General features: G+C 41.8%; 34 protein-coding genes (1 of these 34 running past the window's edge). 31 read left to right on the forward strand and 3 right to left on the reverse strand.

All coding sequences use genetic code 11. The annotated features are described in order from the left end of the window. Positions 1–33 precede the first annotated feature (33 nt). The 26 genes from VEZ01S_RS07605 to VEZ01S_RS07730 all read left to right on the forward strand — a co-directional run bounded on the left by VEZ01S_RS07605 (position 34) and on the right by VEZ01S_RS07730 (position 47,806). Positions 34–1,554, forward strand: coding sequence for a bifunctional ADP-dependent NAD(P)H-hydrate dehydratase/NAD(P)H-hydrate epimerase (locus tag VEZ01S_RS07605; protein WP_040890456.1), 1,521 nt, complete (start codon positions 34–36; stop codon positions 1,552–1,554). A 407-nt stretch (positions 1,555–1,961) separates the two neighbouring features. Beyond that, positions 1,962–3,005: a GMP reductase gene (locus VEZ01S_RS07610; RefSeq protein ID WP_021713439.1), complete on the forward strand. Its 1,044-nt coding sequence runs from the start codon at positions 1,962–1,964 to the stop codon at positions 3,003–3,005. 902 nt (positions 3,006–3,907) lie between these two features. Continuing rightward, positions 3,908–4,267 carry a hypothetical protein gene (locus VEZ01S_RS07615; protein WP_021713440.1) on the forward strand — a complete coding sequence of 120 codons (360 nt, stop codon included), beginning with the start codon at positions 3,908–3,910 and terminating at the stop codon, positions 4,265–4,267. After that, positions 4,258–6,714 carry a hypothetical protein gene (locus VEZ01S_RS07620; protein WP_021713441.1) on the forward strand — a complete coding sequence of 819 codons (2,457 nt, stop codon included), beginning with the start codon at positions 4,258–4,260 and terminating at the stop codon, positions 6,712–6,714. The genes VEZ01S_RS07615 and VEZ01S_RS07620 overlap by 10 nt, the downstream gene beginning before the upstream one ends. Beyond that, positions 6,714–7,355, forward strand: a complete 642-nt coding sequence (locus VEZ01S_RS07625) for an OmpA family protein (protein ID WP_021713442.1) — start codon at positions 6,714–6,716, stop codon at positions 7,353–7,355. The genes VEZ01S_RS07620 and VEZ01S_RS07625 overlap by 1 nt, the downstream gene beginning before the upstream one ends. Position 7,356: 1 nt before the next feature. Continuing rightward, on the forward strand, positions 7,357–8,778 hold the full coding sequence (locus VEZ01S_RS07630) for an EH signature domain-containing protein (RefSeq protein WP_021713443.1): 1,422 nt from the start codon (positions 7,357–7,359) through the stop codon (positions 8,776–8,778). Next, on the forward strand, positions 8,778–10,670 hold the full coding sequence (locus VEZ01S_RS07635; protein WP_021713444.1) for an anti-phage protein ZorA-like protein: 1,893 nt from the start codon (positions 8,778–8,780) through the stop codon (positions 10,668–10,670). Before VEZ01S_RS07630 ends, VEZ01S_RS07635 begins: the two co-directional genes overlap by 1 nt. Further along, positions 10,667–11,443, forward strand: coding sequence for an OmpA/MotB family protein (locus VEZ01S_RS07640; RefSeq protein ID WP_040890436.1), 777 nt, complete (start codon positions 10,667–10,669; stop codon positions 11,441–11,443). Before VEZ01S_RS07635 ends, VEZ01S_RS07640 begins: the two co-directional genes overlap by 4 nt. After that, positions 11,443–12,408, forward strand: coding sequence for a hypothetical protein (locus VEZ01S_RS07645; RefSeq protein WP_021713446.1), 966 nt, complete (start codon positions 11,443–11,445; stop codon positions 12,406–12,408). Before VEZ01S_RS07640 ends, VEZ01S_RS07645 begins: the two co-directional genes overlap by 1 nt. A 1-nt stretch (position 12,409) precedes the next feature. Next, a complete protein-coding gene (locus VEZ01S_RS07650) occupies positions 12,410–13,378 on the forward strand; it encodes an OmpA family protein (RefSeq protein WP_021713447.1) in 969 nt (322 codons plus the stop codon). Positions 13,379–13,594: 216 nt separating this feature from the next. Then, positions 13,595–13,954: a hypothetical protein gene (locus VEZ01S_RS07655; RefSeq protein ID WP_021713448.1), complete on the forward strand. Its 360-nt coding sequence runs from the start codon at positions 13,595–13,597 to the stop codon at positions 13,952–13,954. A gap of 6 nt (positions 13,955–13,960) precedes the next feature. Next, a complete protein-coding gene (locus VEZ01S_RS07660) occupies positions 13,961–14,308 on the forward strand; it encodes a hypothetical protein (RefSeq protein WP_021713449.1) in 348 nt (115 codons plus the stop codon). A 36-nt stretch (positions 14,309–14,344) separates the two neighbouring features. Further along, positions 14,345–15,289 carry a hypothetical protein gene (locus VEZ01S_RS07665; RefSeq protein ID WP_021713450.1) on the forward strand — a complete coding sequence of 315 codons (945 nt, stop codon included), beginning with the start codon at positions 14,345–14,347 and terminating at the stop codon, positions 15,287–15,289. 149 nt (positions 15,290–15,438) lie between these two features. Then, a complete protein-coding gene (gene hsdR, locus VEZ01S_RS07670) occupies positions 15,439–18,975 on the forward strand; it encodes a type I restriction-modification system endonuclease (protein ID WP_021713451.1) in 3,537 nt (1,178 codons plus the stop codon). Between the two features lie 84 nt (positions 18,976–19,059). Next, positions 19,060–20,661: an N-6 DNA methylase gene (locus VEZ01S_RS07675; RefSeq protein ID WP_021713452.1), complete on the forward strand. Its 1,602-nt coding sequence runs from the start codon at positions 19,060–19,062 to the stop codon at positions 20,659–20,661. Next, entirely contained in the window at positions 20,658–22,070 is a 1,413-nt protein-coding gene (locus tag VEZ01S_RS07680) for a restriction endonuclease subunit S (protein WP_021713453.1), read from the forward strand. The genes VEZ01S_RS07675 and VEZ01S_RS07680 overlap by 4 nt, the downstream gene beginning before the upstream one ends. 50 nt (positions 22,071–22,120) lie before the next feature. Beyond that, a complete protein-coding gene (locus VEZ01S_RS16345) occupies positions 22,121–24,250 on the forward strand; it encodes an McrB family protein (protein ID WP_021713454.1) in 2,130 nt (709 codons plus the stop codon). 2 nt (positions 24,251–24,252) lie between these two features. After that, positions 24,253–25,548 carry an McrC family protein gene (locus VEZ01S_RS07690; RefSeq protein WP_021713455.1) on the forward strand — a complete coding sequence of 432 codons (1,296 nt, stop codon included), beginning with the start codon at positions 24,253–24,255 and terminating at the stop codon, positions 25,546–25,548. A 287-nt stretch (positions 25,549–25,835) separates the two neighbouring features. After that, positions 25,836–29,345, forward strand: a complete 3,510-nt coding sequence (locus VEZ01S_RS07695) for an STY4851/ECs_5259 family protein (protein WP_021713456.1) — start codon at positions 25,836–25,838, stop codon at positions 29,343–29,345. A 10-nt stretch (positions 29,346–29,355) separates the two neighbouring features. Then, positions 29,356–35,781, forward strand: coding sequence for a DEAD/DEAH box helicase (locus tag VEZ01S_RS07700; RefSeq protein WP_021713457.1), 6,426 nt, complete (start codon positions 29,356–29,358; stop codon positions 35,779–35,781). A gap of 207 nt (positions 35,782–35,988) precedes the next feature. After that, positions 35,989–39,099 (forward strand): helicase-related protein, encoded by a 3,111-nt coding sequence (locus tag VEZ01S_RS07705; RefSeq protein ID WP_021713458.1) that lies wholly within the window; start codon positions 35,989–35,991, stop codon positions 39,097–39,099. Continuing rightward, complete coding sequence (gene drmB / locus VEZ01S_RS16350; protein ID WP_021713459.1) at positions 39,096–41,015, forward strand: DUF1998 domain-containing protein; 1,920 nt, start codon at positions 39,096–39,098, stop codon at positions 41,013–41,015. Before VEZ01S_RS07705 ends, drmB begins: the two co-directional genes overlap by 4 nt. After that, the gene (locus VEZ01S_RS07715) at positions 41,008–42,171 is read left to right on the forward strand and encodes an AAA family ATPase (RefSeq protein ID WP_162889462.1); all 1,164 of its coding nucleotides are present in this window, start codon (positions 41,008–41,010) and stop codon (positions 42,169–42,171) included. Before drmB ends, VEZ01S_RS07715 begins: the two co-directional genes overlap by 8 nt. Then, complete coding sequence (locus VEZ01S_RS07720) at positions 42,171–43,694, forward strand: hypothetical protein (protein WP_021713461.1); 1,524 nt, start codon at positions 42,171–42,173, stop codon at positions 43,692–43,694. Before VEZ01S_RS07715 ends, VEZ01S_RS07720 begins: the two co-directional genes overlap by 1 nt. Next, positions 43,691–45,577, forward strand: a complete 1,887-nt coding sequence (locus tag VEZ01S_RS07725) for a nuclease-related domain-containing DEAD/DEAH box helicase (protein ID WP_021713462.1) — start codon at positions 43,691–43,693, stop codon at positions 45,575–45,577. Before VEZ01S_RS07720 ends, VEZ01S_RS07725 begins: the two co-directional genes overlap by 4 nt. Positions 45,578–45,658: 81 nt before the next feature. After that, a complete protein-coding gene (locus tag VEZ01S_RS07730) occupies positions 45,659–47,806 on the forward strand; it encodes a UvrD-helicase domain-containing protein (protein WP_021713463.1) in 2,148 nt (715 codons plus the stop codon). A gap of 158 nt (positions 47,807–47,964) precedes the next feature. Here the strand turns inward: VEZ01S_RS07730 and tnpC are convergent, their stop codons facing one another. The 3 genes from tnpC to tnpA are packed head-to-tail and all read right to left on the reverse strand — an operon-like array spanning position 47,965 to position 50,034. Beyond that, the gene (gene tnpC, locus VEZ01S_RS07735) at positions 47,965–49,437 is read right to left on the reverse strand and encodes an IS66 family transposase (protein ID WP_052032208.1); all 1,473 of its coding nucleotides are present in this window, start codon (positions 49,435–49,437) and stop codon (positions 47,965–47,967) included. Continuing rightward, positions 49,376–49,726, reverse strand: a complete 351-nt coding sequence (tnpB, locus tag VEZ01S_RS16730) for an IS66 family insertion sequence element accessory protein TnpB (RefSeq protein ID WP_021713465.1) — start codon at positions 49,724–49,726, stop codon at positions 49,376–49,378. Before tnpB ends, tnpC begins: the two co-directional genes overlap by 62 nt. Next, entirely contained in the window at positions 49,723–50,034 is a 312-nt protein-coding gene (gene tnpA / locus VEZ01S_RS07745; protein ID WP_021713466.1) for an IS66 family insertion sequence element accessory protein TnpA, read from the reverse strand. Before tnpA ends, tnpB begins: the two co-directional genes overlap by 4 nt. Positions 50,035–50,504: 470 nt before the next feature. On the opposite strand from tnpA, the gene VEZ01S_RS07750 reads away from it, so the two are divergent. From VEZ01S_RS07750 to VEZ01S_RS07770, 5 genes are all read left to right on the forward strand, one after another. Beyond that, positions 50,505–51,401: a hypothetical protein gene (locus VEZ01S_RS07750; protein ID WP_021713467.1), complete on the forward strand. Its 897-nt coding sequence runs from the start codon at positions 50,505–50,507 to the stop codon at positions 51,399–51,401. Beyond that, the gene (locus tag VEZ01S_RS07755) at positions 51,401–52,798 is read left to right on the forward strand and encodes a hypothetical protein (RefSeq protein WP_021713468.1); all 1,398 of its coding nucleotides are present in this window, start codon (positions 51,401–51,403) and stop codon (positions 52,796–52,798) included. The genes VEZ01S_RS07750 and VEZ01S_RS07755 overlap by 1 nt, the downstream gene beginning before the upstream one ends. Further along, complete coding sequence (locus tag VEZ01S_RS16895) at positions 52,743–53,456, forward strand: hypothetical protein (RefSeq protein WP_021713469.1); 714 nt, start codon at positions 52,743–52,745, stop codon at positions 53,454–53,456. The genes VEZ01S_RS07755 and VEZ01S_RS16895 overlap by 56 nt, the downstream gene beginning before the upstream one ends. Positions 53,457–53,466: 10 nt before the next feature. Beyond that, positions 53,467–53,859 (forward strand): hypothetical protein, encoded by a 393-nt coding sequence (locus VEZ01S_RS07765; protein WP_021713470.1) that lies wholly within the window; start codon positions 53,467–53,469, stop codon positions 53,857–53,859. Between the two features lie 244 nt (positions 53,860–54,103). Further along, positions 54,104–57,671 carry the 5' portion of an alpha-2-macroglobulin family protein gene (locus tag VEZ01S_RS07770; protein ID WP_021713471.1) on the forward strand. Its footprint extends 1,079 nt past the window's final position, so only the first 3,568 of its 4,647 coding nucleotides appear in the window; the start codon lies at positions 54,104–54,106; the stop codon falls past the right edge of the window.

Below are 57,671 nucleotides of genomic sequence, written 5' to 3' on the forward strand. Positions count from 1 at the left end.
GGTATTATTACATTGGTAAAAGTGGAACAACTCATGCTGACTAGTAATCTATATGCGGCCACGCAAATCAAACAAAGCGAAGAGACCGCCGCGAATCGAGCGGGCATCACTTTGTATGAATTGATGGAGCGTGCCGGACAAGCCGCTTTTGAACGTGTGCAGTTCATGCTACCTAATTTAGGTCGTATTTTGGTCTGTTGCGGTTCTGGAAATAATGGTGGAGATGGCTTTGTGGTGGCGCGTTTGGCGTTGGAAGCAGGGTATGATGTCGATGTTTTTCAGCCCGAATATTGCATTCGTAAAAACATCTCCCCTTTGTCTGATTGTCAGAAAGCGAGACATAAGTGGTCTACCTACAATAAGTCGGTTCTCAATACTATTGAGGGTGATAAGCAATACGACTTAATTGTGGATGCGTTGCTTGGCACAGGTCTTGCGAACAATGTCAGGGATAACCTTGCCGCGGATATCTCTCAAATCAACGCTTTGAATACCCCTATTTTAAGCTTAGATATTCCATCAGGATTGCACGCGGATTCTGGTGCTATCTTAGGCACGGCCATCAAGGCAAGTTGTACTGTGACATTTGTGGGCAATAAAATGGGTTTAGTGACGGGTCAGGCGCGTAATGTTGTGGGTAGCTTGTATGTGGCTGATCTGGGCATCTTCCCTTATTTTACACATCTAGAACCAACTCAAGTCTCAGTATTTACGCAATCTAATGCAGTTGCTCTTATTCCGCAAAGAGAAGCAACCGCACACAAGGGGAATACGGGCCGTGCATTGTTAGTTGGCGGAAATAAAGGAATGAGCGGTGCGATTATTATGGCTGGACAAGCGTGTGCTCGAGTGGGGGCAGGCTTAATCACTGTTATGACTCACTCTAACTCCATTCCCCCATTACTGATGCGCCAACCAGAGTTGATGTCGATTGCGGTTGAAAGGGGCGACTTGCAACATATCGAAACGTTAATTAACCCAAATACTCTGGCTCGAACAGGTGCGATAGCCATTGGACCGGGACTCGGTATGACGGCTTGGTCAAAGGCTCTATTTAACTGGGTAATGGCCACAAAGACGCCGAAAATTATTGATGCCGATGGCTTAAACTTTTTAGCAGCCAGTCGCAAAGTATTCGATTTACGCAATAGTATTATCACGCCGCACCCCGCAGAGGCCGCGAGATTACTCGGCGTGACGGTGGCGGATATAGAAAACGACCGATACGGCGGACTGCATCAGTTACAAACCAAATATCAATGTGTCGTGCTGCTCAAAGGAGCGGGTACGTTAATTAGTGATGGTCAAGAGATAAAGGTGATTAACGCAGGCAACTCAGGTATGGCTACCGGCGGGATGGGAGATATATTGACGGGCGTGATTACTGGGCTAGTTTGCCAAGGGTTGCCAGCAATGCAGGCGGCGTGTCTCGGTGCTTGGCTCCATTCTACAGCGGCAGATAACAGTGCTAGCGCATATGGAAGCATTGGAATGTTAGCGTCTGATCTATTGCCGGAACTTCGCTTGTTAATGAACCCAAATAACAATAAATGAGCAAAACTGAAAAAAAACGGGAAATAATGAGAAAAATCAGCAATAAATGAGCGGGTTAAACCGCTTGAAAAGCGAAGATATCTTCTGGATTGGTGAGCCAGATCACGCTAATGAATGGGTCATAATGTAAGAGAAATTGTTTCTCAAGAAAAGAAAGATTATAAGATGTTGATTTAAAAGGGTAAATGAAAGGTTTCAGAGCGAGGATTTGCAAGTTTCAAGATAGTAGCACAAATAAAAACAAAAAATCAGTCTTGCGACAATTTAATCCGAGCCTATAATGCTGAAAACCGGAGCGTCTGCCAACGCTCCGGTTTTTTTGTGTCCGAAGAATGGTCAACGCTTCTGCCAAAGCACGACCTGCATTGTAATTGGCACGTCATTTATAAGAATCAAGGAAATGCACAATGCGTATCGAACAAGAACTTAAGTTAGGCTTTAAAGATGTACTGTTTCGCCCTAAGCGCTCAACACTAAAAAGTCGTTCCCAAGTAAATTTAACCCGCGATTTTACATTCAAGCATAGTGGTCGTCAATGGTCTGGTGTACCTGTTATCGCCGCCAACATGGATTCTGTTGCAACATTCGAAATGGCCGCCGCATTAGCCGAGCACGACGTAATGACCGCCGTACACAAACACTACACAGTAGAGCAGTGGGCAGACTTCGTTAAAAATGCAGACAGCAAAACACTGAAAAATGTATTTGTATCAACCGGCACTTCAGAAGCTGAGTTTGAGAAAACCAAACAAATTATGGCACTGTCAGAAGAGCTGATTTTCATCTGTGTTGATATCGCCAATGGTTACTCAGAACACCTTGTCGAATACGTAGAAAAAGTGCGCGCCGAATTCCCAACTAAAGTCATTTCAGCAGGCAACGTTGTCACCGGCGACATGTGCGAAGAGCTAATTCTTGCCGGCGCAGACATCGTAAAAGTTGGCATCGGCCCAGGCAGCGTATGTACAACTCGCGTTAAAACAGGCGTAGGCTACCCACAACTTTCAGCCATCATCGAATGTGGCGACTCAGCCCACGGCCTTGGCGGCATGATCATCGGCGATGGCGGCTGTGCCTGCGCCGGAGACGTATCAAAAGCCTTCGGCGGCGGCGCAGACTTCGTCATGCTAGGCGGTATGCTAGCTGGCCACGAAGAATCAGGCGGCGAAGCCATAGAAAAAGACGGCAAGCAATACATGAAGTTCTACGGTATGTCATCAGAATCAGCCATGGCGAAGCACTCAGGTGGCGTCGCAAAATACCGCGCAGCAGAAGGCAAAACCGTACTATTGCCATTCCGTGGCAGTGTTCACCACACTATCTCAGACATCCTAGGCGGCGTGCGCTCTACATGTACTTACGTGGGCGCGGCGAAGCTTAAAGAATTGACTAAGCGTACTACGTTTATTCGCGTGCAAGAGCAAGAGAATAATGTGTTTGGGAAAGAGTGAGTAGTAGATAGTTCAGGGGAATTTGAATTTGGGAGAGTCGCGTAAGCGGCTCTTTTTTTTGTATTCGAGAGCTGATAGTTTCCTGCGGGTACGAAAGTGTCAACAATGGGTTGTTTGAATGTGGATTTTGAATTATGACCATTCGCTAGATGGTTAGGATTAAAACATGCGAAATTTATAATATTAAAATTAGATTACTGCTTGGCTACCAATATTATCGATACGATGAGGTAATCATTTCTGTAATTATATGCGCGTAAATGAATAATCTGTCAGCTTATATGATATTTTATTTTTTATAGTTACTCGTGTAGTCAGATTAATTTTGGAATACCTTATATTCCATTTGTTGACTAAAAATCGTTATAATTTACGATATTGAATAGCAAATACTTCGTCGTATAGTGAACCGTGTAATGTGCGGAAAGTAACTATCAAGGAATTTAAGTTCTTGCAAATTAGATGACAGGTATTGTTATTTGATGGTTAAATCACGCCTAGAAGTAGGTGTTTACGTTTTGCTTGGGTTAAATGTGTTTAAATTAAGTTAATTTTATTTTGGGGTGATGTGTTGCAGTACCAGGAGTATCTTGTTTTTTTTACATAAAATAAAATACGGAAGTTTTAATATTAGTATCTTCTGAATTTAATAATGAGGTTGTACAATGGTTTTTCTATACGTTTCTTTATTAAATCATCACACTATCAAAATGATAGTTGACTCTTTATTTTATTTATAACAATGAAATGGATGTAAGTAATTGAATTAGTAAGATACATTTATTCTGAATATGGCAGATTGCAATTAATTGATCTGTAATGGCACAATTAATTTGGTCGCATGGTAAGTTAATATTGCTGGTTGTATTCGACAGCTTTCCTCTAACTTTAACGAGATGTAGATGACATTAAACGATTTTGTACAACGAATAACAGCGATAAATCGGGCTTGGAAAACTGCTGGAAACGATAGTGAACCGTATATTAATCAGCACATTGCAAAACAGTTGCAAGAACAAAAATCAGCTTGGCAAGTAGAATTTTATAGAGCCTACCCAAAAGTGGTTTGGTTTAAAGCTGATTTAGAAAACCATCCAGATGGCAATACTTATAGCGTCAGGTTTGGGGATCGCACAGTCCTTTCCTCTGACGGTGACGTTAAATGGAATGCCGAACATATACCTAAATATTTATTGCAAAAGCTTTTGACGGAATCTGAATTTCGAAGTGCAACACAACCAAAGAATGAACTATGCCTCTAATTAATATTGCTTTTATCACATTTACCGCTTTAGTATTGGTTTGGTGCCTATTTAGGCTCGGAAGTGCTAGAGCAAAATACGCGTATACTATCGGTCAAACTTTAGCTGCGTTTGAAGAAATAAGCTCCAGTAAAGACTCTCCAATCAACAGGCTAAGCGAAGAAGCTCAAGCGTTGGCAAGTCAATCATGTGCGACACATACCAGTAAAAATACGAAGAAAGTGTCGTTTGAGGGCTCTACGGTATTATTATTACGTCCAGCAGATGTAATGGTACCGTCTTTTAGTAGCACAGCATTCAAATCAGTACCCGCAATTCTAACTACCATAGGTATTTTAGGTACCTTTTTTGGTATCACCATTGGCTTAGGCTCTTTAGATGGCATTGGTGCTAATTCTGAACAGTTAGTATCAAAGGCTATGGGATTAATTGAGGGCTTAGGTACAGCTTTTCAAACCTCGATAGCAGGTATGGGAGCGAGCTTTATATTTATGGCAATATTGTCCATATTGATTGCGTCTCAAGCTAAGAAGCGTGAGAAGGTGCTTCGTCAAATTCAAAATAGCTCTAAGCTGCTTTCTGGAAGTGACTTGTTGAACCAACTAGTTGAACATCAGAAAGAAAGCAAAAATGAATTAGCAGACTTTTCAAGTCTGGTTGACTCACTACAATCGCTCGTTGCGAAACCTTCAGCGCTTACTAGTGAGGAATATGAACAATTTTCCGGTCAAAATGCTAAAGCATTAGAACAGAGCATCTCAATACTGCATAAAGACCTCATTTCTATAGTTTCATCTCTAAAGCATAATGAAGACTTATTAGGACAATCACTTGCTCAGCATATTGGCACAGCAATCGAAACAGGTGTTACCCAACCATTGCGTGAAGATTTATCCATTATTACTAATAGACTGTCGGGACTTGACACATTAGTCGAGAACCAAGTTACTCCAGATATTCTAGAAAACAACTTGGAAACGAAAGTAACAAATCCAACAGTTTCAGCTATAGGTCAAGTGGCTCAAGAGTCTTCGCAGATAAACACAGCAATGTTTGCCATCTCGGAAGTGCTAGGATCACTAACTCAACAGAATAATGAGCCGCTGACTCAAGCTCAGCTAATCGATGCATTACAGCAAGAATTGCAAAAACCTATTCTTCAGAACCTATCAGCTCTTAATTCTTCTTCGACCAATATTGCTCAGAGTGTCGCAAATACTAATGAATTGCTGATAGCTCAATCGTCTGATACTCAGTTACGCCAAGCTCTCGCAGAAGTCATTTCAACGCCAATTTTTGCCAAGCTAGAAGAGATCAATATGCACTCGGCATCTACTGTCGCTGGCATAGAAGATCTTTCTAAATCAAGAATGAATGAATTCGAGCATCTTGTAGAGAAAATGGGTGAAGAGGTAGTTAAACCGGTTACTGATGAGCTGAGCGATACTAACAAAGTGGTTTCACGCTTTGCTGATGTAACCGATGAGCTAAATCAAAATGTGGTCAATTCAGTCCAAGAAATGTCAAAGGCAACAGAGACAGTTGTTAACTTTGAAAAACAAACTCTTATTAAGCTAGGTGCATTTGCAAGCTCAATGGATCGCTCATTAAATGAGTTTGCCGACAATAGTACAAAGGCCCTTTCAGATATTTCTGAAGAAGTTAAGGGAATTGTCGAGCTTGGCAATAAGTCGATTAAGCAACAAACAGAATCATTCTCAACGATTATCGCTGATTCAAAGTCTATGTTCGATGAGCAAGCAAATACGCTGAAAAGTGTAGGTGTGGAATCTGCGTCACTTATGATGAATGCAAGGCAAGAGTTGGAGACGGGTTTAGGTGATATTGATACTAAAGTTCTAAATATGTCTTCAACTATTCAGGGTGAACTAGAGCGCTTTAGAGAAGATTATCAAAAAAATCTTACTCATTATTTTACCGAACAAAATAGATTGTTAGACGAGTCTCTGAATGAGCAGAAGAGTGGCCTAAATGAGGTTGTAGAAAACTTCAAAGATGCATTTGAAGATGAGTACCAGAAACGTAAGGCTTTGTTCTTAGAGCTTGATAAGCAGCATGGACAATTGGCTGATGCGGCAGAGCGAGTTCAATCAATGGCAAAAGCTATAGGGCTAGAAAAGGCCAGTTGGACAAGTGAGATTCAATTGGTTCAGCAGTCAATTGGTCGTCAAGTTGCAGATTTAGGTAAGTCATTTAGTGAAGCATCGAAACAGTTTTCATTGGTCGCATCCCAAATGCGCCCAGAAATGGATGATTACTTTATGCGTGCTAACAAGTCAACTGAAGAGTACTTTGCGTCATTTGATGCTGCATCTACGAGTATCTACAACAAATTGGGTTATGTGGCTGAACTTATGAGTACTGTTATAGTAGAAGCGCAGCAAGAAAAAGCATCGCTTAGAGAAGAAAAAGCGTTGGTTGTCTAATGAATACATTTATAGAACAACATGAAGAAGAACAAATAGACGAAACAGGTACTTGGTTATCCATAGGTGATCTAATGGCAGGCTTGTTGATGGTATTTGCTTTGTTCTTGATTGTCACCTTGGCACAACTTTATAAGTATCAAGAGCAATCTAAAAGTAATCGTATTGTCATTATTGAAGAGATTCAAAAAGGACTAGATAAGGCTGGAATACAGTCAAAAGTTGATTTGCAAACAGGCTCACTATCGTTAACTGAGGGCTTGAATTTCGGGGACAATAGTTCATCGATAAATGCGCCATCGAAGTTATTTCTTAAGAAGTTAATACCAATTTATAGCCAAGCTATATTTCTCAATGAGAGCACATCTAAAGAAGTATTACACCTTGTTATCGAAGGAAATGCGGATATAGGTGAAGGAGAGGGAAGAGCATTGTCTCTCAGTCTTAATCGAGCAGAGGCAGTAACGAGTTATATTGAACAGATGATCTTTCCTTATAAAGGACAGTTTATGGACAAGATTCTTCCTGCTGCTCGAGGAAACCTAGATGCTGAACCAAAACGACCTGCATACAAAAATAGGGAAGTAGTGTTCAGGTTCGAGTTTAAGAGTCGTGATCTTACGGAGTTGATGGGCAAGTAATATGAAGTCAACATCATGGTTTATTGAGCCTGTGCTACCAAAGTTTACCAAACTGGCTGAGTTAATAGATGACACCACGAACTCAATGGCGAAGCGAGATACAGATACCTTATTTTTAGCCGATAAGAAAATCACGGCGTTAGCAACGAAGCTGAAGGAGTCAGGAAAGCTCTCAGAACTAGAGTGGCTTATTTTACTGCGATCTGAATCGCAGTATGAGTCTTTAGATGAAAGGGTTAGGCAAGGTGTTGTTGCGATAGTTTGGGAGGCAATTCAACAAGATGAATCTCGATTTTCTAAACTTAGCCTTAATCTAATCTCCGGCATCGCACGTGACTATGTCTCAATGGCTAAAGTCTTGTTGTGTGATTTCCCTAGAGTACTACCAAGACATTTTTCTAGAACGACGAAACAGCAGGTAGAAATTACACGCTACTTGATTAATCGCCAGTTTGAATTAGGTGCTAAAGCCATACTTGCCAATGGCAAGAGTATTGTTACCTTCTTTAAATCATTAAAAATGGAATCAAAAGGATCGCACGTAACCCATATTGCTGATGCAGCTGAGTGTGCATTGCCACAAAATCCTAGTACAGCTCAACTGACTTGGTGGCGAAGCTGTCAAGACTTAGTAGAACAAGATCAAACTATTGAACAGTTAGAGAGGCTGTTGACTAAGGTTTCTCTGATAACAGCAGAGTCACCATTTGAAAAATGGATAAAAAGCCATTGCTTGCCGGATTCAAAAAATACGCTTTGGTATCGGCTTTCTAAAGAGTCTCAGTTAAAGCTTAAGAGTTTATTCAATGTTACTGAGTATAAGTCTGTTTCAAATCTCTTTAAATTATTGATAGAAACAAGTAACGATGATTCGTTGAATGAGCGACAAGTTCGGAACTTACAAAGTAGGATAATGTTTTGGTCAAACTATACCGATGAATTCAAAAGGGTTCGCTTCTTTTTGACTAATCGTTCATGGTCACTACTTAAGGACAAAGTAGATTTAGATGAACTAAGAGTCCAAACAATGACAAGCTCCCCATTGAATGATCAGAGTGAGATTTGCATCTTTGATGTAGGAAATTATTTTATCGTCGAACGTTTTATAGGCTCCCATTTTGATCTAGGCATATTCCAGCGAAGTGACGAAATAGAAAGAGTCTTATTCGAAAGTGAATATATAGATGCAGAAAATATTAGCACCTTAGAACCTGATTGGGTTTTAGACCACCTTAGCTATTACCAACATCGTATTGCTCGATTCCTAGATGGTAAGGGTGTGAAACTAGGTAAAAAAGCCCCTTCATATTGGTTTCAACCATTGAAGGCTGACCAGCAATTAAAAGTAAATAATGATTTAGATAGGCGTTATCACAACGTTTATGACAAAGCGACCTACTTCAAAACAGGAAAAAGATTTTAATGACCACAATTCTTCAAGATCCTTTAACGGTTATCTTTAGTGCATTGATCATCATTGGTGCGCTAGTAGCAGCATTTACGCTACATGGTGCGACTGGAAAACTGATTAAACAACTTAATCAGGCAATTAGCGAACTTGGTAAGCTAAAGCATCAGGTTGATGACGATGACGAAGGTAATGAAGTGGAACAGGATTGGATACCTAATTCAGCATCTATTGCATATCAAAATTACGACAAGATTCATTCGCTGATTCAAAAAGTAAAGTATTTAGCACCATCGTGGAGATCTTATTGCAGAAGTATGCAGCTTCCGGATACTCACTACACTCGTAAGCCGGGTCAAGCGCCAGTGCTGAGAAATACAGTACAGGTAAACTCAGTGTTCAATATGGAAACGGTTGTTGAGCCTCATGTGAATGTTCGCCAATACACCGCGATCCCAAACATGCTGACGGGCGCAGGTTTATTGTTTACCTTCGTTGGTTTGATGATAGGTATTAGTGAGGCTTCTGTAGGCTTAAGTTCATCAGATATTGAATCGGCTAAAGCTTCGTTAAATCCACTTCTATCTGGTGCTAGTATTGCATTTACCACCTCTGTAGTGGGTATTATCTGCTCTATGATTTTCTCTTGGTATGAGAAATCGCGTTTCCATAAATTAGAAGTCACAGTTAAAGACTTTAGTGACTACCTAGCTTCACATGTTGAAGTGATTGATTCTGATAAGTTGGCTGCAATGCAACTTGAAGCGACTGAAGCTCAGACAAAAGCACTGACTGATTTCCAAGTAGACCAACAACGAATCACCGACGAAACCATTAGCCGTGTATCTCGTGAATTCCGAGAATCCTTACTGGAGACTGCTGGCACAGAGATCAAGCAGATGGGCATTGTCCTACAGGAGATGAATACTGGGCTACTGTCTAATATAGAGCGTTTCTCGGAAGCACAAGATAAGACTTGGGAAACCACTTCAAAATTGACCTCGAATCTAGAGGCCTCAGTTCAAAGCTTAACTCAACAGCTATCGACTTCAGTTGAAGAGATGTCGTCTCGTGAACAAGAAGTGATTACTCACGTAGAAAACGTAGTTTCAGCGATGACAGACACTGTTCAAGCTAAAGTTATTGAGGTTTCTGAAAACTACACAACCACGATGCGCCAAACGTCAGTTGAGTTTGCGAATATCCCGCACCAGTTGGCTCAGCTAACGTCTGAACACATGAATAGTTCATTGCAGCAATATCAGACATTGACCAGTGAAATGTTGCCACTGATGTTACAGCAGGTAGCCGAAAGCCTGAGTGAGCAAGTTTCTAATTTAGCTCAGCAGATGCGCACTGCAGAATCTGCTGTAGCAGATTCGATAGCTCAACTTCCGTATGTAGTTGATAGCTTCAAGAAGATGAATGCAGAACTTGTTGGCAATGTTCAAGTGGTCAACCAGCTGAATTCAAGCTCGATGAACTGCTTGGAAGGATTCAACCAAGTGATGACTAATCTAGATTCTGCATCACATCAGTTCGTTGAGGCTAATCAACAAACAAGTAACACCCTTAAGCAGTTCCAAGGCTTGGTAGAGCACGCTCAAGTGAGTGTAATGACTACAGCTCAATCAAACCAAGCTATCTCTAAGGCTGCCGAGCAATTGAATTCACTTGTTGCTTCGCAAGCTGGCTTTGCCACTCAGTTTGAAGCTTCTCTGAACCAGTCTTTTGAGCAACTCAACCAAGGCTTAGAGCAATATGCTACTCACGCGAACAAGCAGCTACTGAACATGGATAGTAAGTCTGCAGATGTTGCAAATAACCTAATGGAAGCCGCGAATGAGATTGGTGCATTAGTAAATGACCTTTCGAGTACCGAGTATAAGAAGGTAGCTCAAGCGTGAGACTGAAAAGGCAAAGTGAGGACTCAAGTTACATGATGTCTGTTTCAGACATCATGTCCGGTTTAATGTTTATCTTCATTATTACCCTTGCAATTTTTGTTATCGACTTCTTGATTGCATCGAGAGAACACGAAGAGAAAATGCAAGAGTTAACTCAGATTTTGAGTAGATTTGAAGAAAACAATCGTATGCGTGGTGCTATGCTGACTGATATTCAAGATGCTCTAGCTAAACGCAGCATCGAGGTAGATATCGATGCGGAGCATGGTGTACTTCGTTTAAATGAGAATGCTGTACGATTTACAACGGGGTCGGCTGATTTACGTGGGGAGCAGTTAGAGCGCTTGGAGGTTGTGGCGAAAGTACTAGCAGAGATTCTACCTTGTTATGGTAGCAATCAACCTGATAATGGAAAGTGCCTAGCTGATACCCAAGGAAAGATCGACTCAGTTTTTATTGAAGGGCACACGGATAATGTCCCAATTGGAGGGCGACTTGCTAAAAAGTATAAGGATAACTGGGAGCTATCCGCGGATAGAGCCATGTTTACTTATCGTGAAGTCACTAACAGTCAACCACTGCTAGCTTCAATGTTAAACACCAATGCTCAACCTGTAATTAGTGTGAGTGGCTATGGTGAAGGCAGGCCTGTTCCAGGACATGCACATCCGTACCCTAAAAATGATCCTATAAACCGACGCATTGACTTCAGGTTTATTATGACTCCACCAACTGTAACTGAAGCTCAGAATGCAATTGAGGGAAACCTCTAATGAATAAGTTCAGCGTAGCATCGTCATTAGCAAATGCTTCGAGGCATATACATACACAATTAATTAATCAATCTTGGGCACCAACGGATGACGAGTTGCGCATAGGTTTTAAGCACACAGAGCACTTAACTCAGCAAAATAAATTAAATACTAAGAATGTTTCTCTTTACGGTCAAAGGGTTATGGCGCATTTATGTGTTTTAGAACCCTCGAAGCGAGCTGCTATGGGTAATGTACTGGAAGTTGAAGATTTCTGGCCACAAGCTTATACGGTTTTTAAGTCGCGCAATGATGTCATTAGTTGTGATGTGCTTTTAACTAATATTAACAATCTTACCCAGTCTAGGTTATCGACGAAACTACCAGAACTAGCCTCTGACATCTTCAATCTCTCATTAGATGTCAAACTTGGTTCTAGTAGAGCTAGGTGTTTTGCATCCAATCATCAAGGAATCTTAGATAAAGATATTAGTAGCTTTGTTGGAGCTCTAGAAGCTCAGCACCTAGCGTGGATAGATGAAAAATTTGAACTCTTCAGTAACTTAACAGGTGAGTTTGTTGATTCACCTAATTTCCATTGGGTGAACCATTTCTTCCGCGTCTACGTTAAACAAGGGCTTGTTTCAAATATTGATATTTATTGCTCATCAGAGACATGGTCAGAGCTTGGTCGTTACATCCCTCAAAGTATAGTATTAAGCGAGATCAGCAATAATGATATCTATTTGATAATGCAAGTTGGGAATGCTGTTGTTGCTTACTCAACTCAAGCTGAAGCATGTTTTATCGCTGAGTTAGGTACTAAAGTAACCAGCTTTAATGAGGTTGTTTCCTTGTTGCCAGAACTCAAGTTCAACCTAGGTATTCATTTGAGTAAAACCGGTCTGTGGCAGTATCGAGCTTCATACATGCTAAAGAATGCGACAAAGTTTGCACCTAAACGTGCTGACTACATGGTGAAGTAACGTGGCAAGTAAAAAGTACTCAGACGATGGAAGCTATATTCTTTCTGTCTCAGACATCATGTCAGGTTTGATTTTTGTATTCATTATATTGCTCGCTGTTTTTATGATTTCTTTGATGTCAGCAAACGAAGACAGTTTGCGTAAAGAGAATGAATATCAAGCCAACATTGCAAAACTCAAAAGTAGAGAAGCAAAGCTCGTTGAAAAAGAACAACAAGCTAACAAGATGCGAGTCAGTCTAGAACAAAAGAACGCAGAGTTACTAAAGAAAGAAGCTGCGTCTCAGGTACTTCAAGCACAGTTAGAAGAGCAGAACGATAAGCTCATTTCCGAAAGAAACGCTGCTAGGGGCTATCTTTCTGGGATAGTAGAAAACTCGCAAACACGTGTTGCTTTACTCAATACCATCGAAAGTACTCTTCAGAAGCATGGGTTGGTGGTAGACATGGATATGGAGCATGGCGTGATGCGCCTTGGTGAAGACGCGATTCTCTTTCCAACGGGTAAGGCTACGCTAAATAACACTTATCTTGAGCGCTTACAGACTGTCTCCAACGTTCTAGCTCAAATCCTCCCTTGTTACGCCGACGAACAGCCGAGCAACTTGCACTGTCTTCCAGAGACAAAAGGCAAACTGAACTCAGTCTTCATTGAAGGACATACGGATAATGTACCGATCAGGGGAGCATTGCTAAACCAGTTCGCAGACAACCGAGATCTATCTACTGCACGGGCCAACTATACATTCAATAAGTTGGTGAACGATACTGAACTTTTAAAGCTGATGCAGAACAAGCAACACCAGCCAATATTTAGTGTCAGCGGTTACGGTGATGATAGGCCTGTGACAGGTCATGCTCATCTTGAGCCAACTAGTGACCCTAAGAATAGACGTATAGATTTTAGGTTCATTATGTCGCCGCCTTCTACCACAGATGTTCAGAAAGCTCTCGATGGAAATCTAGGATAGTTATTTGATAGTTTATTAAAAGCCATGCCTAATTTTATGGGGTCACTTCATTTCGAACATGGTTTTTTCTTAAATGACTTGGCGCAAAGTGATCAGCGTACTTCCACAGTCTTAGATAATATGTTCAAGAAATATGGGTAAGTTCATAAGCTTATAAAGCGTGCATGTGAACAATCACATATAGAATGTCGCCATCTTAGGAATTGAGGAGCTCGAATGCTTACACCCATTATCGAAGTCTGTGATGATATGCAGAATATTCATTCACCATTCACTGGTCGAATGATTTACGGCCAGAATCTTGATGATGAAGTTTATCAAGAACTATCGGAGCTTCAGGCCGACCCTTCAAAAGATCAATCAATTCTTTTTGTTTATGACGCAGAGAATCAGGAATACCTATATCTGTCTAAAACACTACTAGATGGTATCGACTTTGACCCCGAAGAGGTTGAAGTCGATGCTAAGCAGTTGCTTGGGATTCTTGGTAGAAGTGACTTAATCGCGTTTCGACAGTGTGGAAATTTCCTACTAGGAGATTGTTGGACTGTATTTTGCCCAGTAGTAAGTGAGTAATTGAAAATGGCTATCCCAGTAATAAAAATTCAAGACGACCGAGAAGCACTGTTCTCTCCATATTCGGGCCTTGTTTTGTACGGCGAACATGCAGAAAACATGATCGATCTGTTTGATAAAGCGGAAGCGGGTGACGGTGAAATTGAAGAAGATCCTACAATTCTGTTCTGCTATGTATCTGATGTATGCATGTATTCGTACGTCCACCCGAAGCTTCGCGAGCTTTTCGACTTTGAGAGCGATGATATTGATCCCGCTGAACTGTGCAACAAGCTAAATGTAGATTCAAGTTTGGCGTTTCAGCATGATGCAGGCTGGTCTGGCGAAACCTGGTGGGGTTTCGGGAAAATTTAACTAAGGATTCATTTCCTACTTAAAAGTGAAAAGAGAATGAAGAGAAGTATTCAGCAACAACTCATTAAAGACTTTGGTGGGGAACCTGTTTCAGCTTTGTCTATTGATGGTGTAAGAGATTTTTCTTTTACAGTAAGAGATACGGGTTTAAAAAAAGCTGTTGGTGTTATCGAAGATTTTCTGACGCTGCTTAAACTGGCATTTGGCAATGAAGTAAGCGAAAGGAAGATAGCTGTTGCTTTTATTCTGTTACCGATCATTTTGATTAGGCACCCCAAAAGAACGCTGGTCGCGATCTCAGGTTTTTATCGTGCTGTTAAGCTAAATCTTCATAAAAGTTACGATATTAACTTCAAAAGTGGAAGTGAGATTAAAGGTAGCGCTTGCGTGCTTTCAAGACATGCAGTTGTATTAGCTGATAGATATAGTGGCGAGTCTAGTGAAAGAACACTCTCTCACGAAGCAATGCATTTGCTCCAGTACCGCTTCATTGATAAAGATGAACATAATGAACTAATGTCACCTAGTTTGGAATGTGCTTTTCCCTTTGGCCACGCTGAATTAGATGGCTTTGATGAGAGCTCTAGTTACCTCTTGAATCGCTATGAATTGGAAGTAATTATTCATGAGTTAGTTAGGCATCACTACGCAGTTTACAAAAAAATACCCCAAGATATTGGGGAGTTTAAGGAATTCGCAATTGAAGCTTTTAAGCTTGGTGTCGATGTAGATGACCAACTCGGAAGCGATTTCACAGAAATCGTACGCTTGAGCCGATATGAGTCTGTTACTCAACAAAATAAAGGGAAATCAGACGATAATTCATATAAGCGAATTATTCACAGAATCATAGATGAATGGCTAGCCCCCTGCTATGCAAACCTCTTGCAATACTATGGCGATGAAAACGCATCATTAGCTTTCAAGTCTCAAATTAAGGGTCCAAACCTATACAATCGCGTCTATCGTTGCCCACATTAGGTGCGGATTATCAACTTATTGATAAAATTCAATATATTTAGGTTTGTGGTAGTTATAATTGAGCTTGCATCAAAAAAGGCAGTTCGTTTCCTTCGATTTATTGTGTTCAAACATATGAGGAAGCAATTACAGGTTTTATGGAGAGCTTGATGTCGAAGTCCAATTTTGAGTTTTTAAGGGGTGTGAACGATTTTTTGTTTACCGTTGCGCGTGCGGCAGAGAACAATTATCCAGATGATCCCAACACTACGTTAGTAAAATTACGTCAGTTTGGTGAGGCTACAGCAAAGCACCTCGCTAAGTTGCTCGATATAGACACACCAGAAAACCAGCATGATTTGTTACGTGAACTGGGTAAAATTCCCTTTGTTGATGATGGGATCTTAAATGTATTCCATAAACTACGTAAAATTGGCAACCAAGCGGTTCACGAATATCACGATGATTTGCAAGATGCTGAAATGTGTTTGCGCCTCGCATTCCGCCTTGCAGTTTGGTACTACCGATTAGTCACTAAAAACTTCGACTTCTCAGCTCCTGAGTTTATCCTTCCTAGCTCCGAAAATGGCACGCAATTTGAAGAAGAGCTTCTTAGCCTCAAGCAAGAATTAGCATTAGCTCGCCAAAGTGAAACACAGACTAAAGCGGAAGTAGAGGCTCAACAAGCCAAGCTAACGGCGTTAAATGGTTATATTTCCGTATTGGAAAGTAAGCAAGAAGAGACACAAGAGCAGTCCCAAGCTCGCATCAGTGCTCTGGAGTCCAAACTCAAAGAGCAAGAAACAGATCTGTCGAAGAAGACTGAATCTGAGCGCAAGGCATACAAGCAGCAGATCACCAAAGAAGCGTCTTCGCGTGCTCTTAATCTAAGCGAAAGTGAGACTCGTTACCTCATCGATAATCAGCTTCGTAAAGCAGGTTGGGATGCGGATACTAAGAACCTTAACTTTGCCAACGGCACTCGCCCTCAAGTAGGTCGAAATATGGCTATTGCCGAATGGCCTACAGGCAAAGATGAGACAGGCCATACAGGTTTTGCAGATTATGTATTGTTCGTTGGGTTAAAGCCCATAGCGATTGTGGAAGCGAAAAAGGCTAATAAAGATGTGTCGGCTAAGCTGAATGAAGCATACCGCTACAGTAAGTATTTCGACTTTGACTTCCTGACAGGCGAGTTAAGGCAAGCGGCTTGTGGTAATGAACAACAAGAGCAGGTTGAAGAGGCGTTAGGCAATTATCTTCCTTCTTGGGCTGACTCTAGCGGTTCGCAACCGTTTAAAATTCCTTTTTGCTTCTCTGCCAATGGTCGCGGCTACAAAGCGGCCATAAAAACCAAAAGCGGTATCTGGTATCGAGATGTTCGCCACCCAACCAACATGCCGAAGGCGCTACCAGAGTGGCACAAGCCAGAAGAATTAGTCGCCAAACTAGCGAGTGATGATCAACTTAATAATAACTGGTTTGCGCGCAATCAAGATATGAGCGACCTTGGACTTCGTTATTACCAAGAAGAGGCGGTACTGGCGACAGAGCAAGCCATAGTCAATGGTCAGCAAGACATCTTATTAGCGATGGCCACAGGTACGGGTAAAACACGCACCGCCATTGCTTTAATGTATCGTTTGATTCAATCTCAGCGATTCAAGAGAGTGCTGTTTTTGGTGGATCGCACCTCCCTTGGTAAGCAAGCGCTGGATTCGTTTGAAGATACCAGCATAAAAGGCGATACCTTCAACGCCATTTTTAACGTTAAAGGGCTGACAGACCGTTTCCCTGAAAACAGTACCAAAATTCATGTGGCTACCGTGCAGTCACTGGTTAAACGCACATTACAAAGTGACGAAGTGATGCCAGTAGGGCGTTACGATTGCATCATAGTCGATGAAGCCCACCGAGGGTATATCCTTGATAAAGAGCAGACGGAAGGAGAGGAAAAGTTCCGTAATGAGCAAGATTTCATTTCTTCTTATCGTCGCATTATAGATCACTTTGATGCTGTAAAGATCGCACTTACAGCCACCCCTGCACTGCATACCATAGACATCTTTGGTGGTGAGAAAAAGTCACCCGTTTATCGTTACAGTTACCGCAAGGCCGTGATTGATGGCTATTTAACAGACCAAGAACCACCCATTCGCATCATCACCAAGCTCAGTGAGCAAGGGGTTTATTTATCGGGTGGTACCGAAGTGCAGCGTTTATCCAATCAGGGTGAACTAATTAACGATACCTTAGAAGATGAGCAAGGTTTTGAGGTGGCTGACTTTAACCGAGCCCTGATCGCATCAAACTTCAATAGAGTTGTGTGTGAAGAGCTAGTCAATCATATCGATCCTACTAGCCCACAAAAGACTCTGGTTTTTTGTGTTAATAACGCTCACGCCGACACTGTTGTTGATGAACTGCGAACAGCCTTTAAAGCTAAATACTCAGAGCTTGAGCACGACGCCATTATTAAAATAACCGGTGACTCCGACAAAGATTCAACTAAGGTTCAGTCAATGATCACGCGCTTCAAATTAGAGCGTTTGCCAAACATTGTAGTCACTGTTGACTTGCTCACTACGGGTATTGATGTCCCAAGCATCTGTAATCTGGTATTCATGCGTAAAGTACGCAGTCGTATTTTGTATGAACAGATGAAAGGACGAGCAACACGCTTGTGCCCTGATGTGGGTAAAACGTCATTTAAGATATTTGATGCGGTAGATCTTTATTCTACCTTGCAAAGCGTCGACACCATGCGCCCAGTCGTGGTGCGCCCTAAAGTCGAGTTGCAAACCTTAGTCAATGAAATTACTGACTCAGAAACCTATAAAACCCTTGAAGCGGATGGCAGAAGTTTTGCTGAACATAGCCATGAACAGCTGGTGGCAAAGCTGCACCGCATCGCGACCCATGCCAATTTCAATCGCACTAAGTCTAAAGAGATAGATAGCCACATCAAGCGCTTTGATGAAATATGCCAAGATTCTGCGGGCTGTGATTTTGCAAACCTAGCCTCAACCCTAAAGCAAAAAGGTCCAAGATGGTCGGCAGAGGTGTTCAATAAGGTTCCTAACCTAGTAGGCCGCTTAGAGCAGTTAAAGCAAGAGATAAACGATTTACGTGACATGCCTATCTTTACCGATGTCGATGATACCCTGCTGCGTGTGGAAACGGTTTATGGCGAGCATGGTACAGCGCAAGATTTCCTAGAAGCCTTTGACGTGCTGGTAGATTCATCTTCTAACCAGCAAGAAGCATTAGATATCATTATCAATCGACCAAGAGATTTAACCCGTAAGGGCTTGCTAGAGCTGCAAGAGTGGTTTGATGCACAACACTTTAATGAGCCCACTTTAAAAAAAGCGTGGAAAGAAACCAAAAATCAAGATGTGGCTGCTCGCCTTATCGGGCATATCAGACGCGCCGCTATGGGTGATGCGTTAATGCCGTTTGAACAGCGAGTGGAGATGGCACTAGATAAAATCAAGTTGCAAAAACAGTGGACCCAAGAGCAGCTCAATTGGTTGGATCGCATTGCATCCAGCATCAAAGACAAAGTGGTGCTAGATGATGACACCTTCAAAACTGGCAATTACAAGCGCAAAGGCGGAAAACGTAAGCTTATGAATGTCTTTAATGACGATTTAGACGGCATACTCACTCAATTCCAAGAATACATGTGGGACGAGCCAGCTTAAACCCATACAATCTGGTTAATACAAATAGTTTGATTGTTGATCGCTTCAATGATCAGCAAACATTATACAAACAAGAGAACAAACATGAATAATAATGATCTAGTCGCCAAACTGTGGAAACTGTGTGACAACCTGCGTGATGGCGGTGTTTCTTATCAAAATTACGTGAATGAACTGGCATCATTGCTGTTCTTAAAAATGTGTGAAGAAACAGGCCAAGAAGACGAGCTTTTGCCACAAGGCTACCGCTGGAAAGATCTGCAAGCGAAACTAGGCCAAGAACAACACCAGTTTTATCGCAATATGTTGGTGCAACTTGGCGCTGATGAACACCCTATTGTTCGAGCTATTTTTCAAAATGTGAACACAACTATTACTCAGCCAGCACAGTTGACTGAACTAGTAGATAACATGGACAAACTAGAGTGGTTTGAAGGTGATAAAGGCAAATCTCGAGATGACTTTGGTGACATGTACGAAGGTTTGCTACAAAAGAATGCCAACGAAACTAAGTCTGGCGCGGGTCAATACTTTACACCCCGTTCATTAATCAGCACCATCATCAAAGTCATGCAGCCTCAACCTCGTGAGGTGATTCAAGATCCAGCCGCCGGCACCGCAGGTTTTTTGATTGAAGCCGACAGATACATCAAATCACAAACCAACGATTTAGATGATCTAGACGATGATGATCAAGACTTCCAAATGACCAAAGCCTTTGTTGGTTTGGAGCTAGTACCAGAAACACGTCGATTAGCCTTAATGAATTGCTTATTGCATGACATTGAAGGAGATAAGAACGAAGGTGCGATTCGTTTAGGAAACACATTAGGTAGTGCAGGGGAGAATTTGCCTAAGGCGAATGTGATCTTAACTAATCCACCGTTTGGTAGTGCTTCTAGTAGTAATATTACCCGTACTTTTGTTCACCCAACAGGCAACAAACAACTTTGTTTCATGCAGCATATCTATGACGCGCTTGAGCCGGGCGGTCGCGCTGCTGTTGTGATTCCAGATAATGTGCTTTTTGAGGGCGGCAAAGGTACAGACATCCGTCGTGACCTGATGGACAAGTGCAACCTGCACACTATTCTCAGGTTGCCAACGGGTATCTTCTACGCACAAGGCGTAAAAACCAATGTGCTGTTCTTCCAAAAAGGTACATTAGATAACCCGACCCAAGATAAAAACTGCACTAAGGAAACTTGGGTGTTCGATATGCGAACCAATATGAATACCTTTGGTAAGCGTCGCCCACTGACAGAGAAGCACTTTGATGCCTTTATTAATGCTTATGGCTCAGATAAAAATGGTCAGTCTGAGCGTGTTGAAGGTGTTTATGAAACTCTAGGTGCTATTTATGCCGAGAAAGGTGCCGAGGGTAAAACCTCAGTTGAGCACATTAGCGAGAAAGCGCACAAGGTAGATAGCGCTCGTTTCCGTAAGTTCAGCCGTGAGTACATTCGTGACCAAAAAGGCGACAGCCTAGATATCTCTTGGCTTAAAGACCTAGAAGCGACCAGTGCTGAAAATCTACCCGAGCCAGAAGTGCTAGCTGGTGAGGCAATGGTAGAGCTGACTGAGGCTATGTCAGAGATCTATAAGTTGATGCAAGCGCTTGGGGCGAATGATGAAGCTGATGCTCTGAAGCAGTTGCTTGAAGAAAAAACGGAGGTTAGGAAATGAGTGAAAACACTCATAAACATGTTGTGGTTGAAGGTTCATATACCCACAAATTAGAGATTCCTAACACGTGGGAATTTGCGAAATTAAGCGAGGTCATTGAGATAGTTGGGGGTAGCCAGCCCCCAAAAAGTGACTTTATGGTGGAGCCTGAAGGTGATTGTGTTCGATTAATTCAAATTCGAGATTATAAGTCGGACAACAATATTGTTTATATTCCCAGAAACAAGGCTAAAAGATTTGTTACTAAGAATGAGGTTATGATCGGTAGATATGGACCCCCGATCTTTCAAATTCTAAGAGGGCTTGAGGGTGCGTACAACGTCGCCTTAATGAAGGCTAAGCCTCGAGACAGGATTTTCTCGAATGAGTACCTGTATTATTACTTATCAAATACAAACTTATATAACTATGTTGAGTCTGCATCGGATAGAACAGCTGGACAGTCAGGTGTAAATAAAAAGCATCTTGAGCAGTACCCTGTGGCGATTCCACCAATAGCCGAACAAAAACGCATCGTTGAAAAACTCGATGAGGTATTGGCACAGGTCGACACCATTAAAGCCCGTCTAGATGGCATCCCAGACCTACTAAAACGCTTCCGCCAATCCGTCCTCGCTTCCGCTGTGTCAGGGAAGTTAACGGAAGAGTGGACAGAAAATAGGAGTAATAGAGCTGAAGTTAGCTTGAAGTCGATGACGACCAAGATTGGATCTGGCTCGACTCCCAAAGGAGGCCAAGCTGCATATAAAGCTGAAGGTATTCCTCTGGTTAGATCGATGAACATTCATAGTACTTTTATTAAATATGACGACTTAGCCTTCATAGATGAAGTTCAGGCAGAGAAACTAAAAAACGTTAAAATAGAGCTTGATGATGTATTGCTGAATATTACTGGAGCTTCAATTGGTAGAGTGAATCTAGCTCCGGAAAGTTTTGTCGGTGGTAGAGTTAATCAGCATGTTTCCATAATTCGCTGTAACCAAAGGATTTTACTTCCACATTACTTACATATCTATTTAGCATCACCCAAAATGCAGAAATGGATAGAGGGAGAAAACTATGGGGCTACTCGCCAAGCATTAACTAAAAGCATGATTGAGTCGTTAGAGTTGAATATTCCAGCTATTGAAGAACAAAAAGAAATTGTTCACCTAGTCAACCAATATTTCGCACTCGCCGACACCATCGAAGTACAAGTCAAAAAAGCGCAAGCTAGAGTAGACAATCTAACTCAAAGCATCCTAGCAAAAGCCTTCCGAGGTGAGTTGGTTCCGCAAGATCCAAACGATGAGCCAGCCGATAAGCTACTAGAGCGTATTGCGAAAGCTCGCAAGGAAGCCGAAGCATTGGCAAAAGTGGCCAAGAAAGCTGAATCTGCCAGAAAGCGCGCTGCTAAGAAAGCGTTGTAGATTTTTAAACATCAAGGTAGCTGCGGCTGCCTTTTTTTTGGGCTTATAAAATGACTAAAAACAGTATTGAAAAGGCCATAGAGATTGTTAAATCTCAGGCTTATGAAGATTCCCAATTCTATCAGTTTGTAGAAATCGAAGGCGAGAGGCTACCTGTGAAGCGCTTTTATAGTGCGTTGTTTGGGGTTCCTTACCAAGACATAAATACACATACTGCGGAAAGAGCCTTGAAAAAGGAAGGTTACACGATCACTTCAACCCGACCTGATATCAACTTACCAAACATATGGAAGGTGTCTCATGGAAAGAAAGATATTTCGTGGGATCAATCAAAATGGCTCGATGACAACTGCCTTCTATGTGTCCATCAGAACACCAAAAAATCTCAAGGTAAAAAGTTTATATCTGAGATTGCCGTTGGGGACATCGTAAGTCTTTCAAGGAGCGGTGATGTACAAGCGATTGTTAGGGTTACGAGTCGCTTGGAGACTATGGAAGCTGCTCCATTTGATGAAGGGTGGGTATTTAGGCGCTACGAAACAATAAAAAAGTTGGCATCGTTGAAGCACTATGAGTCACTGCAGCTTGGTTGGACTCCTAACTACAACGGTACTGTGTATCAGGTGCCGACGGCTCAGTATGCTGATTTTGAGCGGGAAATCTTAATGCCATTTTTCGATATGACCTTAGCTCAAATTACAGGTATTCAGCTTGAAGAGAATGATATGGACTCACTTGAGTCGAATGAGAATATCGCCATGAAAGTTGTGAACACACCATTGAATCAAATCCTTTATGGGCCTCCGGGTACAGGTAAAACTTACCATACCATTCAAGCCTCTGTAGAAGTGGCAGAACCGAATTTTGTCTGGGAAACGCGAGCTGAACTGAAAGCTAAATACGTTGAACTTGTTGAATCCAAGCGTATTCAATTCGTCACCTTCCATCAAAGCTATGGATACGAAGAGTTTGTGGAGGGGTTATCAGCAAAAGTGACAGCGAACGAGCAAATAAACTATGTGGTTAAAGATGGCATCTTTAAATCAATCTCTCGTTCTGCCAAAGAGAACTTAGAAGATAGCCAGAAAGATCAGCACAAGCTAGACCAAGAACAGAAATTTGAGTTAGCGCTAGATGAGTTTAAACAGGCCATAATGGAAACCGAGACAGAGGGTTTCCCCTTAACCGATGCCTGCTCAATAACCTATATAGAAGATAACGGGTTTAGGTATGGAGGTAACTGGAGCTCTTCTTCAATAATGAAGTTCGATGATTTGAAAACTCTCTACCTGGATGGTGTGACGACGCGCCAAGAAATCAAAAAGAATCCATCTGTTTCGGGCCTAGCCAAGCAGGGTGCAAGCTATTTTATAAGAGCGCTCAAACAGATCCAAAAACGCACGCCAACAGCTTTACCTGAAAGTACACAGCGACAGAAGCAAAACTATGTACTGGTGATTGATGAAATCAATAGGGGCAATATTTCCAAAATCTTTGGTGAACTGATTACCTTGATCGAGCCTTCAAAGCGGTGGGGCGCTGAAGAAGCATTGGAGGTGGTATTGCCTCATTCGGGTGCTAAGTTCGCTGTTCCCAACAACCTCCATATCATCGGCACCATGAATACTGCCGACCGTTCTCTTGCCATGATGGACACCGCTCTTCGTCGCCGTTTTGATTTTAAAGAGATGATGCCAAATTCTAGCTTGTTGGCAGGCAAGGTGGTTGACGATATTGATCTACAAAAGTTGCTTGAAGCCCTAAACCAACGCATCGAAATCCTCTATGACAGAGAGCATACCTTAGGTCATGCTTTCTTCATGGGAGTTCAAAATTTTGATGATTTAGTTTACGTCTTTCAAAACAAGATTATTCCGCTGTTGGCAGAGTATTTCTTCGAAGACTGGGAAAAGATCCGTTTGGTGTTGGCTGATAACCAAAAAGAAAAAAACTTGCAGTTTGTGACTAGGGAAGAACAAACAAGTGATGAACTAACTACGTTGTTTGGGCGCAATCATCAGCTCGATGGTTATGGTGAAGCTATTATTAAACATACCTTAGCGGGAAAAATAGCTCCGGTTTGGAGCGAACCAAATGCTTATGAAGGTATTTATCATAGCATATCCTCAAAGGCTGATATCGATGAACAAACCTCTGCAAATGCTGAGGATGATTCATAGGCATGCATACTATTGTATTTGAGTATGGCTATTTAACCCATTCCAAAGATGCTGAATCCTTGGGTGCATCTCGAATCTCTACTCGCGCTTTTAACTACCTCAAAGAGGTGAGTTTGAGTGCGGAAGAGAGCGATTTATATAAGTGCCTTAGTTTAACCAAGCGCTATGGGGTGGAGCTTATTCAGGTGAAAAACTATGTGGGTGTGCTATTCACACCCACTGGTGAGCATATTGAGGTTCTGCCAAAAGTCGGGCGCAAAGCTGAGAGTGAAGAACGCGCAATCGAAAATTCTCGCCAGATGCTTCTTATGATGCTCGCACATCTTGGCTCATTTAGATATATCAGTGCCCATCAGGCCAGCATCGCGAATAAGAAAATGCCTTTGCTTGAGGTGTTTATTCATCAGTTTTTGCAATCGGTGAATAAGCTTATTAAGCGCGGCCTGAAAAGTGACTATGTCACCCAACAAGACAACCTCAGCTACCAGAAAGGCAAACTGCTAATTGGCCACCAGCTCAAACACAATCTGGTCAATAGACATAAATTCTATGTCCAATATGACGAGTACTTGGTAAATCGACCTGCAAATAGACTTATCGCAACCGCGCTACAAAAAGTCGCTCAATATACCCGAATGTCGTCCAATCAAAAGCTACTGCGAGAGCTTCAGTTCGCGTTTATTGATGTACCTTCATCAAAGTCAGTCGCGCAAGACATTAATGCAGTGAGATTAGATAGAGGCATGAGTGACTACCATGCCCCACTTGACTGGGCAAAGCTCATTCTGGCCGGTTTTTCTCCTTTAAGTATGAAAGGTGATTCCAACGCACTCTCTTTACTGTTCCCAATGGAAGCGGTATTTGAAAGCTATGTTGCCTCAATATTGAGTAAACAGATTGGCAATCAAGCCCAGCTTTTAACCCAAGCCAGGTCAAAGTACTTGGTCACTCACCAAAATAAAAACAAGTTTTTGCTTAAGCCTGATCTTCTAATCAAGAAGTCCAGTAAGCCTTTTATAGTCCTAGACACAAAATGGAAGCTCATAGACGTCACCGAGCACAACTACGGCATCTCCCAATCCGACATGTATCAGATGTTCGCCTACGGGCACAAGTATCTTGAGGGCAAGGGTGAGCTATATCTGATTTACCCAGGTCATGATGGGTTTAGAGACCCGATAGAGCACAGTTTTGATTTTGCTGGTGGTCTAAAGCTCTGGGTTGTTCCGTTTGATATCTCTCTGGAGGGTAAGTCTAGGGTGAAATGGCCAAAGGCAGCTGAGATTAGAAGCTTATAAAACTCAATAACATATTTGAGTATGTGATAGTTCCCATGAAGACGATGCTTCAGCACTAATCTAAATACTATGAATGGCGGAATGTGATAAATATGGTGAGCCGCCGTGTGATATTTTGTATTTAAAGAATTTAGATCAAAGTTTTAGAACGAAGTTCTGTGAGCTAATTGCTTATGTATTGAGGCTTTATAGGTATCAAGTACTATAAGTGGGCGGTTGTTATCATGTGCTTTTATTATCAGTACATAATAGCCAACAAAAAAATTAACTAGCATTAAGTGATTGATATGATTTTAGATGGTGTTCAAAGTCCTGTGGTAACGATGCAACAATGGTTCAATGAGTTTGAGTCTAAAAGACCGAAACCTAAAAAAGGGATGCCATTGTGGGCACTGAAGGTGACGGACGAAGAACTTCAACAAATGAACAAGTTGTTGAGGGCGCTTTTCAGAGCTAAAGAGCCGTCTGTTGTATTTAATCAACACTCTTGCGCGGGTTATGGCAAAAAATTCGATCAAATTTTCACGCTGTATTTGGCTACCTGGATTCAGAGAAACTTTACGGGTGGGAAAGAACGCTGGCCAGTTGTCCTGAGAAGTATCGACATATCACATAGCAATCGACTTAACACTTATATCTATGATTCTGTCAGAGCAGGTCTAAAATACTGGGGTATCGATCTTTATTCAACCTCTTCTGCAAATCAATATTTTGCGACTTTATATTGTCAAGGTGGGTTCCCTAGATCAGGTCTTGTTGGCTTGAGCAGTGGGCCAGTGCCTGAGTATTTGGATAAGGTGATTTCCCAATATGCTCTATTTCACCACACCTCTGAAATTAGCGATATTTCTCATCAGCAGTTGCAATTGTTACCTGAAACGCTAAAGCAACCTCCTTTTGCCAAGCTTGCGACAGTTTTAATTACTAAGCTGATGGAGTATCGAGATACCTATTATCTACACGGCGAACCTGACCCAGTTATAGCTCTAGATGTGCGCCATCCACAGTGGAGAGATGAACTACCATTTCTACTTTGTGATGAAGAGGCCCATGAATTAATCGGGCGATTAGTTCGCAGGACTTCAACAATCATTCGCCGTGAGCAAAACCCGGTCAGAATAAAACGTTACTTAAGAGAAGATATGGGACATTGGGACTTAGTGGCTGAAACCTATGTTAACCATACTATCCACCCACAAGATTTGTCTCGTGTACTCTCTTTGGAGAGCTTGCCTAAGTTCTTTGATTTGTACACACAGACAAATACAGGTGAGCGAGTCAGAACTGCGTCTTTCAACCTTAAGGGGTATGCCAATAAAAGATGGCAGGTTATAACCAAGTTCACTCATTTTTATAACGCTGATGCTGCGAGTAATATTGGCTATGAGCTTTGGAGCGATGGACACAAGTTCAATAGTGACACCTATTATCGAGGTGAAGAGCTTAATAAAGCACTACCTTGGATTTTTTCTTCTGAAGGCGAGAAGTCTCAGTATCTTGGTCAAGGTAATGTTCAAGTAAAACAATCAGCGGCATTAATTGTTCACTCTGGCACAGTAGAAGCAGCAAATTCTAGATCTAAGGTAGAGAAAGCAGGAACCATTGCGAGTTTAGGTCGGGATATTTACCGTGTTGTTGGTAAAGCAAAAGTTGAATTAGATTATGGGTTCATTGAGGTAACTACAGGTGCAGAGGAAGCTCAAGATGTCACATGTTGGCTTGAAGGCCAACGTAATCATGAGGCAATATCACATCAGCACGTATTTGTGGGGAAACCTGTTGGAATGATGAGGTTTGGTGTGAACAAATCTCAACCTATTCCTAGTGAGGAATTATTCTGGAAGAGTGTTGATTCTGATTCGCTTTTACCGCTAAATTCTGAAGCCTTGTCTTATGGTTTGGGTTCAATTATTTGGTTTAATGCTGGACAAGTAATGTGGCAAATGAAGTGTGCGATTTTGCCAGCCTCGTCTGACTTCAATGTGATTCACCATGGCAGGGGCGAGATTGAGCTAAAAGCTGTCGGTTTCAATAATACCGACCTTGGCTTTGTAGAAAATGAGAAGAACTGGTTAAGAGATGTGGACGTTATTGAGGATATATTCTTTGCTGAAGTTCAGATTCCAGCAAGCATGCCTGATACTTTCCACCCAGTTTTAGGTTGGAACAATTCTCTTATAAATACCTTAACGTTTGAATTTGACTCGCAGCAATCGGGTGTATGTCTGCTAGGTAGAAATGGCAATACGCTGAATGCTCGGGGCAATAAGATCACCTTGGACGATCTCTATGCGAGTAGTCTCAAAGTCAAGCTTAATCAAGAAGACAGTTCAATCAGCGTGTCCGCTGCACTCATGCAGCATAAAAGAATTAAAGCGGGTGTCACGGGTGTAATTCAAATCCCAGAGTCAAAAACTACGATAGGGAGCGGTGAGCTGGCTCGTATGGCTCAAGCTCTGTTTACACAATCTGACGATACTCGTGATCGTGTTTCGTTTAAGTTCTACTCGGGAAAAGAGCTTTTGGAGTCGCGAGTTCCTCCAATTGAACAGTTTAAATATCCAGTAGCGTCTTTGAGAGAGAATAACGCAATGCTCCGCATCCATGGTGCTCACAAGCATAGTAATTCAGAGTCCATAGAACTCTACACGGCTCCAATATGGGATCTATCTCGCGAACATATACCATTGCTTAAGTCTGAGGGAGACAGAGGCGAGCTGTTTTTCGAGTTGCCAGAAATTAATGAGCCTGGTCCTTGGTTTGTGTACTCTAAAGATGACCGAAAGATTCAACCGAGAGCTGTGTTAGTACCCCAACAAGAATTAGAAAAGACAAGCTACGATTACTCTCGTTTACAGTTGTCTATTAAAGATTTGCCTTTTGATCCTGAGACTAGAAGCTTTGATTATTCAGAGATGGATGCCTCATTGAGAGAGTTGATGTTTGACCTCCAGCATGGCGATTGGCAGACAGTGCAGTCGTTTGTGGAGCAGCTTGCTATTGCCAACCCAACAACCTTCCATATATTTAAGCGTCTTTCAGCAAACCCGGACGTGTTTGCTGCACTGTTGCTGAAACAGGAGAGCCCAGAGGAGTTTGAATCGGTTTGGTCGATATCACATGATATGCCATTTGAGTGGTTGAACGTATCTCTGAGACAGTGGGTCGAAGCCATCTCGTTAACGACCAAGAGCACTATGGATTCGTTGCTGATGATGAAAGATAAATTGCCCGCCGACCAGTTTAAGCAGATTCAAAATACGATGTTGAAGAGTCGATTACAAAACCTGTCTGACAAGGGAGAGTATTATGCTGCCATTGTAGAAGCATCGATCTTCATTCTATATGGCATCAAGCCGAGTTGGTTAGACATGCCAATTTATTCTTCAGAACAGGGACCATCGCATATAGCTGATTTCCACAAACAGAAATCTGAATACTTTAGTCGTCACGAAGGCAGATTCCTAACTCACATTCAAAATAAGCACAATGACATTCGCTTAAAAGAAATTTTGGATTCTAGATTATCGAGAGATCTTCTAGATGCTGAACTGAAAGGCTTTACTCAGCATTACTCTGTGGAGAAGTCGAAAGCAATGCGCTTGGCGATACCTTTGGAGTTGCCAGTTAAGGTAGCGCTCAATAATGCAGGCGTGTATCCAGCAGCAGATATCGATGAAGAAGAGTCGAAACTGATTAACTTTGCTCTGAACCGTCTGTCTCAGTTTGACCGAGTATGGATGCAAGAATCGATGGCAATCGCATTAAAGTCTGCTGTTAAGTCACGCGCGCAATAGGTTGAGAATAATGTCTACAAAAGCAATCAATTTTAAGTCTCTGTATAAAGACCTTTCTTCCGTTACTTCACAGGCTGTGATTAACCGGCTTCAGCTGAAATCAGCACCTTTGAGAAGGTTTTTGCAGGGTGAGTTCCAAGTTAAGTACGGCAAAGGGAATGACTTTTTTGCGCAACCAGTTTTTGAAGCAACTTTTGGTTGGGCTTCAGAAAATCGGGACAATGATCTACAAGGCTTGGCGAACCAAGGTAAGTTAGAGCGAGCGTTTGTTGAAAACTTATCGCACCCACCGATGCCTTTTCCTGACTCTTTTGAAGAAAAAGAAGAATATCGTTCAAAAGGCATTGTTGAACAGCGTTGGGCTGAGGATATACAAGAGGATTATACTTGGCCACTGGACAGACCGCCCTATAAACATCAGTTAGAAGCTTGGGATTACTTGTCTTCAGACGAAGTTAAATCAGTAGTGGTCACTTCTGGTACAGGTTCTGGTAAAACAGAGTGTTTCCTTGTTCCATTGTTGAATGACTTAGCGAAGCAGTCGAAGCAGAGCACCGCTACACTTGAAGGAACGCAGGCTATCTTCCTGTATCCGCTCAATGCGTTGATCAATTCACAGAAAGAGCGTTTAAGCGCGTGGACTCGTGGATTTGAAGGCAAAGTTAGGTTTGCTCTTTATAATGGTGAAACACCGACTCAAGCTCCGTCTAAAAACCTTTCTAACGCAAGCTTTAGTCGAAACAGCGCTCCTGAACAGGTTACAAATAGGAAAGATATTTGGTCTTCTCCACCACCGATCCTGGTTACGAATGCCACTATGTTGGAGTACATGCTCATTCGTCAACAAGACGAAGAAATCCTGGCTAAGTCTCAAGGGAAGCTAAAGTGGATAGTTTTGGATGAAGCTCATACCTACGTTGGCTCTCAGGCCGCTGAAATTGCATTGTTATTGCGTAGGGTTATGCATGCCTATGGTGTAGAGCCTCAAGATGTTCGCTTCGTGGCAACATCAGCAACTATTGGTGATAAGAACAAGCAAGAAGAAACAAACAGAGATCTTCAAAGGTTTCTGGCTAAGGTTGCGGGTGTTTTACCTGAGCAGGTTGCAGTGGTTAATGGTCATCGTTCAATCCCAGAAATTAATGCAACAGGCCGCGAGTCATCATTTAGTATCGAGAATGCGAAGGGTATGAGTTCTGGTGAGCTTTTCGATTACATGAGTGGCTTTCCAATGCTTCGTGAAATGCGAGAGCTGCTGACAAGAGAGCCCCACACACTTGAAGAAATAGCTCTTATCCTCGAGCCAAGCAAGTCAGAAAGCATTTCTCAATCGGAGTTGGCAAAAGCGCTAGAAATTATTGATCTAGCAGTTACTGCTTATCCTAATGGTGATAGCAGCCAACAGGCGTTTTTACCTGTGCGTGCTCATATTTTCCACCGTTCACAAAGAGGTTTGTGGGCTTGCTCTGATTCAAACTGTTGCAACAAAGCCAATACCGAGCTGCAAGATGGGTGGAAGTTCGGTATGGTTTATACAAGTGAGCGAACTCACTGTGAAGGTGAGTGTGGAGCGCCAGTTTTCGAGCTTACTCATTGCAAAGACTGTGGGACACCAAGCCTTGCCGCTGCTAAAACAACGGCACAGGGTGGCATTAAGTTACTTGAGCCAAGAGAAACTGATCTGCTAGATGATTATGTTGACGAGATAGATGAATACGAACAGACGTCGGATGAAAAAATTGACACTGAGTTCGAAGCCAATGTTCAGATATTTGCTAAGGAAGATGCTTTAGGAAATGCGCATGATCAACTGGGTTGCACCCACGTTAGTATTGATCCGAAAACTAACCGAATTTCAGAAGCCTTTGAATCAGAGCATCTAGATATCTTCTACAACCAAAATGACCGTGATGATGGACTCCGCTGTGCCCATTGTCATGGGGTTGAGAATGTTCCGAATACACAATTCAAACGAGCTTTGCTAGGTTCTCCGTTCCTAATGGGGTCACTAGTACCGGCTATGTTGCGACACATCCCAGGTAACAATAGTGATGACCTAAAAGGTAAGCGATTAATTACCTTTACCGATAGTCGTCAGGGTACCGCTCGTTTTTCCGCAAAAATGCAGTTGGATTCCGAGCGTAACTGGACGAGAAGCCAGGTTTATAAGACTGCGGTTCTTGAGGCAGGCGGACTGGATTTACCAGAAGAGCTAAAGAAAATAAAAGACTCTATTGAAGTTATGAGGGAAAACAAATTCCCTGAGGATATGATTGCCCCTCTCGAAAAGAACTACCTCGAACAGCTGAAAAAAATACCTTCAAAGAAAGTAAGCTGGTCTGAGCTAAAAGAGCGCCTCAGCACATTGCCTGAGATACAGCTACTTTCTGGTGCAGAGCTAGACCTGTTGGAGGGGAAGGCTCTTGAGAAATATGATGAGCGTATTCCTGGAGAGTATCGACTAAGATCGGAGCTTTTGAGTGATGCAGATAATCTGGCTGATCTTTTCTTAAAGCGAGAATTTTCTAGGCGTGGTAAGAATGCCAACAACCTTGAATCTATGGGCTTGATTAGTCTTCACTACCCAGCAATCGCCAAGCTAACTGAAGAAGATGTGACTTCATCAGAGTGGAGAAGTTTAGGTTTTAACCTTGAAGATCTTAAACATTATCTGAAGATCTGTATGGATTTTTATATCCGAGAAAACACGCTTGTCGATATTGATAGAAGTGTCATCAATTGGATGGGGGCAAAACTTAACCCTAGATTGCTGAAAGAGTCGAGCTACGAGTATAAGGATGACTTTGAGAAAAAAGCACTCTTTAGATTCCCTGTAGTCAACAACGGTCTACAGCACCGTTTAGTGCGTTTACTTGAACTGGGTTCAGGTAGAGTAGCTAAGGATGAGAGAGAGCTCTTTAACTCAGTGTTATCGTTTATCTGGGGCTTGCTGACGAAACGTACTCAATTGCTCACTCTTGCAGAGCGACAAGAAATGAGTACCGGTAATGAGCTGTCAGGCTACAACCTAAAGTTTGACGAGAAAATTGAGTTTGCACCTATTGGAAAAGCTTGGTTATGCCCCGTCACTAATCGTTGGCTCGATACAACTTTTAGAGGGTTGTCTCCTTATACTACAGGTTCATCAACATTGGATGATGTTCGATGTGATGAGCCATTCGAAATAACTCACCCAGAGACTGAAATAGTCAATAGCTCTCCAGCTGATATAAGAAACTGGTTGGCTGACGAAGATGTATTGAACACTCATCGTGATCATGGACGTTGGTCTGATATCAATGACAGAGTAATCGCGGGAGTCCCTCTAGTTCGTGCCGCTGAGCACTCTGCCCAACAAAGCTCTGATAAACTCAAGCGCCTTGAAAAAGCGTTTAAAAAAGATTACTTAAACGTTCTTAGTTGCTCAACTACGATGGAGATGGGTGTAGATATTGGCTCTCTTAGTATGGTGGCAATGAACAATGTTCCACCGAGTACTTCGAACTATCTTCAGCGTGCTGGTCGAGCAGGCCGACGCAGGGAGTCAACTGCACTTGCGTTGACTTTCTGTAAAGCAACACCTCATGGTGAGCGTGTGTTTAGCGAGCCAAAATGGCCCTTCGCAACTCCTATCCGAGTGCCTAAGGTTTCGCTAGACAGTGGAACCATTGTGCAGCGTCATATCAATGCGTTCTTGCTAGCGAGCTTTTTGAAGATCGAGAAAAGTCGCTCAAACAATCTTTTGAAGATGCAAGTTGGCGCATTCTTCCTGGGTGACAGTGGCCTTAATCCATTTAATGCCTTTATAAATTGGTTAGCGGGTCCTGCAGGTAATGATGAAAGTGTACTTGCTGGTATAGATAGCCTTAAGTTTGATTCGGTATTTGCTGGTCATCTCAATAGTATTCTTATGGAGAGTGCATTAAATGCTATTGAATCCTCACATATCAAGTGGATGCGCAGGTACGAATCTCTCAACACACAAATTGTAGCGACAAGTGACAGTAATTCTCCTGCGTCTAAAAAACTAGCAAGACAATTAAAGCGCTTGGAGCGAGATTATTTATTAGCTGAGTTAGCTAATACTGGTTATTTGCCAGGCTATGGTTTTCCTACTGGCGTGGTTCAATTAATTACTGATAACCGCAGTGAAAATAACTCAAGAGATGATGGAAAATCTCAACATCGAACTTCGTATCCAAGTCGAGGCCTTGAGGTAGCGCTTAGAGAATACGCGCCAGGGTCAGAAATCGTTCGTGACGGGGCTGTTTATCAGTCGCAAGGTCTTCAACTCAATTGGAAGATGCCGTTTTCTGGGAATGATATTAAACAAGAACAGCTTATTGAGTATCAATGGGAGTGTGAGCACTGCGGGAACATAGGCTTTGAGTCCGTGAGTTCTGAACGAGCAAACATTCGTTGTACTGATTGTGATAGCGACAGACTAACCTGGAGTGAGTTTATTGTTCCATCGGGCTTCGTTGTTGATTTTAATAAGCCACTACACAACAACTATGTGTCGCCAAGCTATTCAGGATACAGAGAACCTAAAGTTGCTTTGAACGATGCTCAGTGGCAGCCGCTCTCTAGCTCTGGCGTTGGACGTTACCGCGTGTCTGAATACGGCTCTATATTTCATTACAACGATGGAGAAGGTGGTGGATACGCGTTGTGCTGGTGCTGCGGTAGAGCCGAGCCTTTGAGTGTAGAAAAGACACCTATGGGCCACGTTAGACTGTCCAAAGAGCCTCATATATTAAAGACGCATAAACGACTTCAGGGTTTTAAGGTCAAGGGCGAGGTCATGTGCGATGGTGTTAGAGAAGGCTGGGGAGTCAAAACCAGCGAGATAAGTAAATCTGAAAAAGAAATCTCTATGCCTTTCATCATGGGGTATCCGCAAAGCACGGCTATGTTTGAGCTGCAGTTGAAGAACCCTACCTCGGGTAGCTGGATATCTGATGAAACCTTGCTCTATACGCTCGGTGTGGCACTCCGACAAATGTACTCAGATGAGAAAGGCATCACTACTCAAGAACTCGGTGTTGTCACGAAACACAAAAGAACAGAGTCGTTTGAAGAGGTGGTGAGTTTATACATCTTTGACTCTGCGACTCAGGGAGCTGGCTTCGCGAGTTCCATACCAGAGGTATTGTCGCGTCTTTTAGATGGGCTTATGGACTACTTAAGGCAGTGCCCTAATGGTTGCGAAACAGCATGTCATGCTTGCTTGTTAGACTACGATACTCAGCACAATGTAAAAGTACTCAACCGTAATTATCTAATTAAACAGTTAGAAGAGAATAAGGTACTTGAAGGCCTAGCTCTAGCGGCAGATAGACGTTTCTTTGGTGACTCTTCGGTAGTTGAACTCAGCAGTGCTTCTCAGGTTCTGTCTAGACTTGGGCATTCTTGCAATCGGGTAAGTGTGTTCTTGGGCTCGCCAGAGTGGCATTTTGGTGAGTGGAGTATCCGAGAAAAAATCACAACCCTTGCTACTAAGGGTATCCCATGTACGGTTTATCTGTCTAAAGAGCTAGCTGAATCTATCGACTCTGATTTGGCGTGGGAAATAGCTCGAACTATGCCTATTGGCTCTGTCGACTTCCAACAATTAACTGAGCCAGTGGATTTAGCTTCGGGTGCATTCCCAGTTATGGCCCTAAAAGTTGGCACTAAGGTGCATTGGTACGCGACAGATGAGGTAAGTCAACTAGGGGCGAATGAGTACTGGGGGAGCGGTGAAGAGAAATGCCTGGTAACAGCTACGAAAGATCTTGTGCTCAATTCAACTAAATTTAACCTAGAAGCACTAGCGCAGTCCTCAACATTGAGTGAAAGCTCTTATATTTTAAGTGATGTGTCGTCATTAAGAGGCAATATCAACTCTTTCGGAGAGAGCTTCGTTGAGCTTTTGGCTAGCAATATTCAATCTTTGGATGAAACATTAAACAATAATATTAGCTCTATTCACTACAGTGACCAATATGTTGTCAGCCCAATCAGTGCAGTATTGATTAACCAAATACTTGCTGCACTTGGTAAGCGGTACGGGCGTTTCTCATCGGAAATAAATACGGTTGCTCCACGAACAGGCCAAAGAGCATCAACGTCAATCGGTGATAACTTCTTAGAAGCTAACGATGTTTTGGATTTTATTTATGATTCATCTCAGACCCTAGGTATCGAAGTCTATGGAGATATCGTTGATAAATCAGAACTATCACATAGCCGCATTATGCGCATCGAACTAAAAGATGGTTGCGAAGTCAAACTACTGTTTGATCACGGTATGGGCTATTGGAGCCGAAGTAGAGACTACTCACAGAAGTTCGATTTCAAAGATGTTACTTATGAAGCATCTTCTGTTGATGAATGGGACTTTACCCTGAAAGATTCAGGTAAAGAGACGTTTATAGCGGTTAAGTTAAATTAGTTTCACCACTTTGTGCTTCGCTATTGCCGAGCATTAGAAATCCGGAGTCATCATATATTTGCGAGGGCTCTGGATTCTATATAAGTGCGTTTTTATAGACTGATAGTCTAAATACTGGAATGTCATTTTTACTAGCAATTAGAGTTTGAGTATTCAGGTCTGAGCTTTTTTGTTTACGTTACGGTTTATTTTTATGGAGAGGGGTTTGTGAGGTTCGCAGAAGAGAGACGTGGCTTGGTTAATTTTGTCGAAGACCGTTTGATTCGTACTAGCGAGAAGGGGGTGAAACAAAACCCTCTAGAGCTATTCCATGTTGGATTGCTTAGACCACTCCCTAAAGATAAATGTCTGACATCAAGCAAGGCAAGAAACAGTGTTGGTAGTATCACCGCTCCCTCGTCAGCAGGTTTTTCATTTTATGTTACCGGAGACTCTATTCAGCTGTCGCTCGAATATGGCGTCACCTGCTTTACAGAGTCCGGTGAAGACCCCAAGTACAATTGGCAAAAAGTAACAGAGAAGGACAGCTATGATGCCTTTAAACCAGATGGTGGTGTGTATTCCCAACAGGTAGTTGAAATCTTACCAAGAGATTCCTCTCGGCAACACCGGGGAAAGCTATATATAACTTGGCGTGCATACAACGATGGCTACATAGTTACTGTTACCCTGGCCAACCAACAGTCTGTTGCAAACTTAGACAAGGCCGATGCTCTGATGGCCAAGACAACACTCTTTGATGTTAGTATCCGCTGCTCAATTCTAAAAGGTGGGGTCCAAAGCTATCCTCAAAAAGACTTTTCTTTGTTGACGGAGGAAGAGAAAGAGCTTGAGCTTAGATACAAGAATGTAAAAACCTATGCTATCGGACACGCAACTGGGGTTGATTGGAGTATTAAAGATGGCTATCGCGTTATCGAGTCCAACTTTATGCCCAAAGTGGAAGTGCCAAGTGTCACTGCCAATACGGCCGGCTCAGAAACCAAGCATCTTAACTTTAAGTACCTATCAAGTTGTCACAATAATCCTGAAGTATTAGAGGATCTATCTAATTTCGCGGACTCTTACCGGGCGTGGATTGATGGCCAGACTCTATTGATGAATTCCATGGAGACCCATGAGCGAGCGGTCGCTAAGAACATTGTAAATAGAGCTGAGAGCGCTCACTTGCGTATCACTGAGGGTATTGAGTTTTTAAGTGCAAATAAACAAGCTCAACTGGCTTTTTCGTACATGAATGCGGCAATGCTGAAACAAATGACTGTAAATAAGAAATCACCAGATATTAGCACGTTTAATTGGAGGCCGTTTCAGCTAGCATTTGTGTTAATGGCGATGAAATCTTCTATTGATGAAGGTGATATCAATAGAGATTTAGTTGACTTGATATGGTTTCCCACTGGTGGTGGTAAGACAGAAGCCTATCTGGGTATCATGGCAATGGTATTCATTTACCGCCGCTTGGTTTATCCACACAGCCAAGATAGCACAGTAGCCATTATGCGCTATACATTGACGCTTCTAACCGGACAGCAGTTTGCGCGTGCAGCAAAAGTTGTTTGTGCTCTTGAGTTGCTTAGAAGAAAGTCAGAAAAGCGTTTGGGCGATACACCATTTACGCTGGGTTTATGGGTCGGAAGTAAGAGCACACCTAATACATTTCATCAGGCACAGCAGGAAGTTACCAACCAAAATTTCGAAAAGCTAGGAATGACAAGTTGCCCCTGGTGCAAGTCGAAATTTACAGCGCAAAACTATGTTGTTCAGGAAAGGCGTTTCGATTTCAAGTGTACAAATGATGCTTGTGAGTTTGGCTCTAGCTCTAATCCAATTCTTCCTTGTAAGACCATTGATGAATCCTTGTACGATAGCCCTCCAACCTTGTTATTAGCGACTGTTGATAAGTTCGCTATGTTAGCCTGGGATGAAAGAGCCGATATTTTCTTTGGTGGGAAAGGTAAACGCCCACCAGAGCTAATAATACAAGATGAACTCCATCTTATCTCTGGCGCTTTGGGGTCAATGGTCGGGCTTTATGAGGTGGGTATTGAAGCGGCCTTGATCAAACGAGGTATTTATCCAAAATACATTGCGTCAACAGCAACAATTCGAAATGCTGATGAACAAGTAAAGAGCTTGTACGGAAAGTCCTCCGCTGTTTTTCCACCGGCAGGCCTAGAACATGATGATTCGTACTTTGCCAAGACAGTGCCAATATCAGAGAAACCAGGCCGCTTGTATGTTGGCTATATGGCGTTTAGCAAGTCAAAAAGAGAGTCTCTTGAGCCCTTGTCGAGCCTGATAGCGGTTGCGCCAGAAATACACTTTTCAGGAAAGCCGGAGTACAAAGACGCATGGTGGACTCAGTTGGTTTACCACGGCAGCTTGAAAGGTGTCTCAGCAAGCGACGCATCATATAAAGGGCCAATTGCTCGCTCAATACAGCAGAAACTCTTTAACTATTCTCAAGAGCTGGAAGAAGAAGAACATAAGTCACGAAATAAAGAGTTAAGCCGTTTGCTTAATGTTAAGTCACTGACCTCTCTCCAAGGTGCTGAGAAAAACAACCAAACATTCACCGACCTAGAGAAGTCTCATGATAGCCAAAGTGTTATAGATGTTGCTTTAGCCACCAATATGATCTCAGTGGGTCTCGATGTGGAGCGATTAGCTGTAATGATAATTAACGGTCAGCCTCTCACCACATCAGAGTATATTCAAGCTAGCAGTCGTGTTGGGCGTGGCGGTATTCCCGGAGTTGTATTCGTAAACTATTACAAATCGCAGACGAGCAGTTTATCTCACTATGAGAATTTTCGCTCTTATCACGAATCTTTCTATCGCTATGTTGAACCTACAAGTCTCACGCCTTTTACCTATCAAGCGTTAAAAAAAGCGCTACATGCGTCTCTGATCATTGCCTTTCGAATGTCCGGTATTGGCTTAGTTACCAATGGTAGCGCTGATTCGTTTGATTCTTCGAGGCAGGATGTGTCGCAAATGGTTCAGATCTTTAAAGGTCGGGTACGAAATGCAATTGAAGGGCCTTTTGACTCAGAACTACAAAAACAGGATCAAGCACATAAACTCAATGCAACACTAGATATGCTCGACGAACTTATTGATGAATGGTCTAACTACGCTCAAGAGAGTAGGTTAAAAAGGCGACAGCTACACTTCAATAGTAAAGATCGAGCAGCAGATTCATTGATAAAAACTCATGATGCGAATAAGCAAGCTCTTTGGGATACCCAGACCTCAATGCGAAATGTAGAAGATAGCGCCCTTATTAACACTATTAGAGGGCTTAAAAAATGAATAGGAATTTAACTAGCATAAGGCTATCTCATATTGCCTCTCAACAAAGTGTTGGCAGCATAGCCTATTTAGAAAATGACTACACCGGAGTTATTGTTGATACTCGTCATTGGTTTGACGGTGGTGTGCCAGATCCAAAGAATGAACTCAAAAATATCAGTCGCATACAGCGTTGCCTTGAAATACCACAGCGTTTGTATTTGCCACCTACGGGGAATGAGGATAATGAAGGAGATATCGCCAAAGCGATTCCAGCAGTACTGTTCCCAAGCTATTTGCAATGCAAAGGGTGTGGTCGCTTAGACTTAAATCCTTGGGCCAATAACCCTCATAGATCCTCACAAAAGCCACGTTGCGCTATATGTAATGGGGTTATGGTTCAGGGTACATATTGTGTTGTAGACAACTTTGGTAATCTCGATGACGTTGATTGGAATTATCTTTGTCACTATTCCTACGATCTAAAGACAAAGACTTTGCTGAGACCGGAAGGACAGGCTGCCGAGTGTTATAAGTCGCACCACAAAGACAAGTTGCAGATTGAGTTTGAACGAGGTTATCAAAAAATATTTTGTTCCTGTTGTGGGAGCTCGGTTCAGTTTAATCCAGAAAAAAACGGCTTAAAACCCATGAAACCCCAGCCTTGGATCTTTGAAAAAATCGCACAAGAACCAGATGGGTTATCACGTAAAGGGGAAGTTGTTGAAATAAACCATCCAAGCGTTTACTCACCGGTTAAATGTGATGGGCTTGTTATTCCTCCTGAATCTAACAATGGCGAGACTAATACAAGTGCAAGCGATGTGTTGAAGTATTCCGACGACTTGGATGATATTTTAAATGCGCCGAGTGACTTTTTACGAAACCGTAGAACTAGTCAGCTAGCAAAAAAACTCAACATCACATTGGACGAAGTTCAAAAGGCATTGAGTGTCTATGAGCTTGGGGCAAATGAGCATGAAGTTGAAGAGCTTATTGGTACACCAGGCCAAATGAAAGAAGAGGAGTATGACGCATTAATAACAGAGCAATCTTTTTCTCCTTCAGCTGATTTCAAAACGCGTCACCTTACTCCTTTTTATGAAGACCTACAGTCTGGTTTGTCAGGTGAACTGCTCCCGGTAAGCCTCATCATTTCCAATTTGGTTAAAGTTGAGCGCCTCAGAAAGGTGCAGGTATTTAGTGGTTTTCTGCGGTCTCAAAGAGACCTGGATCCTGAAATGGGTCCTTCTACATCGAAAACGCAGGAAGACAAAGAGAAATTTGAACCTCAGCTAGTACAACCGAATATCGTTGGTGATGCGGATTGGCTACCTGCGATCAATCTATATGGTGAGGGTATTTTCGTTACATTGAATCCATCTTGGTTAAAAAAATGGGTTTACCACGAGAAAATATCAATCAGGATCAATGAGCTTGCCAATCATTATGAACAGTCAGAAAGCCAGATTTTGGTTGATGAACTAACTCCCGAATTCGTACTGCTTCACACTCTATCACACCTTGTTATCAGAGAGCTGGAAGACAAGTGTGGTTACCCCGCATCGTCATTGTCGGAACGAATATACTCTTCCCGCGAAGCAGGTGCGAATGGCTTTTTAATCTACACAGCTGTAGCAGATAAAAGTGGTTCGCTGGGAGGGTTAATGGAGTTGGCGGAACCAAAATTATTTTTAAATATCTTAGATAGTGCAATTAAGAGAGCACACTGGTGCACCCTAGATCCAGTGTGTTCAGACCATGGCGGTCAAGGAAGAGATGGCCTCAACAGAGCAGCCTGTCATGGCTGTACTCTTGTACCGGATACCAGTTGTGATTATGGCAACGTTTTCTTAGATCGATTATTGATTAAAGGAGACAAAGAGCAGGGTATTCCATCTTTAGTCGATTTTATAAGAGAGAATGTCAGTGAGTAAGAGAATTAACGAGTTACCTCAGCTGCACAACCTTACTAAGCAACAACAGAGGGTGTTGAGGCTTCCGTTAGAGGGTCAACATTTGGTAGTTGGAGCTCCAGGTACTGGTAAGTCAGTAGTAGCATTACATCGAATGAAAAAATATGAGGGCAAAGGGCGAATTCCTAAGGTACTGACATTCAATCATGTATTGGCTTCACATACTTCCCAACTATCTGATTGTGATCTAACCACTGCGATGAGTTGGCTGTACAAAACTCAGTATGACCTAACAGCACAATATATGCCTCAAAGGCCTCCTTCTCCGTCAGAAAAAAAGAAGCGAGAAGTTAACCCGGATTACGATCAGCTCAAGAATATTTTTTCAGCATATTATGGAAAGGTACCGATTCAAGACTTAATCGTAGACGAGGGGCAAGATTTACCATCAGGATATTACGAGTCTTTGATGGAACTCGGCTTTGAAAACTTCTTTATTGTTGGAGACCAAAACCAACAAATAACAGAAGACAATTCGAGCCGCAGAGATCTGGAAGAGGTGTTGGGGTTATCTTCTGATAGCGTGATTGAGCTAGAGGAGAACTTCAGAAACACAGGACCAATTGCTAGGTTATGTCAGCATTTTTACACCGATAGGGCTAGTCCATTACCGAAACTACCCGAGCGCCCTTCACTGTTAAAACCAACTCTTTTAAACTATTCGACGGTTAATGCTTGTGCGGAAACTATCTTGAGAGCTGCTGATAGAGACAGTGGAAAACTGATAGGTGTCATCGTCGCTAGCGAGACTAAAAGGGAAGACTATTTTAAAAAGTTTTCTCAAATCGATATCCCTAGGGACAATGAAAAACCGATAATATCGACGTACTCTAGTAATCAAAAGCAGGGAAACGTGAATATAGATTTTTCGTCTGGTGGGATTGTTGTCTTATGCGATAAATCCGTTAAAGGCATTGAATTTGATGCTGTTTATGTCATCTTAGATGGACTTCAGATCATTGGAGGAGACGAAGACGCGATGAGAAAGCGTTTGTACGTTATGACCTCTAGAGCCAAAGATGAGCTGTTCTTGATGCAAAGCGCTTTGTATCCCAACAAATCTGTTGAAGCATTGCTTCCCACTGATTCCAACATATTAGAAAGAGACTCAATTTAATGGCTAAGAAAGATTTTTATATACCAATTTGTGTTGATAATCTCGCTCAGTTTTTTGCTTTTGGTTTTATTACCCCTGCGAGTGTATTTCCTTTCAAAAATTATTGGTTTGATGAATTATCTCTTCATTCAAACGTCATACCTTTGTATGACAAGCCCACAGCTAAGCTTAAAATTCCCTTCACGGGTGTGCAAATGTCCAAAACGGAAGATAAGTATGCGAAGAGTGCGGTTGTAGTTATTTCAGTTGATGATACGGACTTACAGCGGAGTAGTTGTTCTACGTTCAGATATCTCCATGGCCTATTACCGACTTATTTAATCAATAACATTGTTTTTGAAGATAAGGAGGCTTTGGAACACTTTAAGGGCTTGACGTATAAAACGGGAAGAGTTTCGGAAGATTTACTCAATAGAGTTAAGCTTAAGGCAACGGGCTTTAAGGCGCTTTTTGAAAAGCCCAATCAAGATCCCTTGAACTTTGAAAAGGATGAATCAAATCTGGATGAAAGCAGTGAGTTTTCTCCATTAGATGACAAAGTACTTAGAAAAATGAGTGGTTACGGTGCAGTGGTTGCACTTTCGTATGTAATGGCAAAAAATAGTAGCCATGCAAACGAGGCGCATAAAGAACTTCTCAGCATTGAAAATAAAAATGATGACTCGCTATTGTCGATTAAACTCCTTAGATCATATTTACTTAAGGACACAGAGGAAGAGGCCTCAAAGAAAAAAATTCAGGATGATTTCTTCGATGCATTGATAGGATGCAATGACCAAGAAATGATCTTAGATAGACTGATTCCTTTTTTCGATATGAATGCAGAGGACAGTGGGGCAGTCGAATTTTTGCAGGATTTGAAGGGCCGTGTACATGATATTCGAAAAGGAAAAAACACCAGTACGAAGTCAGAGCAAATGTCGAAATTTTCTTCAGTCGAGCGTGTCAGTCATTTTATAGACCAAACCGTTACTATGTTTTCTTTGCTTGATGAGACTGAAAAGCTTTTTACCCAACCAATTGTGACGGTTAACGACGAGGGTTATTTGAATATAGCTGTAGCATATGGATTGCGGGATAAGTTTTATGATCTACCAAGAAGTGTTAGACAAATAACGGGGCTTGAGACGTTAGTTATTGCATCCATGTATTCTTTTTACCAGAGTACAACAGGGAATAAAACGCAGGACAATAGTGTAAAACTTGACGCAATACCTACGTTCATAGATATATTATCTGATTCAGATACACCTCAATTGCGTGTTGCTTTGTCTAATAAATTTTCCTTGGTTCTTCAAGATGACAGAATATCTGTGAATATTGATAAGCACAGTTATGTACCGGAATACCCAGAAGCATTTATTAAGGTTTTTTCTTCAGAAACTACCGAGTTCTCAGAAAGGATGATTAGTCAAAAAGCATTTGAAGATATTGACTTTAATAACATATTGTCGCTTTATGAAGAAGAAAAATCGCTAGTTAAGCAACGCAAGAAATTTGCTAGTCAGTTGAAAAAACTATGAGATTAAGCCCCCCGCAACCATATAATAACGACAGCTATGCAGAGCTGCAGATATTTGATGCGTTTCGCAGTGTTGAAATGTCGGATGCCATTTGCTTTAACTCTCTTCATTTGGTTTCACACCGTGAAAAGAAGATGAGTGAAATTGACTTTGTATTGGTTTGCCACAAAGGTATCTTTGTATTTGAGGTTAAAGGTGGGCGAGTTTTTCAAAAAAGTGGGAAGTGGTACTCAAGATCAAAGCAAAAGAGTCATTCAATTGAAAATCCATTTAACCAAGCTAGAAGTGCCCTGTTTTCATTAGTTGATTCATTGAAATTGGAAAAAATTCTCTCACCGCGTGTTCCCATAGGGTACGGAGTTCTCTTACCTAATACAGTATCATCGGGTACTTCAGTGGAATATGACGCTTTGATGTCGGGTAGTAAGACTGCGCTAAAAGGATTTAGTTCTTGGTTAGAAAACTTTATTCAATTCTGGGTTAACAAAGTAAAAGCACCAACGACATTAAGCTCTGAAGATATTACAAAGATTGCCAACTACTTGAGACCAAATTCTTTAGTAAGTGATAAGCCTCTTTCTAGTTTTGAAAAACTCAATGGTTTACAACAGCAAGTGATCACTGCTTTTGAATACGATAAGCGAGTTATTTGTGATGGAGCAGCTGGCACGGGCAAGACCTTGTTAGTTGAAGTGATTGCGAAGGAGTGTATAAGCGACGATAAGAAACTGCTTGTGTTGTGTGAGTCTAAGTGGCTAAAGGGACGGCTAAAAACAAGACTACATAGCACTAATATCGTAGTGGCAACTATTGATAGCCTGCAAGTTGATTCTCGCAGAGCATTTATATCTCAATACGATGTGGTGATAGTAGACGAAGCTCAGGATTTATATCGGCTAGACAAGATTAACCTGTTGGATAAGTACATCAATGGTGGCTTAGATAAAGGTAAATGGATATTTTTCCAAGATTTAGCTAATCAAAGTGTTTTTTTTTCAACTCCAGAAACGGAAGCAATTGAAAAAATAAAAAATGCAAGCGATGTAAGCTTGTCACTAGATACCGCATACAGATATTCGAGAACAACGTTAAATTACATATCTGACTTGTTAGGAAAAGATAAATTACCGACGAAGAAAGTTAATGGGCCTGAAGTAGAACTGTTTGCTTCTGACGACGAAGATTCAGAAAGAAAAAATATAGAGACAATTATCTATAAAGTTCTTAGCTTGGGATATAGGCACTCTGATATAACTTTATTGTCTGATAATCTTTTTATTGAGAGTGTCGTTTCACAGCTTCCAAAAAGTTTACTAACAAGTGTTATCCAAGTGGATGACTTTAATGTTCGGACATTTCCTTTAGGTGGAATTAGTTTTTCGGAACTTGAACATTTTAAGGGTTTAGAGAATAAGGTGGTCATTCTCGTAGACTTCAGCAAAAAGTGCTTGGACAATACTCCAAAGGCTTACGTGGCTATGACAAGAGCATCAGAGCGTCTGTTTATCGCATGGACTTCAGATGAGCAAACAACTTATATCAATGTAACTCAGCCTACCGAAGTCAGCGTACTTGATGAAACCTCTGAAACTACACTAGCGCCTGGATGGAAAGAAGTACTTGAAACTACTCTTTTGGAGGAGGAATGTGAGACTTTTATTGCGAAAAAACTGTTACCACCAATCTGTGGTTATGAACTCATAGTGGATGAGATGGTCGTATCTGATGCTGAACTCGCATGGCCGAAAGTGCATCTTTGTATATTTAGTGACGAAACAGAGCACAAAGATATCGAAAAATTTAAATCAGAGGGGTGGCGTTGTTACCAGACTCCTCTTACTGATGATGAACTGGATGAAGTTTCAAAGATTATATCGATCTAGAGAGCGTAAAGGTGTGGGTTTGCGATCTAATTTCATGTACGGTCAAAGTGCTTTCAATGATTTATAAGAAGGATTTGCTCAATGGAACGAGCTCAGATAGCTATTTCTGAAACATTTTTTAGCTCTTTTGCTAAGTTGCCAAAACAACAGCAGAAGAAAGTTATGGAGTTTGTAACTAAGTTCAAACTCAATCCCTTCTCTCCTGGTATAAACCTAGAAAAAATCCAAGATAGTCGCAGTGAAGGAATTAGGTCTGCTCGAATAGATCAAACTTATCGAGGAATACTTTTCAAGCCTCAGTCTGGCAATATGTTCATGTTACTTTGGGTGGATCATCACGATGATGCGTATGACTGGGCGAAGCGACATAACTGTGAGATACATCCATCAACAGGTGCAATTCAAATTATAGATACTCAATACATTGAGCAATATAGTGAGCCAACACCTGTCACCACGTCATTTGATAAGGCTGAATCAAGCAACGATAAATACGTACCACTTTTTGCAGACTATTCAAGAAAACAGATTCTTGATTTGGGTGTTCCTAGTTCTTTTCTTGACCAAGTACTTTGCTTAACTGGCGTTGAAGAACTTGAGCAACTTGAATATGTGCTACCTGCGGATGCTTGGGAGCCTCTCTATTTGTTGGCCGCTGGCTCAGAATATGACGAGTTGTTGTCTGAACTGCAAGGAGAAAAATTGCAAGAAGGCGAAGTTGATATTAGCGACTTTGGTACTGCACTGAAGCGAAATACGAGTAAGCGCAAGTTTGTTCTGATTGATGATGATGCTGAGTTGGAACAAATGCTAAGTGCCCCTCTAGATAAATGGCGTGTATTTCTACATCCAAGCCAAAGATACTTAGTTGAGAAACACTGGAGTGGTCCGGTTCGGGTTACCGGGGGAGCAGGTACAGGCAAGACGGTGGTAGCTATTCATCGCGCTAAATGGTTAGCAGAGCAACTTCCTTCAAATTCAAATAGAAAAATACTTTTTACAACGTTCACTAAAAACCTCGTGGCTGATATTGAAGTCAATTTGAGGAAAATATGTAGCACTGATTCTTTGAAGAAGATCGAAGTAGTAAACATAGATAAGTGGATACACCAATTTCTGAAACGTCATAACTATAGCTACCAAATTGTTTATGAGGGGGACAGGAAGCGAAAGCATTGTTGGAAGAATGCTCTTAATCAGAAAGATGAGACCTTGGGTTTGTCAGATCAATTTTATGAGGAAGAGTGGCGCTCTATTGTGCAGGAACAAGGGATAAACAGTGCAAAAGAATACGCAAGAGCTAGACGAATAGGCCGCGGAACCGCGCTTACAAGACCAGAAAGAATGAAAGTCTGGGTAGTTTTTGAGGAATTCAGAAACCAGCTTAATTACTTTAATTTGAAGGAGATATCCGACGCAATGTTGGATGCGGCTAGCATTATAGAGAATAAAGAAATTTCAATGCCTTATGCGTCCGTAATTGTCGATGAGTCTCAAGACATGGGAAATCAAGTTTTTTCGTTGCTTAGAAAAATAGTAACTGAAGGTATAGACGATATGTTTATCGTTGGTGATGGGAATCAGCGTATTTATAATCGAAAAGTAGTTTTAAGTCACTGTGGAATTAAAGTGGTTGGTCGGAGCCGCAAGCTAAAGCTCAACTACCGAACTACTGAGGAAACTCGTCGATTTGCAAGTGCAGTTATGCAGGGAACTAATGCCGATGATTTAGATGATGGTTTAGATAGTAAAGGGGATTACATTTCACTACTGCATGGCGAAAAGCCCGTTATTCAACATTTTGAAAATTTAGATGAAGAACGTGGAGCGCTAATAAATAACATCAAAGCTTTAGTTGATGAGGGTGTTTCTCCCAGAGATATCTGCATTGTTGCGAGGACAGAAACTGTAAAGTCAAGTTACTTGAGCGCCATGGAAAGTGAAGGACTACAAGTTTACCCTGTTAGTCGTAATGGAGCTGAAGACATCTCTAAGCCAGGTATTCGGGTAGCGACAATGCACCGTATCAAGGGCTTAGAATTTCAATATGTGATGATTGTAGGCGTTAATGAGGGGCAGGTGCCTTTGGTTTATGCTTCGTCAAATGACCCAATAGAACAAAGAGCGTTAGATTTTAGCGAAAGAGCTTTGTTTCATGTTGCTTCTACTCGAGCAATTAAGCAACTTTTCGTCTCATCCCATGGGGCCAAAAGCTCTTACCTGCTTTAATTTCAACTGCAACATTCGGATTACTTTTGTATTTTGGATAAGTAGATGCTCTTTTATAAGCTTGTAAAAGAATGATTTCTGATTTTACTTGTTATAGTAATAGTGTATGAAATATGAGAGTGAACGTATGCGCCCCATGAACCCACGGGGCGATATTACTAGTGCTTGAAGTTCCAAGGTAGGAGCGCATCGATATCTGGCTCTGCTTTCGCCAACTCTTTCATGCATTTGACCATATAGTTATAGAGGATAAGCCCATTAGCTTTTGCCGTCTCGACGATACTGTAAAGCATTGCGCTAGCGTCAGCACCATTTACCGTGCTCGAGAACAGCCAATTTTTTCGGCCAATGACCAGCGGTTTAATTGCGCGTTCAGCACGGTTATTGTCTATCGATAAGTGACCGTCATCGATGTAGCGGATCAGCTTCGGCCATTGCCCGAGCGTGTATTTTATCGCTTTGCCTAATGGGCTAGAGCTTATCACTTGTTGGGTCGTCATCCATTCGTACAGCTCATCCAGTATCGGCTTGGCATGCCGTTGACGTTCTGCTCTTCGTGTTTCGGCAGACACCCCCTTTAAGCGTGATTCTATTCCATAGAGCTTTTGGATTTTGGCCAACGCTTTATCGGCTTTGCCTGACTTACCTTTGCCTTGAAGCTTCTTCGCATCCATGAACTTACGCCTTGCATGCGCCAAGCAGCCAACATTGGTCACTTGGTGAAGACCGTCATAGGCCGCATAGCCATCGGTTTGCAGATAGCCATTAAAGTTACCCAAGAAGGCAACAGGGCACGCCCTCGCGCGACTGTTTTGGTAGTCGTACAAGGCGATATTCTTCACGTTGGGGAGTGTGGCACCTGGGGAGTCTGCGCCCGAGCAGTGGAGCCACATGTAACACTGCTTATCTTCCTTGAGAACATTGAGCGGCGTTTCATCCGCCTGAACCACCACTTGCTCTAGTAGGTGTGCTTTCAAAGCCGCGTAAAGCGGGGCGAACTTCTCACTGACTTGGATAACCCACCTTGCCATAGTAGTGCGTGATAGTTCGATCCCCGATTGGGTAAACAACGACTCTTGGCGATATAATGGCATTGCGTATTGATATTTGCCAAGGATGATGTTGGCGAGCAAGCTTTCTGTCGCGAAGCTCTTAGGGATAATGCTTTGTGGCGCTGGCTTTTGAACGATGTGGCTTTTGTCTTCAGTTTGCTCACACTGACGGCAAGCATACTTAGGACGAACATATTCCAACACTTTAAGTACCGTTGGCGTAAACTCTAGTTTCTCACTGCGGTCTTCACCGATTTTATGAAGGTCATGATTACAGCAAGCGCATTGCTTTTCATGGTCGTCTAAATCAAGTTCGATAACCTCACGGGGCAAGGTCTTTGGAAGTGGTTTGCGTTTACCGCGCGTCTTCGTTGTGGTGGTCGTCGTGACCTCAACCTCTTCTTCCTTAGCGGCTTCACATTCCACTTCGTTGAAGAGGTCACCTTGAGATTCATCGTAAGGCTTTAACGCCTCCGAGCGTTTAGCGAACTGGCGGTCGAAGGCAAGCTTGAGTTGTTCAAGTAGCGATTGACGCTCTTGTTTCAATTGGGTTTCTGACGCCATCAGCGTTTTCACCATCGCTTGTAGCTCGGCAACATCTTGACTTTCTGGGTTGATTTTTCTCTTGTGTAGGCCACTTGTACTTGGCTTTTTCGAGGCGCTTGTACCAAAGATCAAAGCCTGTTTTATCCCAGTACAATACTTTGATTTTATCGCGCTGTTTGTTGGTGAACAGGAACAGTGCACCACTCCCCAAAGATAAGTCGGTGTCACTTTCAATAATCGCAGCGAGGCCGTTAATGGACTTTCTAAAATTGACACTCTCACGATACAGGTAAACCTCTGGTGCGCTGAGCATACGTTTCATGATAACGCACCGATAAGTTCTGCGAGATAGGCCACTGGCGTGCCTTGTGGAATGCTTAACTCAACATCATTAACGAGCAGTGTCATGTTACCCGTTGCAATTTGAGCTTGATACTTCGTCGTCATTTCGACGACTTCAGCTCTCACGAAGCCTTGATAAACCTCAGTTTTGTTGAGTTGTTTACGTTTGGCATAAAACGTTGAAGGATTGACTTCCTTGAGCTTACAAAATGCAAGTTTAGACAATGAGCTCGATTCAGATTGCTCGATAAGCGTTTGCCATTCTTGGGCGGTGCGTCGTATACCCATTTCAAATCTCCTCATGGTTGGAGACTTGATCTTATTATTTGTTCTAGGCGATTAGAATGCGGGGTTTATGACTCGCTTACTATGAATGAGTGTTTTTTGTAAATATAAAACAAAACGCACATTACATTTGATTCATATAAATATATATAAATATTGACTAATTATGAGGCAAAGGGTGTTGTAGCCTTATATTTTCTAAATCATAGTGGTACAATTTAATACTTGAATATTTTGCATTTATTCAATTGTAAGCTTTTTATTACGCTATTCGAGTTTCTAATCGCTATGTCTTTGATTAAACCTAAGTATAGGTAGTTAAGACAGCACTAATAAAAGTCCTTATTTAGAAATGTTAGTGTGTCGAGTGGATTTGTAGTAATACATTGTGCCGGCACACATTTATAATACAGGTAATAAGTAGTTTAATTATCAACCTATTTACGTTTAGTAACTTATAAGAGCGAATAGCTATGAAAATATGCAGTTGGTTTGTTATTGCCTTAACGGTTTCTATATTGTTTACAGGATGTTCAAGTGAAATTCATAGTCAGTCAGAAGTCCCAAAAGAACTAACAGTAGCTCCTATAGTAAAATCGAATCCTGCAACGAATTCAGAGAATTCTAAAAAGAGCTCTATTGCATCAGCTAAGAAAACACTTACCAAGCAAAGTGCTCATAAAGTCGCAAAGACGGTCCCTCACGAGCCAAATAAAAAATCGCATAAGCGTCCTAAGGCTGCTGATAAGGCGATAGCTAAAAATACTCCGGTGCAAAAACATATAGCGCCACCGTTGCCTGAGAAAATGCCGCCAATTATGGCGCCAAAAAAAATTGGTCATCCTTTAGCTAATAGTACCAAGATAATTTTTATGCTAGGGCAAGATAACAAAGGTTATTACCTATACGGTGAAGGAAAGATTACAGAGGGTACTTACGACAAGTTCTTACGTTATGTCGCTTATTACAAAGGGAAGGGTATAGCTTTAAATCGCCTGATGATACATAGCCCAGGTGGTTTAATGAATGAGGCGATTAAAATTGGCACTTATATGCAAGAGAACAAATGGGGCTCTGCTAGTGATCAATATATGAAGTGTTATTCAGCATGCGGAATTATTTATGCTTCTGGGGTGTTTAAACAAATTGAACCAGGGGCAGAAATTGGGTTTCACCGACCATATAACCCGAGCAAACCTGATACAGAAAGTTTTAAAAAGCATGTGTATAAGGTTTACAAACCTTACTGGGAATATATTGGTGGTAGCTCAAAACTATATGATGAATTTATGCACAATTATGATCGTAATCAGATGTTGATTTTGACCGAAAGTAATATTAATAAATATATGAAAGTTGAAAGAATGTAATGAAAAATATTGGTTTTGATGACATCGAATTTAAATTGGTAACACTATTCATTTTTGGCATGGGCCTCCTCATTGTTTGGTTTAATGTTATGGGTTATGAAATCCTATTTCCGAACAGGGATTACCCAATTAATCCATTTACTGTATTACTGTTTATTACCGAATCAGCTGTACTTATTTGGACTTCGTCGGTAATCAAGAATTGGTACTCAACAAGTCGAATTTTAAAGGTCGCCTTATTCGTACTTGTGCCTGCATTTTGGTTACTATGTTATACCGGAATCAATAGTTATCTTAACAGTCTGGCTACAAATGATGTCAAAATTGTTTTAACTGCTGAACATGATAATGAGACTAGACAGAATCAAATTGAAGATATATCTCGAGATATTAAAGATTTTAATACCGAGTTGATTGCCCTTCGCGCTAGAAACGTAAATATTGACCATAAAATAGAAAGTGACACAAAAGAGCTATCAGCGATCAGTATTCAAGATAGTGAAAGGCGAAAAACAGCTAGAGATTGTAGCCAAAGCCCTGATTGTGCTGCTGCAATTGCTAATTTCAAAAAACAAATAGACTCGCTAAATCGAAATATAGAAACCTCGCAAAAAGATAAAGAAGCGAATAGTGACAATATACGTAAGTTGGAATCAGATATTTTTAACTCGCGATCGACAATGAATAGCTTGCGAAGTGAGATTGCGAAAGTTAACAACACCCATTCCGGAACCAAAACAGATTATGATCAAAAGAAACAGATGTATGTATCGATCGTAAACAAAGTCAGTTCTTGGTTTGGGGTGAAATTTGACGACCCATTTGGTGCATTTATTAGTTTTATATCAGCCTTAATATACCCTGTTTATTTCATCCTAAATTTACTGAAATCACTGAGTACTCCAGAGCATAAAGAAAGAAGAAAACACAGTTTGCTACTGAAGCGAGAGCGCCGTGATATTCGAGATATTGCGTTGGCAAAATTACTCAAATATATGCGTGTTTGGGCTAGTAGGCGCACCAAAATTATTGAAGTAGATAAAATAGTAGAAGTACCTGTTGAGGTTGAAAAAGAAGTCGAACGTACAATTGAAGTGGAAAAAATTGTAGAAGTAGAGATCGAGAAAGAAGTAGAACGGATTGTTGAGGTTGAAAAGATTGTTGAAGTAGAAATTGAGAAATTTGTCGAAGTTCCAGTCAAGGTTGAAGTTCCGGTTTATGTTGACCGAATTCAGAAGGTCAGTGAGCCGATGATAGTGAAAGAACCACAGATCATCATCCATGAACGAATTGTCCCAATTCCTGAGAATATTACCAGTGATGAACTAGAGGAACTACTCAATGCGCAGTCTAGATCTGAGCAAACTACAAGAGTCGAATCGCCAGAATTGGCTTAGATTACAACGGTTAAAAGAACATCAACGAAAGCTTGATGAAGCTAGATATAGAAAAGAACTACTTCAAGAGCAGCTAGAAGCTGAAAAAATTGCGGCCGAAATTGCAGGAGAAAAAGCGGATACTCATGTTCATGAGGGGACTATATCTCCGGAGCAATTGAATACGCTAAAAGGAAAGCAAGTTCATTCTCAAATAGTAAAAGAAGAAGTGACAGCTCAACTCGCGAGAGAGCGTGCGAATGCAGAGATTTATGAGTTAAGAAAATCGCAACGAATCCAGCAAGAAAGGGATTCGAGGCGACTTAAACATCAACGTAGTAGGTGGCTGCAAAGTGCTTTGAATACAATTCTAAAGCTCATCCTTATTATTATTTTGATTTCTTTGGCTGTACTCGGTCTATATCGGATGTATCGATGGGTAACAGAAGCGCCATTGATCAAAGAGGTGGAAAAACGCGTGGAAGTGCCGGTAGAAAAACGTGTAGAGGTTCCAGTTGAAAAAGTGGTTGAGAAAAAGGTCGAAGTTATCCCCGATGAATGCACTCAAATCAGACGAAATGGAAAAATCTATATAGACTGTGATGGAGTTAAAGTCGATGGTGCAAATACGCTCGGGAATGAGAAACTAAATCGTATGCCAGAGTTGTTACAGGAATAAAAATTAGGTTATGTACGATAGTGAACAATCATTCAAAGCTATATTTATAGAATATGATGGGGATCTTGCTAAAGATTTTAAAGTAGAACATGGAATTACCATAGATCACCGTATTTGGGGATTTGGCATGCTTGTAGAAGTTAAGTCTAGAGAGTATGGAGGCTGGTACCTAAACGTAAAGTTCTCTAATCACTATAAAATGATCTTGTCTGATACTATCTCTAGTTATTTTGTTAAGAGTATGGCTATAAATCGAGAGTATCTCAGTATATACAAAAATAATGCTTTATCCGAAGTCGAGGTAGTGACTGAATCTATCGTAGCGCCTAAAAACCTTAATATGATTGAAGATGAGGCGCTAAAGCGATTTGCTCAAGCAGAGGCTTTACCAGATTCTGTGTAATTTTAGCGAGGGGCACCCATGTTTGTGCCCCAACTCACATTAATACCCGGCTAGTTACCTACAATATCTCATACTGATACTCATCCACAGACCTCCAAAATCATGCTTAAATTTTATAAATCACCCACCTAACCCTCACAAAAATAACAACTTACACAACTCTTACATTCCATTGATGAAATCAATACATGCTTTTTTGCATAGCAAATTATTATGTATTGGTAGAATCTAAAAGGACGTTGAAATGAGAATTCATCGCAAGTTATTCATTCAGTTTTTCACTCTTATATATATGTTGGCTTTTGCTGGTGGTGTGTTTGCCGCTACGGTGACGAATGTGACGGAAGGCAAGATAAATGGCAAGACTAGCATTGTAGTTAGTTTGAAGGGGGCGTTGTCGCATCCTCTTGATTTACCTGTGGTTAAAGATAAGAAGCGGGTTCATCGTGCTTGGGTTTTGTCCGAAGACCGCACTTTTCAGTCGTTGTCTATTGATGACTTTGGCGTTGGGGAGTATTCGGTGTCGTTGGCGGGATTTGACCGAGAGGATCTAAGATCGCTTGAGACGATCAATATTTATGAGGCGTCGCCTTCGGTGCGGGTGTTGGGGCAGGGGCCTTTTATTAATGCTACTGGCGATCGCGCGATTCCTATTGAAAGTGTGAATGCGACGGGTGTGCTTGCGTCTATTTATCGTGTGGATGATACGCCTAAGTTGTTTGCGGATTATTTTTACTCTCAAACGCTAAGTAATTGGTCGGCGCAGCGTCTTAGAAAGAATTTTACTCATCAAACAGATTTGAGCTTTAAGCTACCGGCTGCCAAAGAAAATGCCTCTACGGTGACTAATTTGAAGTTGCCGGATAATTTGGCGAACGGTTGGTACATTATTGCGATTAAGCCATCTAACTCTTTTGATAGTCCTGATATTTTTCATGTGTTGCTGTCAGATATTGGCGTGCAAGCGAAAGTGTTTGATAAAAAAGTGTCGTTGCAAGCGGTTGATCTTGCCACTCATAAACCGTTGCAATCGGCCAAAGTGAGCATTGTGGGGCAAGATGGTGTTCGTGATACTGCTTATTTAAAGGATGGTTTCGTACAGTTTGATTACGGCGAGCGTTCTAGTGAAGATGTGTTTGTGGTGCAAAGCGGCGCGAGTGTTGCGGTATTGCCAATGAAAGAGGTGCCGCTGGATCTTTCTGACTTTAAAGTGGATGGTCAGCAGTCTAAATCGTTGAATGGTTACATATTCTCTAACCGAGATTTGTTTAAACCGGGTGAGGAGGTGCCACTTAATATTGTATTGCGTAAAGAGTCAGGTGAAATAACGGCGCTGAATTCGTTGTTTATGGAGGTGATTGCGCCTGACGGCAAAGTGATACTGTCACGTAATATTGAGGAATCACAAAAAGGCTTCTTTAACTATCGCTTTACCATTCCTGCTTCAGCAAAACTGGGTAAATGGAGTGCGGTAGTACGCTCTACTCGTCAATCAAAAGCGGTGATCGGCAGTTTTAATTTTAACGTGCAAGAATTTGTCCCTGAGCGGATGGATTTGACGGTGTCTGTTCCTCATTTAGTTATGGCTGGTGAGCCAATAAAAGGGCAAGCCAGCGGACGTTATTTGTTTGGGCAAGTGGCGGATGGCAATCGCTTAACCATAAGTTCAACACTGCGTTCTATTGCTTCTTTCCCGGGCAAATACGCTCATTATTTGGTGGGTAAGCAAAAATACATTTCAAGCTCGAATGCGCCAGATGATATTGATTTAAAACTGGATAAACAGGGTAAGGCGCATTTTTCTCTTAGTGCGATTTCTAAAGACGCATTAGACGGTCCTGCAATGTTAACGACTAATAATCAGTTGTTTGAAACGGGCGGCGCAACCACTACGCGCGTTAATAAATTACTGGTATCAAATGGAAAATCCATTGTCGGTTTAAAACCTAACTCCGAGGATTTTGGCTATTTCACAGAGGCTAAATTCAGTCTGTTGCTGCTTGATGATAAAGGTGAGAATACTTTATCAGGTGATGTCCGTATTAAGGTTGAACGCAACCGAGGTGGCTATTACTGGGTGTTTAACCAAAGCTCTGGTTGGGATTTGCGTCGTGACGATAACTGGCGCGTGACAGAATCTAAAGTGATGCATGTTAATGCTCAACACAATGAGCTTGTGGTGCCTGTAGAGTGGGGCGATTATCGCATTACGGCGGTAGCGCCAAGTGGTCAAGAAACCGTGTATTCGTTGTATGCAGGTTGGGAAGATGGCGATACGCAAATTCCAGTTAAGCCTGATCAACTGTCAATGAAATTAGATAAAGAAAGCTACTTAGCTGGTGATTATATTAATGTGCAAGTGGCGTCGCCAAGGGCTGGGTTGGTATCGTTAGAATTGGTGGCAGATAAAACCTATTTGCACAAAACGGTGCAAGTAAAAGGTAAACAAAATATTCGTTTACGATTGCCGAGCAATATTGATCGTCACGATCTATATCTGATTGGTTCGCTAGTTAATTCTGATAAGGCGTATGTTCGTCGCTCGTTAGCGGTTGCTCCGGTAAAACTGTTCCGCGATCATCGGAAATTGGCTGTGTCTATTCAAGCGCCGGAAAGGCTGGAACCTTTTACCACGCAAACAGTTAAAGTCAAAGTGGATAATGCTGCCAACCTTAAAGATGCATACGTAGTGCTAACCGTTGCCGATAAAGGGATCATCAATATGTCCCACTATAAAGTGGCCGATATATTCAATTGGTTCTACGGACAAAAACGTTTAGGGGCGGATATTATTGATTTGTACTCCCGACAATTTGAGTCTCGTCCTTCGCCATTTATTCGTCACCGTTATGGTGGTGATGAAGGGATTAATTCCAGTAAACCGCTTAATAATTTGGTGGAAAGCAAAACCTTTAATCAGGTATTGCCAGCGGTGAAATTAAACCAAAAAGGTGAAGCGAATATTCAGCTGCAAGTACCCGATTACAACGGCGAAGTGCAAATGGTAGCGATGGTTTTTGCTGGGGCTAAATTTGGGCAAAAAGTGCAGGATGTAACGGTAAGTGCGCCAATTGTCGCCGAACTTTCAGTACCTAGATTTTTTGCCACCAACAATCACAGCCAAGTGATGGTAGAAGCGTCAAATCAAACCAAAGAAATGCAGAAAGTGACGCTTAGCTTGCACGCCGACGATGGTATTCGATTAGTTGGACAAAGCGCGAAAGTGCTAGAGCTTGCGCCACAACAAAAAGCGCACTTTGCGGTGCAGGTGGACGCCGGTAATAAAGTGACCATGACTAACCTGACTTTATCAGTGAACAGCCGCGCTTATCAGATTGAGCGAAATTGGCGCGTTCCTGTGCGTTCGCCGTCACCGTATGTGACTAAAAAGACCACCAGAACGTTAGCTGTAGGGGATTTTGTCAATATCACGCGTTCTCAGTGGCAAGGTGTGTTACCTAAAGATCATGGCATTAGCACAGTTTCGTTTAGTCGAGTACCAGAGATCGAGCCAACCGCTTTTGTACAAGGTTTGTTTAACTACCCTTATGGCTGTGTAGAGCAAACCACCAGTACTGGCTACCCTTGGTTGCTTGATGATGCCTCACTTGTGCCACTTAAAAAAGAGGTGTTAGAGGAGCGAAGCGATGTTGATATGCTGCAAAAAGCCGTGTTGCGCTTGGCAGATTATCAAAATGGTAAAGGTGGATTTGGCTTGTGGGGATCCTACTCGCAAGAAGAACCTTGGCTGACAAGTTATGTGGCAAGTTTCCTGTTTACGGTGAATGAGCGCTACCCAAATATGGTCAGTA

Source organism: Vibrio ezurae NBRC 102218, assembly GCF_000467185.1.
Classification (GTDB): domain Bacteria; phylum Pseudomonadota; class Gammaproteobacteria; order Enterobacterales; family Vibrionaceae; genus Vibrio; species Vibrio ezurae.

Bases quoted from the DNA above. Each gene is read 5' to 3' on its own strand.
- VEZ01S_RS07700 (WP_021713457.1), top strand. From the start codon at position 29,356: ATGTCTACAAAAGCAATCAATTTTAAGTCTCTGTATAAAGACCTTTCT.
- tnpA (WP_021713466.1), bottom strand. From the start codon at position 50,034: ATGGGTATACGACGCACCGCCCAAGAATGGCAAACGCTTATCGAGCAA.
- VEZ01S_RS07720 (WP_021713461.1), top strand. From the start codon at position 42,171: ATGGCTAAGAAAGATTTTTATATACCAATTTGTGTTGATAATCTCGCT.
- VEZ01S_RS07680 (WP_021713453.1), top strand. From the start codon at position 20,658: ATGAGTGAAAACACTCATAAACATGTTGTGGTTGAAGGTTCATATACC.
- VEZ01S_RS07610 (WP_021713439.1), top strand. From the start codon at position 1,962: ATGCGTATCGAACAAGAACTTAAGTTAGGCTTTAAAGATGTACTGTTT.
- VEZ01S_RS07615 (WP_021713440.1), top strand. From the start codon at position 3,908: ATGACATTAAACGATTTTGTACAACGAATAACAGCGATAAATCGGGCT.
- VEZ01S_RS07665 (WP_021713450.1), top strand. From the start codon at position 14,345: ATGAAGAGAAGTATTCAGCAACAACTCATTAAAGACTTTGGTGGGGAA.
- hsdR (WP_021713451.1), top strand. From the start codon at position 15,439: ATGTCGAAGTCCAATTTTGAGTTTTTAAGGGGTGTGAACGATTTTTTG.
- VEZ01S_RS07695 (WP_021713456.1), top strand. From the start codon at position 25,836: ATGATTTTAGATGGTGTTCAAAGTCCTGTGGTAACGATGCAACAATGG.
- VEZ01S_RS07755 (WP_021713468.1), top strand. From the start codon at position 51,401: ATGAAAAATATTGGTTTTGATGACATCGAATTTAAATTGGTAACACTA.
- VEZ01S_RS07660 (WP_021713449.1), top strand. From the start codon at position 13,961: ATGGCTATCCCAGTAATAAAAATTCAAGACGACCGAGAAGCACTGTTC.
- VEZ01S_RS07690 (WP_021713455.1), top strand. From the start codon at position 24,253: ATGCATACTATTGTATTTGAGTATGGCTATTTAACCCATTCCAAAGAT.
- VEZ01S_RS07725 (WP_021713462.1), top strand. From the start codon at position 43,691: ATGAGATTAAGCCCCCCGCAACCATATAATAACGACAGCTATGCAGAG.
- VEZ01S_RS07625 (WP_021713442.1), top strand. From the start codon at position 6,714: ATGAATACATTTATAGAACAACATGAAGAAGAACAAATAGACGAAACA.
- VEZ01S_RS16895 (WP_021713469.1), top strand. From the start codon at position 52,743: ATGCGCAGTCTAGATCTGAGCAAACTACAAGAGTCGAATCGCCAGAAT.
- VEZ01S_RS07630 (WP_021713443.1), top strand. From the start codon at position 7,357: ATGAAGTCAACATCATGGTTTATTGAGCCTGTGCTACCAAAGTTTACC.
- drmB (WP_021713459.1), top strand. From the start codon at position 39,096: ATGAATAGGAATTTAACTAGCATAAGGCTATCTCATATTGCCTCTCAA.
- VEZ01S_RS07750 (WP_021713467.1), top strand. From the start codon at position 50,505: ATGAAAATATGCAGTTGGTTTGTTATTGCCTTAACGGTTTCTATATTG.
- VEZ01S_RS07645 (WP_021713446.1), top strand. From the start codon at position 11,443: ATGAATAAGTTCAGCGTAGCATCGTCATTAGCAAATGCTTCGAGGCAT.
- VEZ01S_RS07765 (WP_021713470.1), top strand. From the start codon at position 53,467: ATGTACGATAGTGAACAATCATTCAAAGCTATATTTATAGAATATGAT.
- VEZ01S_RS07605 (WP_040890456.1), top strand. From the start codon at position 34: ATGCTGACTAGTAATCTATATGCGGCCACGCAAATCAAACAAAGCGAA.
- tnpB (WP_021713465.1), bottom strand. From the start codon at position 49,726: ATGAAACGTATGCTCAGCGCACCAGAGGTTTACCTGTATCGTGAGAGT.
- VEZ01S_RS07635 (WP_021713444.1), top strand. From the start codon at position 8,778: ATGACCACAATTCTTCAAGATCCTTTAACGGTTATCTTTAGTGCATTG.
- tnpC (WP_052032208.1), bottom strand. From the start codon at position 49,437: ATGGTGAAAACGCTGATGGCGTCAGAAACCCAATTGAAACAAGAGCGT.
- VEZ01S_RS16345 (WP_021713454.1), top strand. From the start codon at position 22,121: ATGACTAAAAACAGTATTGAAAAGGCCATAGAGATTGTTAAATCTCAG.
- VEZ01S_RS07620 (WP_021713441.1), top strand. From the start codon at position 4,258: ATGCCTCTAATTAATATTGCTTTTATCACATTTACCGCTTTAGTATTG.
- VEZ01S_RS07675 (WP_021713452.1), top strand. From the start codon at position 19,060: ATGAATAATAATGATCTAGTCGCCAAACTGTGGAAACTGTGTGACAAC.
- VEZ01S_RS07655 (WP_021713448.1), top strand. From the start codon at position 13,595: ATGCTTACACCCATTATCGAAGTCTGTGATGATATGCAGAATATTCAT.
- VEZ01S_RS07730 (WP_021713463.1), top strand. From the start codon at position 45,659: ATGGAACGAGCTCAGATAGCTATTTCTGAAACATTTTTTAGCTCTTTT.